The organism is Anaerolineae bacterium, assembly GCA_016931895.1.
GTDB lineage: Bacteria > Chloroflexota > Anaerolineae > 4572-78 > J111 > JAFGNV01.
The window spans coordinates 1-43,166 of record JAFGDY010000076.1; the positions used below are offsets into that span (position 1 = coordinate 1).

At 54.1% G+C, this 43,166-nt stretch carries 36 protein-coding genes; 16 read left to right on the forward strand and 20 right to left on the reverse strand.

What is annotated here, in order from left to right; all coding sequences use genetic code 11:
• Window positions 1-123: 123 nt before the first annotated feature.
• The 7 genes from JW953_06050 to JW953_06080 all read left to right on the forward strand — a co-directional run bounded on the left by JW953_06050 (window position 124) and on the right by JW953_06080 (window position 7,846).
• Window positions 124-621, forward strand: coding sequence for a L,D-transpeptidase (locus tag JW953_06050; GenBank protein MBN1992246.1), 498 nt, complete (start codon window positions 124-126; stop codon window positions 619-621).
• Window positions 622-843: 222 nt separating this feature from the next.
• Window positions 844-3,495: a PBP1A family penicillin-binding protein gene (locus tag JW953_06055; protein ID MBN1992247.1), complete on the forward strand. Its 2,652-nt coding sequence runs from the start codon at window positions 844-846 to the stop codon at window positions 3,493-3,495.
• A gap of 113 nt (window positions 3,496-3,608) precedes the next feature.
• On the forward strand, window positions 3,609-4,103 hold the full coding sequence (locus JW953_06060) for a pyridoxamine 5'-phosphate oxidase family protein (protein MBN1992248.1): 495 nt from the start codon (window positions 3,609-3,611) through the stop codon (window positions 4,101-4,103).
• A 12-nt stretch (window positions 4,104-4,115) separates the two neighbouring features.
• The gene (locus tag JW953_06065) at window positions 4,116-4,910 is read left to right on the forward strand and encodes a thymidylate synthase (protein MBN1992249.1); all 795 of its coding nucleotides are present in this window, start codon (window positions 4,116-4,118) and stop codon (window positions 4,908-4,910) included.
• Between the two features lie 26 nt (window positions 4,911-4,936).
• Entirely contained in the window at window positions 4,937-6,253 is a 1,317-nt protein-coding gene (locus tag JW953_06070) for a UbiD family decarboxylase (protein ID MBN1992250.1), read from the forward strand.
• Between the two features lie 4 nt (window positions 6,254-6,257).
• Entirely contained in the window at window positions 6,258-7,457 is a 1,200-nt protein-coding gene (locus JW953_06075; GenBank protein ID MBN1992251.1) for an aconitase X catalytic domain-containing protein, read from the forward strand.
• Entirely contained in the window at window positions 7,454-7,846 is a 393-nt protein-coding gene (locus JW953_06080; GenBank protein MBN1992252.1) for a DUF126 domain-containing protein, read from the forward strand. Before JW953_06075 ends, JW953_06080 begins: the two co-directional genes overlap by 4 nt.
• Window position 7,847: 1 nt before the next feature.
• Here the strand turns inward: JW953_06080 and holA are convergent, their stop codons facing one another.
• The 7 genes from holA to JW953_06115 form a co-directional block, all read right to left on the reverse strand.
• On the reverse strand, window positions 7,848-8,813 hold the full coding sequence (gene holA / locus JW953_06085; protein MBN1992253.1) for a DNA polymerase III subunit delta: 966 nt from the start codon (window positions 8,811-8,813) through the stop codon (window positions 7,848-7,850).
• A 177-nt stretch (window positions 8,814-8,990) separates the two neighbouring features.
• Window positions 8,991-9,497, reverse strand: coding sequence for a hypothetical protein (locus JW953_06090; GenBank protein MBN1992254.1), 507 nt, complete (start codon window positions 9,495-9,497; stop codon window positions 8,991-8,993).
• Between the two features lie 129 nt (window positions 9,498-9,626).
• Window positions 9,627-10,550: a sortase gene (locus JW953_06095; protein ID MBN1992255.1), complete on the reverse strand. Its 924-nt coding sequence runs from the start codon at window positions 10,548-10,550 to the stop codon at window positions 9,627-9,629.
• Window positions 10,547-11,296: a prolipoprotein diacylglyceryl transferase gene (locus JW953_06100; protein ID MBN1992256.1), complete on the reverse strand. Its 750-nt coding sequence runs from the start codon at window positions 11,294-11,296 to the stop codon at window positions 10,547-10,549. Before JW953_06100 ends, JW953_06095 begins: the two co-directional genes overlap by 4 nt.
• Before the next feature lie 155 nt (window positions 11,297-11,451).
• A complete protein-coding gene (locus JW953_06105; GenBank protein ID MBN1992257.1) occupies window positions 11,452-11,961 on the reverse strand; it encodes a TlpA family protein disulfide reductase in 510 nt (169 codons plus the stop codon).
• A gap of 263 nt (window positions 11,962-12,224) precedes the next feature.
• Complete coding sequence (locus JW953_06110) at window positions 12,225-12,992, reverse strand: DUF91 domain-containing protein (protein MBN1992258.1); 768 nt, start codon at window positions 12,990-12,992, stop codon at window positions 12,225-12,227.
• Between the two features lie 35 nt (window positions 12,993-13,027).
• Complete coding sequence (locus JW953_06115; GenBank protein MBN1992259.1) at window positions 13,028-14,176, reverse strand: AAA family ATPase; 1,149 nt, start codon at window positions 14,174-14,176, stop codon at window positions 13,028-13,030.
• A 267-nt stretch (window positions 14,177-14,443) separates the two neighbouring features.
• Between JW953_06115 and amrA the strand changes: the two genes are divergently transcribed.
• The 3 genes from amrA to JW953_06130 all read left to right on the forward strand — a co-directional run bounded on the left by amrA (window position 14,444) and on the right by JW953_06130 (window position 17,402).
• Window positions 14,444-14,962 (forward strand): AmmeMemoRadiSam system protein A, encoded by a 519-nt coding sequence (gene amrA / locus JW953_06120; GenBank protein ID MBN1992260.1) that lies wholly within the window; start codon window positions 14,444-14,446, stop codon window positions 14,960-14,962.
• On the forward strand, window positions 14,962-16,305 hold the full coding sequence (locus tag JW953_06125) for a C39 family peptidase (GenBank protein MBN1992261.1): 1,344 nt from the start codon (window positions 14,962-14,964) through the stop codon (window positions 16,303-16,305). Before amrA ends, JW953_06125 begins: the two co-directional genes overlap by 1 nt.
• Before the next feature lie 116 nt (window positions 16,306-16,421).
• A complete protein-coding gene (locus tag JW953_06130) occupies window positions 16,422-17,402 on the forward strand; it encodes an NAD-dependent epimerase/dehydratase family protein (protein MBN1992262.1) in 981 nt (326 codons plus the stop codon).
• A gap of 59 nt (window positions 17,403-17,461) precedes the next feature.
• Here the strand turns inward: JW953_06130 and JW953_06135 are convergent, their stop codons facing one another.
• Window positions 17,462-18,493, reverse strand: coding sequence for an undecaprenyl/decaprenyl-phosphate alpha-N-acetylglucosaminyl 1-phosphate transferase (locus JW953_06135; protein MBN1992263.1), 1,032 nt, complete (start codon window positions 18,491-18,493; stop codon window positions 17,462-17,464).
• Between the two features lie 42 nt (window positions 18,494-18,535).
• Between JW953_06135 and JW953_06140 the strand changes: the two genes are divergently transcribed.
• Together JW953_06140 and JW953_06145 are read left to right on the forward strand one after the other, a co-directional pair.
• Window positions 18,536-19,066 (forward strand): histidine phosphatase family protein, encoded by a 531-nt coding sequence (locus JW953_06140; protein MBN1992264.1) that lies wholly within the window; start codon window positions 18,536-18,538, stop codon window positions 19,064-19,066.
• A gap of 78 nt (window positions 19,067-19,144) precedes the next feature.
• Window positions 19,145-20,548 (forward strand): DUF3179 domain-containing protein, encoded by a 1,404-nt coding sequence (locus tag JW953_06145; GenBank protein MBN1992265.1) that lies wholly within the window; start codon window positions 19,145-19,147, stop codon window positions 20,546-20,548.
• Between the two features lie 42 nt (window positions 20,549-20,590).
• Here the strand turns inward: JW953_06145 and JW953_06150 are convergent, their stop codons facing one another.
• From JW953_06150 to JW953_06160, 3 genes are all read right to left on the reverse strand, one after another.
• On the reverse strand, window positions 20,591-24,889 hold the full coding sequence (locus tag JW953_06150; GenBank protein MBN1992266.1) for an oligosaccharide flippase family protein: 4,299 nt from the start codon (window positions 24,887-24,889) through the stop codon (window positions 20,591-20,593).
• Window positions 24,890-24,900: 11 nt separating this feature from the next.
• Window positions 24,901-25,659: a polyprenol monophosphomannose synthase gene (locus tag JW953_06155; protein MBN1992267.1), complete on the reverse strand. Its 759-nt coding sequence runs from the start codon at window positions 25,657-25,659 to the stop codon at window positions 24,901-24,903.
• Window positions 25,660-25,776: 117 nt separating this feature from the next.
• Window positions 25,777-26,502 (reverse strand): response regulator transcription factor, encoded by a 726-nt coding sequence (locus JW953_06160; protein ID MBN1992268.1) that lies wholly within the window; start codon window positions 26,500-26,502, stop codon window positions 25,777-25,779.
• Between the two features lie 161 nt (window positions 26,503-26,663).
• On the opposite strand from JW953_06160, the gene JW953_06165 reads away from it, so the two are divergent.
• The 3 genes from JW953_06165 to uxaC all read left to right on the forward strand — a co-directional run bounded on the left by JW953_06165 (window position 26,664) and on the right by uxaC (window position 30,341).
• Window positions 26,664-27,422, forward strand: coding sequence for an N-acetylmuramoyl-L-alanine amidase (locus tag JW953_06165; GenBank protein MBN1992269.1), 759 nt, complete (start codon window positions 26,664-26,666; stop codon window positions 27,420-27,422).
• Between the two features lie 19 nt (window positions 27,423-27,441).
• The gene (locus JW953_06170) at window positions 27,442-28,839 is read left to right on the forward strand and encodes a Gfo/Idh/MocA family oxidoreductase (protein ID MBN1992270.1); all 1,398 of its coding nucleotides are present in this window, start codon (window positions 27,442-27,444) and stop codon (window positions 28,837-28,839) included.
• An 83-nt stretch (window positions 28,840-28,922) separates the two neighbouring features.
• Window positions 28,923-30,341, forward strand: a complete 1,419-nt coding sequence (uxaC, locus tag JW953_06175) for a glucuronate isomerase (protein MBN1992271.1) — start codon at window positions 28,923-28,925, stop codon at window positions 30,339-30,341.
• A 218-nt stretch (window positions 30,342-30,559) separates the two neighbouring features.
• On the opposite strand, the gene gyrA is transcribed toward uxaC, so the two are convergent.
• Window positions 30,560-33,001, reverse strand: coding sequence for a DNA gyrase subunit A (gene gyrA / locus JW953_06180; GenBank protein MBN1992272.1), 2,442 nt, complete (start codon window positions 32,999-33,001; stop codon window positions 30,560-30,562).
• Between the two features lie 133 nt (window positions 33,002-33,134).
• Window positions 33,135-33,836, reverse strand: a complete 702-nt coding sequence (locus JW953_06185) for a hypothetical protein (GenBank protein ID MBN1992273.1) — start codon at window positions 33,834-33,836, stop codon at window positions 33,135-33,137.
• Between the two features lie 193 nt (window positions 33,837-34,029).
• Here JW953_06185 and JW953_06190 point away from each other — a divergent pair, with 193 nt between their 5' ends.
• Window positions 34,030-35,178: an alpha/beta fold hydrolase gene (locus JW953_06190; GenBank protein MBN1992274.1), complete on the forward strand. Its 1,149-nt coding sequence runs from the start codon at window positions 34,030-34,032 to the stop codon at window positions 35,176-35,178.
• A gap of 67 nt (window positions 35,179-35,245) precedes the next feature.
• On the opposite strand, the gene JW953_06195 is transcribed toward JW953_06190, so the two are convergent.
• The 7 genes from JW953_06195 to JW953_06225 all read right to left on the reverse strand — a co-directional run bounded on the left by JW953_06195 (window position 35,246) and on the right by JW953_06225 (window position 43,086).
• Window positions 35,246-35,557 carry a pentapeptide repeat-containing protein gene (locus JW953_06195; protein ID MBN1992275.1) on the reverse strand — a complete coding sequence of 104 codons (312 nt, stop codon included), beginning with the start codon at window positions 35,555-35,557 and terminating at the stop codon, window positions 35,246-35,248.
• Between the two features lie 42 nt (window positions 35,558-35,599).
• Entirely contained in the window at window positions 35,600-36,328 is a 729-nt protein-coding gene (locus JW953_06200) for an SDR family oxidoreductase (GenBank protein MBN1992276.1), read from the reverse strand.
• Complete coding sequence (locus JW953_06205) at window positions 36,319-36,894, reverse strand: 2'-5' RNA ligase family protein (protein ID MBN1992277.1); 576 nt, start codon at window positions 36,892-36,894, stop codon at window positions 36,319-36,321. The genes JW953_06200 and JW953_06205 overlap by 10 nt, the downstream gene beginning before the upstream one ends.
• An 84-nt stretch (window positions 36,895-36,978) precedes the next feature.
• On the reverse strand, window positions 36,979-40,023 hold the full coding sequence (locus tag JW953_06210; protein MBN1992278.1) for an O-antigen ligase family protein: 3,045 nt from the start codon (window positions 40,021-40,023) through the stop codon (window positions 36,979-36,981).
• 33 nt (window positions 40,024-40,056) lie between these two features.
• Window positions 40,057-41,547 carry a glycosyltransferase gene (locus JW953_06215; protein ID MBN1992279.1) on the reverse strand — a complete coding sequence of 497 codons (1,491 nt, stop codon included), beginning with the start codon at window positions 41,545-41,547 and terminating at the stop codon, window positions 40,057-40,059.
• A 144-nt stretch (window positions 41,548-41,691) separates the two neighbouring features.
• Window positions 41,692-41,988 carry a hypothetical protein gene (locus JW953_06220; GenBank protein ID MBN1992280.1) on the reverse strand — a complete coding sequence of 99 codons (297 nt, stop codon included), beginning with the start codon at window positions 41,986-41,988 and terminating at the stop codon, window positions 41,692-41,694.
• A 285-nt stretch (window positions 41,989-42,273) separates the two neighbouring features.
• Window positions 42,274-43,086, reverse strand: a complete 813-nt coding sequence (locus JW953_06225) for an ABC transporter ATP-binding protein (protein ID MBN1992281.1) — start codon at window positions 43,084-43,086, stop codon at window positions 42,274-42,276.
• Window positions 43,087-43,166: the final 80 nt, after the last annotated feature.

A 43,166-nucleotide genomic window follows, 5' to 3' on the forward strand; every position in this document is an offset into this window, starting at 1 on the left:
GTTCATTTGGAGCACATTTTTCGTCAAAACTAGACCATTTTGGCAGTTATGAGATCCTTCTCTGGTTCTCTCCGACAGACTGCTAGAGAAGCTTTTGCATCTGCCGTCACCTTGCGCCCAGACTTGGATGAACCCTACCGCCAAATTGCTGAAATTGAGTTTGCCCTGGCCCCGCAAACGCCTTTGGCTACGCCCCTGTCCAAACCCTCCCCAAATAGGCTCATTGTCATTGGCATTGCCGAGCAGCGCATGCACGTTTACGAAGACGGCCGGCAAGTTTTTGATTTTGTGGTCTCCACCGGCGAGCCGGGCCGCGATACCGCCATTGGCGAGTTTGAAATTTTAGACAAAATTGACGTGGCCTACGCCAGCACCTGGAATTTGGATATGCCCTACTGGATGGGTATTTACTGGTCCGGCCCATTGGAAAACGGCATCCACGCTTTGCCCATTGTCAAACACACCGGCTACAAATTATGGGACGGCTACTTGGGCCAGCGCGTCTCCTACGGTTGCGTTATCCTGAGCGATGAAGATGCGGCCACCCTGTATGATTGGGTTGAAATTGGCGCCAAAGTTATCATTGTGCCCGGTTTCACCTATTGGACGCCACCCGAATAATTTTGCGCAAATTTTCCCTGCTCACGCGGCTAAAAAAGACCCTCTGATTTTGCAACATCTCCCCACAATTGCGCCACAAAAACCCTACGGTTTGCCAATGGCTTTGTCGTTGGCTCACCAACTGCCGTTCACCTTCTCTCAGCCCCGCAAATCTCGGCAATTTGTGGTACAATAATGGCATGTAGTGTTGTGGGTCTTTATCCGGCATAGACAAATCTTTCCATGAAATCTATTTTACGCCAACAAAAAGTCATCATCTTCAGCGTAGTTGTGATGCTAATGATTCTGGCGCTGGCCGTCATTATCCACCAATGGCTGCTGGTTGACCTGCCCCGGCCCAACGAACTTTACCAATACACCGCCGCCCCCTCCACCAAAATCTACGACCGGCACGGCACGCTGCTCTACGAAATCACCGACCCTCACCAGGGCTTGCATACCCCCCTGGCCCTGGCCGAAATTCCGCCCGCCTGCGTTGAAGCCACCATCGCCACCGAAGACGCCAGCTTTTACCGCAACCCCGGCGTGGATGCCTGGGCCATCATCCGCGCCCTGTACATTAACCTCAAAGGCGGCGAGGTGTTGAGCGGCGGCAGCACCATTACCCAACAATTGGCCCGCAACCTGCTGCTCTCGCCCCAAGAACGGGTGGAGGTCAGTTTGACCCGCAAACTGCGCGAGGCTATCCTGGCCTGGCGTCTGGCCCGGGCCTACGGCAAAGATGAAATTCTCACCCTCTACCTTAACGAAACCTACTACGGCAACCTGGCTTACGGCATTGAGGCGGCCAGCCGCACCTATTTTGGCAAACACGCCGCCGAACTTGATCTGGCCGAATGTGCTATGCTGGCCGGTCTGCCGCAAAGTCCGGCCAATTATAATCCCCTGGAAAATCCCAGCGCGGCCAAAGCGCGGCAAAATGTGGTGCTGGATTTAATGGTCAAACACGGCAGCCTTACCGCCGCTGAAGCCGACAGCGCCCGCAGCGAAAAGTTGGGGTTTGCCGCCATTCCCTTTCCCATCAAAGCGCCTCATTTTGTGATGTTTGTGCGGGGCGAGTTGGAAAGAACCTACGGCCTGGAGGCCATCTACCGCCAGGGCTTGCAGGTTTACACCACGCTCGACCTCAATATGCAAAACACCGCGCAGCGTATCGCGCGGTACCGGTTGGCCGAACTGTCCAAGCAGGAGGATGGCCAACCCCCACGCAACGTGCGTAATGCCGCCGTGGTGGTGCTGGGCCCTACCACCGGCGAGATTTTGACCATGCTCGGCAGCCCCAACTATTTTGACCCGCGCATTGATGGGGCGGTCAACGCCACCATGGCCACGCGCCAGCCCGGCTCTTCCATCAAACCCATCACCTACGCCGCCGCCTTTGACCCCGGCTTTGCCGCTGCCTATGGCTATGAGCCGCTCACGCCGGCCTCGATGATGGTGGATGTGCGCACTGCTTTTGTGACCAAAGAAGGCCAACCCTATGTGCCTGAAAACTACGACCGCACCTGGCGCGGCCCGGTGTTGCTGCGCCAGAGTTTGGCCAGCAGCTATAACCTCATTGCCGTCAAAGTGCTGGATTACGTGGGGCTGGACACCATGGTTGACCTGGCCCGGCAAATGGGCATTACCACTTTTGATAACAAAAATTTTGGCCTGGCCCTCACCCTGGGCGGGGGCGAAGTGCGGCTGGTGGAATTGACCTCAGCCTACGCTGCCTTTGCTAACGGCGGGCGGGGGGCGGAGCCGATAGCCATCAGCCGGATCACCGATCATGAGGGCCGCTTGATCTACGTGTCGCCCAAAAACCTCAATCCCGGCCCCCAGGTAATGGATGCCCGCACCGCCTACCTCATCACCGATATTCTGAGCGACAATTACGCCCGCCGTTCCACCTTTGGCCCTGGCAGCCCGCTCCGCCTCTCCCGCCCGGCGGCGGCCAAAACCGGCACCACCCAGGATTGGCGCGACAACTGGACCGTGGGTTACACCCCCGATTTAGTGGTGGGCGTGTGGGCCGGCAACGCCGACAACGAGCCAATGCGCCACGTGTCCGGCGTCACCGGCGCGGCCCCCATCTGGCACGACATAATGGAAGAACTGCACAAAGCCCGTCCCGCCCGTGAATTTTATAGGCCTGACGGCTTGGTTGAGGCAGCGGTCTGCGCCGATAACGGCTTATTGCCCGTTGTACCCGTAGCATTCAAAGCCCAACCAAATCCAATTCACAATTCACAATTCACAATTCACAATTCACAATTCACAATTCACAGTTCACAATTCCCTATTCCTTGTCCCCATACCATTACCGAACTTTTTATCGAAGGCACTGAACCGCAGCGCCTTGACGATTGGCATCAAAACATTGCCCTGGACCGGCGCAACGGTTTGCGAGCCGGGCCGGGCTGCCTCCTTGAATTTGTGACCTTCCGGGCCTTCACTCTCTATCCGTCCGAAGCCCAAGCCTGGGTTAACAAACAGGGTGTATCCCAGCCGCCGGACCTCTATTCGCCGTTTTGCCCGGAACAGGAAGTAGACAAAGCAGCAAGCCAGCAAATCAGCCAGACCAGCGCTCTTGGTGTTCCTCTCTCCTCTCCCCACGCCGGTCTGGTTTTCACCAGCCCCGACCAGGGCAGCGTTTTTCGCCTGTCGCCGGATATTCCGATAGAGAAACAAAAAATCCAGGTTAGCGTCCGCCCGGCAGAAGGGGTGGAGGTAGCGGGGGTTTCGCTGTTGGTCAACGGCCAACTGCTGGCCCAAGAAGCGGAAACAATGTGGCAAATGAAGCCGGGCGTTTATACCTTTGAGGCGGTGGGAGTTGATAAAAATGGAAATGAGATCAAGGCCAGGGAGGTGACGGTGGAAGTGATGGAATAATGCGCCCAACGCTTCTGAACGTCGTTGCCCATTTGTCCGCTTTAGGGTAGAATGTGCCGCCACAGGGAATATTTGACCGACCGAATTTGCACTGACAAAAAAGGAAGAAAGTTATGACAGAGCGCCAACCCCTGGAAGCTATAGACTCTCCCCTTTGGCAAACCGTGCCTGAACTTCCCCTTGAAGTGTTTACGGTTTTGCGCCAGGCCGATAGTGTATTTAATCCGGTGGCCATTATTGCCACCCTAGACCCGGAGGGAACGCCGCATACGGCGCCCTTTGGCAGCCTGCGGGCCGTAACCACCCGGTCGCTTCGTTTCCTCTGCTATCGCGCCCATAACACCTATGCCAATCTCTGCCGCGACGGCCGGATTGCGATAACCGTTGTGTCCCCGCCCGGTGTGGCCGTGAGTATCCGGGGACGGGCTAGGGTTATCAGAGAACAAATGGACGTGGCCCAACAATATGCCCTGGTGGCCGTTGACATTGACCAGGTAAAAAATAACATGGTTGGGTTGGGCATCATCAAAAACGTCATCCCTGCCTCCCCGGCCAAGAACACCCAAGATTGGTTTGCCAATATCTTGGGCGAGCGGGATGGCGTATAAAAGGAGGAGGTTATGCAGCAATACCTTGATTTGATGCGCCACGTCCTGGCGCGCGGGGTCAAAAAGCAGGACCGCACCGGCGTTGGCACCATCAGCGTATTTGGGTATCAAATGCGCTTTGATCTGGCCCACCGCTTTCCCCTGGTAACCACCAAACGCGTGCATTTTAAATCCATTGGCTATGAGTTGCTCTGGTTTCTCCAGGGCAGTACCAACATCAAATATCTCAATGAGCATGGGGTAAAAATTTGGAACGAGTGGGCCGACGAAAGTGGCGAATTAGGCCCTATCTATGGCTATCAATGGCGCAGTTGGCCTGCGCCTGATGGCAGAACGATTGACCAGATGCAGCAGGTGCTTGAGCAGATAAAAAACAATCCCGACTCCCGGCGGCACATCGTATCGGCCTGGAATGTGGCTTATCTTGACCAAATGGCACTGCCGCCTTGCCACTGCTTTTTTCAATTTTACGTGGCCAACGGCCAACTATCGTGCCAGCTTTATCAGCGCAGCGCCGATATTTTCTTGGGCGTGCCGTTCAACATCGCCTCTTACGCTTTGCTCACCATGATGGTGGCCCAGGTCTGTGGCCTGTCGCCGGGTGAGTTTGTGCATACCTTGGGCGACGCCCACATTTATCTCAATCACCTGGACCAGGTCAACCTGCAACTGTCGCGCCGGCCCTATCCCCTGCCGCAACTAAAACTCAATCCGGCGGTCAAATCCCTTTTTGATTTTGAGTATGAAGATTTTTTGTTGGAAAATTATCAGCATCATCCCCCCATCAAAGCAGAGATTGCCGTGTGAGAAATAACAGTAAATCGGTGAAAATTATGGCGTTCAGAGATTATGTTGAAAAATTGGCAGCCCGGGGCGAGTTGGTCACAATCGGCAAACCCATTTCAAAAACTTACCAAATTGCCGGGGTCCTCAAACAATTGGAACCCCAACCCGTTTTGTTTGAAAACGTCAAAGAGTCGCCCTTTAGGGTTATTGGCAATCTTTTTTGTACTAAAGCCGCTTTTGCCGATTATTTTGGCCTTCAAATTGCTGACATCATTCCCACCCTGATCGCGGCCATTGACAACCATTTGCCCGGCAAAATTGTTGACAACGCGCCTTGCCAGGAAGTGGTGCAAACAGCGCCAAACCTGAACGCGTTGCCCATCCTCAAACATTGCCATAACGACGGCGGCAACTACATCAGTTCCGGTGTGGTAATTGCCAAACACCCCCGGTATGGCCAAAACGCCGACTTTCATCGCTGCATGCAATTCTCCCCCACCGAAATGGCCGTCCGCGTGGTCAAAAATCGCCATTTTGACAAATTTTTGCAAGATTTAGAAGCGGTGGATGTTGCTATTTGCATTGGCAATCCGCCCAATGTTTTGGCCGCTGCCGCCATCTCGGTGGACCTGGGCGTGGACGAGTTAGAAATTGCCAATGCCCTGGAACCGTTGCTGTTGACCAGGGCCAAAACGGTTGACCTGCTCATCCCGGCGGAAGCCGAATTTGTTTTGGAAGGCACGGTCTATTTGCGCCGCCGCCACCCTGAAGGCCCCCTTGTTGACCTGACCGAAACCCAGGACGTTATCCGGCAGGAGCCGGTGTTGGTGGTAAAGGCCATTACCCATCGCCGCGAGGCCATGTGGCAGGCCTTGCTGCCTGGCGGTTTGGAACATAAGTTGTTGATGGGCATGCCGCGCGAGCCGACCATTTTTAAAGAGGTGAACCGGGTGGTGAACTGCCTGAACGTCAATGTTGATCCCGGCGGTTGTTCGTGGCTGCACGCCATTGTGCAAATTGACAAACAGGCGGAGGACGACGGGCTAAAGGCCATTCACGCCGCTTTTGCCGGGCATCGTTCCTGCAAACACGTGTTTGTGGTAGATAAAGACATCAACATTTATGACCCGCTGGCAGTGGAGTGGGCCATGGCCACCCGTTTTCAGGGCGACCGGGACCTGGTAATCAAAAACAGGGAACCCGGCTCCAGCCTTGATCCCAGCGCCGAGCCGGGCGCCAATCTGACCACCAAACTTGGTTTTGATTTGACCAAACCCCTGGCGGCCCAGGGCAAAACATTTGATAAAGTGCCGTTCCCGGAGGTGAATGTGGGCAGTTTTGTGGAAGCGGAGATCAAGAATTAGAAATATGAACCTGACCCCCGAAGAACAAAAAATGCTGGCCGGGCAATACGGGCCGGCTACCCAAAAGGCAATGGAAATTTTGGCGGCGTTGGGCGCTATTTACGAAGCCGCGCGCATGACGCCGGTGACGTCGGTGCAAATTGCCGGGGTAAGCTACGAAAACTTGGGCGAAGCCGGGCTGGAGTTTTTGACCGAGATGGCCGATGGCGGCGGCCAAACCCGCGTGCTGACCACGCTCAACCCTGCCGGGATGGACGTGGAGAACTGGCCGGCCCTGGGCATTGGCCCGGAATTTGCCCGCAACCAAAAACGGGTGCTGGCCGCCTTTGCCCGGATGAACGTGATCACCACTTGCTCCTGCACGCCCTACTTGTTTGGCAATACCCCCCACTTTGGCGAACACATTGCCTGGGCCGAAAGCAGCGCGGTGTGTTACGCCAACTCGGTGCTGGGCGCGCGCAGCAATCGAGAAGGCGGCCCCAGCGCCCTGGCTGCCGCGTTGACCGGGCGCACGCCGGAATACGGCTATCATTTGGCCCAAAATCGCCGGCCTACGCTGACCGTTATAGTTGAAGGGCGGCCCGCCGAAAATAATGAGTTTGGCGCTTTGGGAAAGGTTATTGGGGAGAGGTTGGCCGCGGCATGCGAGAGGCCGGTGTCTTACATTCAGGGGATTGAACAAGCCTCGGTGGAGCAGCTAAAATCGTTTTGCGCCAGCCTTGCCACCTACGGCGGCGCGGCGCTGTTTCACATGCCCGGGATCACGCCCGAAGCGGCCCAAATGACCCCGCCCCAGGCGGTCATCACTGTCACCCAGGCCGATCTTGAAGCGGCCAATGAATCGCTAAACGATGCCGCTGCTGATGACGTTGACTTTGTCAGCCTGGGCTGCCCGCACCTGTCCCTTAACGAAATTGCCCGGCTGGCGGCGTTGCTCAAGGGCAAAAAAGTGACCAAAGAATTTTGGCTGACTACGGCCCGACCCACCAAACAAGTGGCCGATATGATGGGCTACACCCAGATCATCGAAGCCAGCGGCGCAAAATTTGCTGCCGACACCTGCTGCGTGGTAGCGCCGATCAAGGGCCGGTTTAAGGCCCTGGCTACGGATAGCGCCAAGGCCTGTTATTATGCTTACGCCAAGAACAAATTCAAAACAGTGCTCAAGCCCTTTGATGAAGTAGTAGCGGAGGCCCTAAAATGAAATTTCAGGGACGCAAAATTTATCAAGGCCGGGTTGAAGGCGAGGCGCTGGTCACGGCCATGGGCCTCTCTTTTTTTGGCGGCGTGGACCCGGATACCGGACTGGTGGTAGAGCGAGGTCACGAGATTGAGGGCCAATCCATCAAGGGCAAAGTATTGGCCTTTCCAACGGGCAAGGGATCAACGGTGGGGTCTTACACGTTATATCGGTTGCGGCGCAACGGCCTGGCCCCGCTGGCCATCATCAACGCCGAATGTGAGACGATTACGGCGGTGGGCTGCATCATTTCTGAGATCCCCTGCGTGGACAAAATTCCCATAGCACAACTCAAAACAGGCGCAAAAGTGGTGGTGGATGGGGAGCAGGGAACGGTAGAGGTTCTGGAATGATTTATGGGCCAGAGACGGTACACAGGTTGGCAATCAGGGTATCCAGAGCCAGCAAACCGTCTATCCGGCCTGTTTTGATGGCCAGGTCAATCTCCAGAAGCATTTCCAAAATTTGTTCCAGGCGGGTCATTGAAAAATTGGCGGCTTCTTTGAGCCGGGCCTGGGCCGCGTAATCGCTGCGCCAGCCTTTGATGCGGGCAATCTCTGCCGGCGTCAGGCCTCGCTCGGCCATATCTTTTACCTCAATTAACGCCCTGATTTGGGCGGCAATACCACCCAAAATAGCCATAGGGTTTTTGCCTTCGTCCAACTCTTTGTGCATCTGGTCATAAGCGCGCCGGGCGTTGCGCTGGCCAATGGCGTTGGCTATGCCAAATCTTTCGGCTTCTTCAGTGTAGGTTACCAGCAGGTCAACATCGGCTTTTTGAATGGGACGCTGCCGGCCAACGTAAAGCGCCAACTTTTCAAGTTCATTGTTGAGGATGCGTAGCTTTGGACCGACCAGCCGGCCCAACAAGGCGGCTGCGCCTGGCTCGATGTTGGCACCCAGTTCTTTGGCCCGTTTGACAATCCACGGCTGCAAATTGTTGGGATCAATGCCGGCAAAGTGAACTACGCCCTTTTCCCCGGCTATTTTCAGCACGGGATGATTTTTGTCCAGCGCCTCTCGTTCCACCAGCACCAGGTCGGTAGAAGAGGGTAGGTGAGGCAGGTAGGCCACCAGGGCTTGCAGCGCCTCGGGTTGCCCGGCCACGTAGCGGAGATAACCGTTGACAATGACCAGCCGTTTGTTTACCAGCAGGGGCAGAGTATCGGTGTGATGCCGGATTTCACTGAGCGTTAAGCCCTGGCCGTCGAGTTGAGTGGTGCTCAAACCGGCCGAGGCGGTATCGCCCATGGCCGCTTTTAACGCGGCTATTTTTTGGGTATGAATTAAATCATCGGGACCGTGAAAAAGGTAGAGCATAGGCGGTCTAGCGCATCATCCGAAGTTATTAGGAGTTACGCAGTTCAGGTCATTTCGAGGAGCTTGCGACGAGAGATCTCTAATATGGCCGTTTGCAAACGAACTTCTCAGAGATTTCTCGCTCATTCTTCGCTCGAAATGACATTTAAACATCCAACTGTGTAATTCCTATTTATTTTACTGGGTAGTTTCAATCCGGTGAACAATGAGTTGGCCCAGGGAGTATTGACCAATTCTTTTGATTTCCAGACGGCCGGGATTACCGCTGACGGTATAACGCTCCTGAAGCATCAGGCCAAGCGGTTGAGCTATAATGCCAGCCAGGGTGGCGGCCATTATGGCCGCGGGAATAGCCGCCCATCGAAAACGGCTGCCGGAATTGCGGCCGTCCAGGCTGATGGCCAGGAACGCGGCCAAACCCGTCAACAGGCCGGTGGCGGCCAATACTGTACCACAGCGGGGATGAACAGCCAAATGGCTCTCTCCCCGGCGCAGCCGCTGCAGGGCTTCGTGGGCCGCCTGATTGACCGCGAGCGTGTCAACCGGCCCATAAAGCGTAAACCCGTTCCAATCACTGCGGCCCACCAGGGCCATATTTTTATTTTTTTGGCTAAGAACGTGAACGGTGGCGTGTTCCAGGCCGTGGTTACGGCGTATTTTGGTGATGAGGTCAAACAAACCCATTTGATAACTCTTCAGGTTTGGAAATTTCCGGTTTATGTGCCGGGGAATTGAGGGGAACCCCAAACGAATTCCCACGAATTCCGTTGAGCGCCAGAGCGACCAACGGAAAAATCATGCAATGGCTATTTCTCAAAGCGGTTTGGCCACCACAATAACTCGGTGGGTATTGTTAGTATAGGGCCAGCAGGTGACAAAAGTCAAACGCTCGTCGTCGGTGGCCGCGATCCATTGGGCGTTGCGCTGGCGCGCTTCCAGCGATTCATCCTTTTCTTTGACAATGGTTTTTAGTTCAATCTGGTACTCAAAAGAGTGGTTACCGGCATAAACCACCACTTTATCTCCCACTTCCACGTTGACCAGGTCGCGGAAGACCTCGCCTTTAACATTGTGATGGCCCGTCATCACCGAATTGCCGGGTTGTCCCAGGTGAGCCGAGGTTTCATGCCAGCCAACGGCATTATCGGCCACCTGCCAGATACTATACTGCCGCCCGCCCTGTTCAACGGTGTACCACCCGACCGGCACTACCACCGCATCAATGCCCACCGATTCGATGATCAACCGGGTGGGTATATTTTCTTCCACCACGTCTGGTTGGGGCGCTTCCGGTGGGGATGCGGCCGGAGGAGGGGATGGATTTTGTTCGGGGTGGGGGGAGATGAGGGTTGGCAGCGGCGTGGGGGGGGCAGTGCTGGCTTGTTCTCCGCCGTCAACAACAACAGGCAGGGGATCATCCGCATTGAGCGTTTCGGGCAGAATATCGGGCGGTTGAACCACCCGGGTGGCGGTGGGGGTCGGCGGTTTGGTGGCGGTGGGGGTCATAGTGGGGCCGGGACCGCGCCAGGGGGTCATGGTCGGCGATGGGGTGGCGGTGGGTGGGGCGGCCTGGGCCAGGGCTTCGGGCGGCGCGTGCAAAACAAAATTCCAGCGGGTCTGCACGTCCTGGTAAACCCAAAACATACTGATGACGACCAGCACCACGATTGTCCAAACAAGGCTGGCAAACAACAGGGCAATTTGCTCAATCAGGATTTGTGAGTTTGATAGTTTCATTGTTTTTCGGGAATCTCTTTGGTATCCTGGGTAAAATTATAGGCCATAACGGCTAGGGCTACAACTATGGCCGCCAGGGCCATTATTTGCGCCGCCCGGTAATGGTCGCCAATCAGGTAAGGCCGCGCCCGAAAGATTTCCAGCAGCAGGCGGGCCAAACCGTACAGAACCACAAACGACCAGAATTGAAAGCCGGGCCATGGACGCCAGTTTCGGGCCAAGTAGAGAATGATCAAGATCATCAGACCGGCCAGCGCTTCGTAAAGTTGGACAGGGTGGCGGGCGATGCCGGCTATCTCCACCGCCCAGGGCCAATTTGCGGGCGCGCCCAGGGCTACGCCGCCCAAAAACGCCCCCACAGGGCCAATAACCAGGGCCAGGGCCAAACCCGGAGCTGCCGCATCCAAAAATAAGCCCAACGGCACCCGATTGCGTTGCAGGTAAATCAGCCCCACTATCCCGGCCATAATAATGCCTTCCCCGGCCGAGAGCGCGCTCCGGGAAAGGGAGAAAGCCTGGGTTAGATCGGGCGCATAATTCTCCCAATGCGCCAGCACAAACCAGAGCCGGGCGCCCAGAATACCGGCCAGAAAACCGTACAAACCGGCGTTGTAAATGTGGTCGCCGTTTAAGCCAAGTTGTTCAGCCCGGCGAGCCGATAACCACAGCCCGGCCCAAAGGGCCAAGAGCAGTAACAAAGGATAAGTTGGCACGGCCACCGGGCCGATCAAAAGAGTAGGGCACATAACATCAGGCCGCAAGCAGTGAGATCAACAAAAGGCTTCTGATTATAGTGCTCCAGAAAAGTTTTTGCCGCTGAAATAGGTAACAAGGTAGCAGAGTAGCAAACTTTTTATCTGCTACCCTGTTTTTGGGGAAGGAATTTTTCTGGACATCTATATTATAACTCATCCAGTTTCGCCTCGATGTAGGCTTTATTGATGGGACCGGTGAATACTTCATTAATGATCCCGTTCCGGTCAATAAAGATACTGGTCGGTAACGCCCGGATTTGAAAAGTTTCAGCCGTCTGGCCGGTCTTGTCCAAAACAATTGGAAACGTAGCCCCCATTTCGGCCACAAAGTCATCAACCTGTTCGGCCTGGTCAAGGGTGGTGTGATTAACGCCTATGATCACCAGCTTATCGCCGTTTTCCAGGTAAGCCTTTTGAAAATCGGGGAACTCGGCCCGGCAGGGACCGCACCAGGTAGCCCAAAAGTTCAGCAAAACCGGCGTTCCGGCAAAGTTACTCAAACGGACGGCTTCACCGTCCAAGCTTTTTAACTCAAAATCCGGGGCGGGATGCCCGGCGACAGGGGCCGGTTTTGAACCGGCTATATCCTCTCCGCTGCTACCGGCCCGAGAAAACAAAATCCAGGCGCTTCCCAGAATAATAACAATAACAATCAATAAACTCCAAAACCAGCGGGTTTTTAGGAGGTCTGGTTTCTTGGGTGTGTTAGTTGGGTCTGGGTGCATCAACGTTTACCTTTATCGTAAGCTATCTTTCGCAAACTCGCTCTTATATTATGTCTACATAAAGTCACTTTGTCAAGGTGGGCAAAACTAAGAGAGGCGACCTCGGGAGATCGCCTCTGTAGCGTATAAATGTTGTCGGAGTGGCCCTAACAGGGGACAAAAGCGCTGCCTCTAAACCACAAAAGCTCCTTTTTTCAGGAGACAGTGTTTGCCTCCCTCTTTACCTTTCGTAGAGAGATGGATAGCTCATATTCATATAGTTCGACATCGGGTATTTTTAAGGTGGCAAGGCGTAAGTCAGATGAGATTTCTCTTGCAATTATTATGCCTCTAACTCGTTGGGAAGGTTCGGCTTGATTGACCTCTATCCACCCCACATATCGTAGTAATTGACCAATCACTCGATCATACCCTCTGGATACTTTAAGTTCAATAACGACGTAATTATTATGTTTATCAACGGCCAAAATATCAATGAAACGACCACCAACGGGAAACTCTACCCCGCTTATTCCTTCTTCTTCATACAACCTGAGACCTGGTTCAATCATCGTTAGATTTTTAGAAAGAAAATTTCTCAGGTCACTTTCATAGGCAAATTCTGTAGATGGTCGCTCTTCTTCTAACTCTTCAGATGATGTAATTTCAACCTTCTCAGCTTGAGTTTTTTCATAAATTGGCGACGGATCACGGTCAGCATCATATAATCTAAAACGACTGCTATCCATTTGGTAGAAGAGATCATCCTCACCAACGGGACTCACGTTGTAATGAACCCGACTGGGGGCATTCACAGACATTTTTATAAGATGAGCAGCAATTGTGCCAGCCTTTATTTTGGGATAATTCGTTTTGAACCAAGAAATAACCTGCTCTCTTGTTATTATTTGTCCCTTTGCAATATTCAAATTATCTACAAAATTTTTCATTAACAAACGAACAGGTTTTTCATAAATAGACATAAACGTTCCCTTGACATACACCGGCCCAACAATTTTTATTCGACAATAATCTTTTCATCAATAAGCTTCTGCTCAACCAAATTGCCTTTGGGATTAAAGCAGAAGTGCTGCGCTCGCATTTGGAACTCCACGTCTATCATAGCCCGGCCGGCCCGGTTTTTCTCCAGGGTAAAGACCACCCAGTCGCGGTAGCTCTCGCTTTTGTAAGGGTTGAAGGAAACATGGTCTTTAGACAAAATGTGGAATTTATTGTTCATGAGAATAGCAATGTCACATTCGTAATCCAGGGCGGAACTGCCACGCAGGTGATACAGGTGCATCCGTTTGCTGCGCAGTCCCTCCCGGTCGGCGGCCACAATAGCCACCACCGGAATGTTTTGGGTCATGGCAATATCTTTGAGACCTTCGACAATGATGGTGACTTTGTCGTTTTCGTCGGCGGCGCGTTCCGGGTAAATAGCCACTTTTTGCAGGTAGTCAATAAATAGAACCAGTTTGCCCTGGGTGGCCTCGGAAATTTGGCGGGCTATTTCTCGAATACTGTTCAAGGTGGTGGTGGCCGGGCTGGCTTTCATCAAAATCAGGCGGTCGGCGTAGCGATTAATTGTTTCCATCGCTTTGGCAGTCTTGGGATGCTGTGATAAAATTTGATGTAGGCCCACGTTGCCTTCATTGCGCACCCACTCGCGGGCGCGTTTGCTGACGACAATATTGTGCAAGTCTTTCAAACGAATGCCGCCGCTGGTGTCGCTAATGGTGGGGTCAATGCTTTCCTGGCAGATAAGGCGATTTAAGAGGTGGACTTCGCTGTGTTCGTAAGAAACGTAAAGCGCGTAAGTGGCCTCATTAAGAGCCAAGTTGCGGGCCATTTGGAGAGCGGTAATGGTTTTGCCAATACCTTGAGGCCCACCCAATAAAACCAGTTCTGTCCGGCGCAAACCGCCGCCGATCAAGCGGTCAATTTGGTCAAAGCCGCAAGGTATGGGTAAATATTCGTCCAGTTCGCCCTGGACCACCATCCGGTCGGCTTCTCTTAAAACCTGGTTCAAACTTCTGGGTGTGGGGCCGCTCAACCGGCGTTGCGCTGCGCCGCGGGGCGTGCGTGGTTGGGGCGGTTGTTGGGGCGCTTGCTGGGATGGACTTTGCGGTTGTGGCACTCTAACTTGGGCCTCTGAAGGTGGCATATTTTTTCCTGCTATTTTCTCTGGAAATTTTTGGAATTGCCCTAATTATACCAAATTGGTTAAGTCAAAACAACTTTATTGTTAGCCGAAAAGTCCTGTTGTTAAATTAGAAGTTATCAGTTTACCGGTATTTACCTTAGATTTCTCGTTTCTAATTCCGGTTGATCCGGGTTAGGCCCCAACCAGTGACTTTTTTGGGTTTTTGTATAAGAAGTTCCGGCAACATTATTTTTTTTGATTCCGGCTCTTCCGGGTTAGGAGAATAAAGTGCATTCTTTTGTTGCTTTGGCGTATCAAGCCATAGAGACATTTTTGAAAACAGGTCAAACCATATCCCCCCCCGATCCATTGCCTGAAGAAATGGCTGTCCCTGGGGCGGTATTTGTATCGCTGCACACGGCGGACGGCATGCTGCGGGGGTGTCGCGGCACCATCACTCCCACCGAGCCAAATCTGGCCGAGGCCATCATCCATACGGCCATTGCTTCAGCTACGGATGACCCCCGTTTTCCCCCGATGACGGCGGCTGAAATAGAAGGTCTGGATGTGAAAGTGGATGTTCTCAGCGAATTGGAGCCTGTTTCAGACACGAGCGAGTTGGATGAGAAAGTTTACGGGGTGCTGGTCCAGTCAGGCTATCGCCGGGCCTTGCTCTTGCCTGATATTGCTGCGGTTGACAGCGTGCCGCGCCAACTGGAGTTGGTCCGGCGCAAAGCCGGGATTGGGCCTGATGAACCGGTTGAACTTTATCGCTTTACCGTAAGTCGTTATACCAGGGATGACTGATGTGGAGTGAATCGCGTCCCAGACGTCCCTATGAAAAAAAGACGGTCACCAAAGGCGGGGCCTTGATTTTTGGCATGGGCCTGGGAGCCTTACTGGCGACGGTGGCCATTATGGTGGGCCTTATTCTCCCCAACCTCAGTAGCCATCTGGATAACCTTTCTTATCGGGCCCGCACCTACTATCGCAAGCTGGTGCCCCATCCAGAGTACCTGCCCACGCCGGCCCCAACGGCAGCGGCAGCGGTTGTCCCGGCCCAGGACGGCCAAATAGAGATGAAGATACCGCCTATTATCCAACAGCCTGCCGCCGGCGACATTATTCCAGCGGCTATCAATGTAACCGGCGATGGCCTTGTGCTTGCAGAGTCGCCGGAGGAGACCGCGCCCTTAGAGAATGTCGCGCCATTGCCCTCGTCCGGTGACAGCGTGCAATTGCGCGGTGTTGCCCATCAATGGCAAACCTGGAACAACTGCGGCCCGGCCACCCTGACCATGTATATGAGTTATTATGGCCGGCCTGAAACCCAGGCAGAGGCGGCTCCGGCCCTCAAACCCAATCGAGACGACAAAAACGTGAGCGCCCATGAGTTGGCTGCTTATGCTCGCACCACCGGCTTGGAAGCGATTGTGCGCCAGGGGGGCACCCTTGAGCAGCTCAAAAGGTTTCTCAGTAATGACATTCCGGTGATGGCCGAAACGTGGCTCGTCCATGAGGGCGACGGTTTGGGCCATTATCGTCTGATTACGGGCTATGACGATGCGACCGGCCAGTTTAATACGTTTGACTCGCTCAATGGCCCTGATTATAAGGTTAGTTATGAACAGTTTGCGGCCGATTGGCGGGTTTTCAATAATTTGTATATTGTGGTCTATGCGCCGGCGCAGGCAGATACGGTCAAATCCATCATTGGCGCTGATTTAGACAATACCCGTATGTACGAGCGAATCCTGGCCCAGGCCCAGGCAGAGGTTGCGGCCAATCCCAACGACGCCATTGCCTATTTCAATCAGGGTGAAGCTTTAACGCGCCTGGGCCGGCCGCAAGAAGCGGTGGTTGCGTTTGACCGGGCCAGACAACTGGGCCTGCACTGGCGGCGGCTGTGGTATCAATTTGCGCCCTTTGAGGCTTATTATGCCGTCGGGCGTTATCAGGATGTGCTGGACCTGACCGCGGCCACGCTGGAGGGCACGGGAGGGTTGGAAGAAGCCTACTATTATCACGGCCTGGCTTTACACGCTACCGGCCAACCCGGCGCCGAAGCGGATTTTCAGGCGGCGCTGGAATATAATCCCCTCTTTACTCCGGCTGCCGAGGCGTTGAATTTATTGTTGACGAACAGGTGATCGTGAGAAATGAGAAAATAGAAATTAGAAGGTTGGATGATCTATCCGTTTTTTCTCACTTTTGATTTCTAAATTATTGCCACTGGCAAACAATACAATACTTAAGGAACCAACAATTGATTCTTGTTACTGGCGCTACCGGCTTTTTGGGAAAGAATCTCTGCGAATATTTAGCGGGCCAGGGCTATAGGGTAAAAGCTCTGGCTCGTTCAACGAGTGACACTTCCTTTTTAGGCAAATTGAATAAAGTGGAGATTGTGCAGGGCGATGTGGTGGAGCCTGACTCCTTGCGCATCGCTATGCGGGATTGCGAGTACGTTATCCATGCAGCGGCCCATTTCCGTTTGTGGGGGCCGCCGGAGCCTTTTATCAAAACCAACGTTGACGGCACGCACCATGTTTTGGAAGCAGCTCTGGCCGCCGGAATTAAAAAGTTTGTCCACATCAGCACCATTATTGTGGTTGGCCCGCAAAAGCCAGGAGTGGTTATCACCGAGGAAACGCCTTGCCGTCCCTATCGAACGGATAACTATGCTCAAACCAAATTTTTGGGTGAGCGATTGGCCCAGGGCTACGTGAGCAAAGGTTTGCCGGTGGTTATTTTGCGCCTGGGCGCGTTGTATGGCCCGCATGGGCATTACGCTTTCAACCGTCTTTTCTTTGAGGAATTTTTGCGCCACTGGCGGGTGCAGGTTCACCAGGGGCGGCACATTATCTTTCCTTGCTACGTTGGCGATGCGGCCAAAGCCATTGCAGCGGCGCTGAAGTTAGGTAAAGTGGGCCAGATTTATAATGTCTCCAATAAAAGCATTTCGCACAAAGAAGCAAACCAAACTGTGAGTCGCCTGGCCAACCGCAGCAGTTGGCGGATTAACTTCCCCGGCTGGATGATGATTCAATTTGCCGAAATCTTGGAAGATATTGCCTTTTTTACCCAGCGCGAGCCGTTTTACCCCAAAAACTTGGAACCTTATGTTTTTTCCGATTGGCTGGTGGATTCCAGTAAGGCTGAACGCGAATTGGGCTTTGTTTCCGGTACCTTTGCCGAGGGCGCGCAACGGACTTTGGAGTGGTATCGTTCGTTGGGGTATGTATAGCAGGGTAGCAGGTAGCAAGGTGGCAACTACTCATAAAACCCTGTTACCTTGTTACATTGCTACTTTGTTACTTGGCCATCTTGTCTCGCCAACCACCACAGCAGGATTAACGTCAGGCTGCCCATCACGCCCAGGGCAATCAGCTTGAACAGGCGGACTTCGATGAGTAGTGCCAGCAAGCCAAACGTGGCGCAAAAGAGATAGTAGAGAGACACGATTTGTCGTTGGCTTAAGCCCAGATCAAGCAGGCGGTAATGCAGATGGTCGCGCCCGGCTGCGGCAGGGTTCCCCCGTTGTTGCCAGCGTCTGATCATTACCCAGGCCACGTCAATAATGGGAATGCCCAGCACCAATAGCGCCGTGGCCACTTTGGCCGGAGCCAAAATGGATAGGGAAGCCAGGGCAAAACCCAGAAACATGCTGCCGCTGCCCATAAAAACCCGGGCCGGATAAAAGTTGAAAGGCAAAAAACCAAGACAGGCGGCGGCTAGGGCCAGGGGAAAAAGGGCGACCATGGTTTGCCCCAGGCTGTAGGCGTGAACGGCAAAAAGCAGGCTGGCAATGGCTGTTACGCCGGCGGCCAGTCCGTCCAGACCATCCAGCCAGTTGACCGTGTTAATCATGCCCATAATCCAGAAGATAGTTAGGGGATAAGTTAGCCACGGCGGAAAAATCTTAAAACCAAAAATCGGCAGCGTGGCCCGTTCAATAATAATATCAAACCCAATCGCGATCAGGGCGACCCCCAATTGGGCGGCAAATTGAGGCCAGACCGACAATTCTCGCCAATCGTCCCACCAGCCAAACATGAAAATCACACTGCTGCCAAGCAACACCCCGGCCAGTAATTTCCGGTCTTCAGGGCCAATGGGCGGCCAAACTTCAAACGCGCTCAACCCAAAAACCAGCAAGCCCGCCCCCATAAATCCGGCGAACAGGGCCATCCCCCCCAGGCGAGAAATCTCGCCCCGGTGGGTGCGCCGCCCGCCGGGGCGGTCTGTTAAACCCAAAGTTTGCCCCACTTTGCCGCCGATAGGGGTAATCATTAAGGCTAAAACAAACGCTGCAAGAAAAACGGTGATATACATCATTGGCTAGTGTATAATAATGAGGAGAGTAAAAGGAGCAAATTTATGAAGACGGTTCTGCTGTTACGACACGCCAAATCAGATTGGGGCGATCCCGGCCTGGCGGATTTTGATCGCCCCCTGGCCAAGCGCGGCCTAAAAGACGCGCCCCGAATGGGGGAAGTGCTGGCGCTCTTTGACGCGGTTCCAGACGTAATCCTATCCTCTCCCGCTTTACGAGCTAAACAAACCACCGAGTTGGTGGCCGAAACGTGCCACTACCCCAAGGAGAGGATTCAGTGGGAGGAGTCTTTTTATGGCAGCGGCAACGCGGCAATGATTGCGGCTTTACAGAATTTGCCTGATAAGGTGGTTCGGGTTCTGCTTGTTGGTCACAACCCTGCCACCGAAGAAACCGCTGCGGCCCTACTTTCGGCCAGAGTTGAGCAGGCGTGGAGCGATGATGGGGCTATCCGTATTCCTACGGCCGGTTTGCTTTGTTTTGGGGTAAATATTGCCAGCTGGAGTGAGTTGCAAGCCGGTGATGCTACCCTGTATTGGTTTTTGATTCCCAAACTGGTCAAAGCAATGCGGTAAGAGGACCTACAGAAAAAACGTCAAACGTCATATCATTTATGCGCTGATAAAAATTGATTGGGTAATAAGGAATGGTGAATGATGAAGCATTTATTATGGCTTGGGCTGGTGAGTTTGACTGTGCTGGCTGCGCAGTGTAATGCTTCACCGCCCGCGGCGGAAACAGCCAGCCGCCAAACATCGCCAACGTTGGCAGACGAAGAGAAGGTATCACCCCAAGTTGCAGCGGCCGGGGAGCAGATTACGCCTGAAAAAAGTAATACCACGGCAGCGCCGGCGGCAGAGACGAATGAAGCCGAGATGAACCCGTCGAGCGATGCGGGTCAACAACCACCAACAGCCGAATCCGGCGATCACTCCGCCGCGTGTGACGATCCCTTTGCCGGCGCGTCTGTTCGTTTTTCGCCTGAATTGTGGGCCGCCGACGACCTGGCCGATTTGGTGCCGGCAGATATTATAGACCCAGATAGTGACCTGGCTACCAATTTTTGCCTGCATAATGTTGACTATGCCGACATTGTCTCCGGCGGCCCCCCACCCGACGGCATCCCTCCGCTTGACAACCCGCAATTTGACTCGATTGCCGAGGGTGACGAATGGCTGGCCGATGTCCAACCGGTCATCGCCCTGGCGGTGGGCGACGAGGCCAAGGCTTATCCATTGGCCATTCTGACCCGCCATGAGATTGCCAATGACGAGATTGCCAGTTTGCCCGTAGCCGTAACTTTCTGCCCGTTGTGTAATGCCGGCATTGTTTTTAAACGTGAGGTTGACGGCGAGGTGTTACGTTTTGGCGTTTCCGGCAACCTGCGCCATAGCAACCTGATTATGTGGGACAACAAAACTCTCTCCTGGTGGCAGCAATTCACAGGCCAGGCTATTGTGGGCGATATGACGGGCGTGCAATTGGAAATGCTGCCGGCCCAACTGGTCTCCTGGCAAGATTTTAAAGAGGCTTATCCCACCGGTCAAGTATTATCCGCCAGCGGGCGTGCTTATGGCCGTAATCCCTATGTTGGTTACGACTCTTCAGCGCAACCGTTTCTCTTCCAGGGCACGCCTGACCCTCGCCTACCGGCGACAGCGCGCGTGTTGGGCTACTTCTCCGGCGATATGGCCGTGGCCTATCCCATGTCCGTGATTGCTGAAGAAGGGGTCATCGAGGATACGTTAAACGGTCAACGGGCGGTGATTTTTTACAAACCCGGCCAGGTGTCGGCCCTGGATCAAGGCATTATCGAAGAGTCCAGGGAGGTTGGCTCTGCCGGGATGTTTAATCCGGAAGTTGACGGGCAGAAATTGACCTTTACCGCCGATAAGGGCGTTATCACCGACAATGAAACCGGCAGTGAATGGAACGTGTTTGGTCGGGCCATCAGCGGTGAATTGGCCGGATCGCAGCTTGAACCTGTTTTGGGTCATCCTTATTTTTGGTTTGCCTGGGCCGCCTTCAGACCGGATACAACGGTTTACGGCCAGTAGCCGGGGAAGACATAATAAAGCTGCTGGCCGAGCGCATATATGTCAGAATCTTGTGGCCGGGTGGGGGTCAGTGTTTTTTTGCCATGGTCGTAAGGGAATCGCCCGCCAGACCAGGCGCATATCTTGCTGGGTCAATCCGCCAACCAGGGCCAGGGTAATCAGGTAGATCACCCCGGCAATACCGATGGTCAGGAAGAAGTTAACATCGCCGATGAACCACAGCACACTGCCCATCACTGCGGCAGCAACCGTTGGCCGCCACACAATATCAAACCAAGGCACGGTGCAGAGATTTTTGCGCACCAGCAGGTAGAAGGGGATCAACAAAGCCCACTCAGAGAAAATAGTGGTGACGGCCGCAGCCCGGTAGCCGTACAGGGGAATAAATATGAGATTGGCCACCACGTTAAACAAAACGCCAATGACAAACGCGCCGGTCAGGTGGCGCTGTTGGTTGATGGCTATGAGCACATATTGTGTGACCTGATTGATGAAGCTGAAAGGCAAAAACCAGATCAATAGTTGCAGCACAATCATTGAGTCGGGCAAAAATTGTTCCCCGGCCAAAAAAAGAATGAGTTCGCGGGCAATAAAGGGCGTGCCGGCGGCAATGGGCAGGGCCAGGATAAGCAGAAAACGTAGGCTCAAAATGTAAGCCCGCACCAACGATTCGCGCGAGTTGGCGGCAAAGCGGCTCATCAAGGGAAAGAGGGCCAGGGTGAAATATTGGGGGATTACGTTGATGCCGTCAATGTATTTGTAGGCGGCGTTGTAATAGCGCACGGCTTGGTCGCCCCAGGTGGGTTGGAGAATGAACACGTCAATGCGGAAGAAGATGGTTGAGAGCAGATGATTGATCATCAGGGGCAGGCTTTCGGCCATCATCTCTTTTTGCAGGCCGCGGTCAGGGGCCAGGAAGGGGCGGAAAATTTTTACCACCAGAATGTACCCCAGGCTGGCAAACGCCACCAGGTTGGCCGCCAACGACGCCCCGGCCAGGCCGATAATGCCCCAGCCCAACAGCAGCACCAGCGCCCCCACACTCACCCGCGCCAACGCCGTCATTGAGGCGATGCCCGCCGGATATTCGGCTTTTTCGTGGGCGTAAAAAATGGCCGTCAGGCCGTCGGAGAGGTTGCTGAGCAGCGTGCCAATAGCCAGGATGGCAATAGTGATGATCACTTCGGGCGTGATGTCGCCAAAAAGCATGTACAGGCCCAGGATGGCGGCCATGGCCGGCAGCGCGGCCAGCCACAATACCAGCCGTAAGATGGACACGTTGGCCAGATAGCGATTACGGCGGTTGTGGTCGGCGGCCACTTCGCGGGTAACCAGCGTACCCAGGCCGTAGCGGGTCACTATCTCGGTGAGGCCGATGAAGGCCACGGCAAAGGCATAGCGCCCGGCTCCTTCCGGCTGCAAAATGCGTAGCATAAGCATAGCAAAGGCAAAGTCAATCAGCCGGTTGGAGAGGGCCAGCACCATTGGCACCAGGCTGTTTTTGGCCACCCGCTTGATGGGAGAGTCGGTTTCATGCTCCCGGTACAATTTTCCCCAGGCCCAATAACCCAGCAGAAAAACCAACGTAACAAAGGCCAGGAACGAGCCATACAGACCCAATTGGAAACTGCGCGGGCTGTAGCGGAAGCGGACCTGCCACTGGCCGGGCTGGAGATAAATCGTGCGGAAATTGCCGTTGGCCCGGTGCAGGGTCAGTTCAATCTCTTCTGTTTCCACCGGGGTTTTGGCATAGGCTCGCCAGCCGGGGAAATAGGTATCGGCCAAAACCAGCCAGCCCGGTTGGTCCAGGCGGGCGGTCAATGTGACCTGGTTGGGGGTGTATTCAATAATCTCCACCCCGGGTCTGGCCCGGGAGAGCGGCCCGGCGTCGGCGGGGGTCAGATCGCGGCCCAGGCCGTTGTTTTCGCCATCAAGGATGAGTTGTTGGTGGGGATTGAGGCTGCGCAGGGCGTATTCCTCCTGGTCCATTTCAGCCAGATTAGGCGGTTTGGGGAAATCGGCGGAAGTGACGGCGTTTTGGGCCAAAAAGGCGCGGGGCAGGGCGTCAAGATTTTCATAAACTTTAATTTCGTGATCGTAAACCAGTTGATAGATGGGGTGGTTGATGTTGACGGTGGTCAGCAAGTAACGCACGCCCAGTAAGTCCAGCAGGGCGGAATCCAGAGCGGTATAGTCAACGGTATAGAGCGGCCCCACCCGATTGAAGAGGAGGTCGCCGTTTTTTTGGATGAGCTGCATAAAGCGGGCGTATTGGGCCGGGATGATGCTGTCGTAGCCGCGCACGTCAAACAGGTTGCTGTACATCCCCGCATTGGCCGGAAAGACCTTGTTGCCGCGCCCAGCGGGGGTGTCGAAACTGGTGAGCCGGAAAAGAGGGTCTTCCGCCTGCCGCGCTTCCAGCCATTTAACTACCTCCGGCTTAAAGTTGAGCAGGGCGGGGTCAACCGAGGGATTGAAGCCGGCTCCGGCCAGCAGTAAATCAAGGCTGATGAGGATGATGGCGAGAGGCTTCCAGGCATTGATCCTGCCCCGCCCTCCTTTTTTCAGAGAGGGAAGAAAGATGGGGCAGCAGACGATGCGCAGGACGGCTCCGCCGGCCATAGTCATCAGAAAGAACTTAAAGAAGTTGGGCCACTGGTAGCCAAAAAATTGGCGGCCGTTGGCAAAAGCGTTTTGGGCCAGGCCAGAGTGGTCAAAAACAAAAGTGGTAATCTGGATGAAAGGCGCAGGAATGAAAAGGGCGACGAGCATGGTCACGACCCCGATCAACCCACCCCAGAAAAGTAACCAGCCAAGACGGTGAGAGAGGGTTCCCGGGAAGGACAATGGGGCAAGGATGTAGGGTGGTGGGGGTAGTTGATCCTCCCTCCTTTGGAAGTTAGAGGGAGGCTTTGCGTCAAACCGGGAATTACGGGGAGGAGTCCGCCTGGCGCTGACCAGCCGGTTTAAATAGGTTGCGCCCAATCCCGCCAGCACGGCCAGGCTGAAGGTGTAGGGAAAAATCCAGCGAAAGGGCGAGTGGAGTTGGTTCCAGCCGGGCAGGCCGTAAAAGAGGAGGGCGTACAGCGGCGTGCCAAAGGCGAACAGGAGCGAGAGCGCGGCCAACAGAGCAAAAATGAATACATAGCGTTTAAATGTTTGTGCGTTTGTGCGTTTGAATGTTTCATGAATAGCTTGAGCAATGGCTAAGATAGCCAGAGCTAACGGCAAAATACCCACATAAGCCCCCGCCTCAACCGAGGTTTTAGTATCCCAACTGGTACAGTGGGGGCAGAGAGGATTGATTTCTCCATTGGCGTTGAGGCCAAGGGCTTGCCAGCCCCAGCTAATTGCGTCAAAATAACCGTGATGGGCGGGGCTGCCGAAGAAGTTGGGGATAATGAAACTGGCAATGCGCCGATAGGGCAAAGCCCAACCGCGCACGTCGGCCAGAGTAACGGAGTTATCGCGGAAATTTTGGGTGACAATCTCGTACATAGGCCCCAGTTGCACCGCGCCCAGCCCCAGGCCTAATCCTCCTATTACCAGTAACCAGCCGGCCAGGCGTAAGGCAAACCGTGGCGTATTCTGCTGCTGTCCCAAAATGAGCAGGCGGCAAAAAGCATAAAAGCCACTGACCAGGAGCGTGTAGTAAGTGATCTCAACGTGTCCGGCCAGCGTCTGCAGCCCCACGGCCAGCGCCCCGGCCACCACGTAAGGGATTGGAGAGTAACCCACCCGCCCCTTGTTCTCTTGCTTGCGGATAATCACCTCAATAAAGGACAAAATGAGGGGCAGCCAGACCGCGCTGGCGATAATCATGGTAAAAACCACGCTCACCACAAAAAAGCCGCTGAGGGAATAGGTGAGGCCCGCCAACAAAGCCCCCAATCGCCCGGCCTGCAGCGCGCGGACAAAGATGTACATAAACAGACCCGCCAGCCATAATTGGCTAACGGTAAACCAGCCGTAGGCTTTGCTTAAGGGCAAAGTGTAAAACAGCAGGCTAAAGGGATAAAGGGCCGAGTGCTGTCCATTGGCCAGAAACGGCTGGCCCGACAGAATGTAGGGATTCCACAGGGGAATTTGACGGGCCGCTATAGTCTCCCGGATAAACTTTTTCCAAACGTAGTTCTCCAAAATCAGGTCCGAGAGAAGCTGGTTTTGCGGCCGACCCACATTGAGGGCTTCTTTAGAGGAGGCCCAGGGTTCATAAGCAAAAAGATTATCAACCGGGAGGAGCGTATTTGGCCCAATGGTGACGGACCAAAAAAGCGTTAAGGGCAGGATGAGTAGAATCAGCGCGGCCAGGAAGTCGTGCCGGTTAATGGCTTTGGACAAGCGGAACACTCCTATATCTGGGCTGAGGGGGACAGAGGCATAGGCTCTACGTTGCGGTGTCGCCAGCGAATTTCAAACACCCGCAGGGCTGCCTCTATTTTTACCGGCCACGACATTTTGCTCTGGCCAATGCGGCGATCTTCAAAATAGATCGGGATTTCCAGAATACGGAAGTTGAGCTTTTCCGACACAAACGCCATTTCTATTTGAAACACATAACCATTTGAAGTAATTCGGTCCAGCCCAATCTGCCGTAAGGCGCTGGCTTGCCAGCATTTAAACCCCGCCGTCGCATCTTTGGTCTGTACGCCCAAAATCCCCCGGGTCCACACCGAGTTGGCAAACCAGCTCAACAGCCAGCGTCCCCACCCCCAGCGCTCGTCTAACTCGCCGCCGCTTACATAACGAGACCCTACCACCACCTCATGGCCGGCCATTTTTTCCAGCATTTGGGGAATGTAGGTGGGCGAATGGGAAAAGTCCGCGTCCATCTGAATAATATAGTCGGCGTTATGTTCCAGCGCCCACTTGAAACCGGTCACATAAGCCGTGCCCAAACCCAATTTACCCCGGCGATGAAGCACGTGCAGGCGTCCCGGATAGCAGTTCTGGGCCAACTCGTCGGTTATCTGGCCGGTGCCATCCGGCGAATCGTCGTCAACAATTAGAATCTGTAAATCTTCGTCAACTTCCAGGGTAAAAAGTTCGGCCGTGATGGCGGCTATGTTTTCAGCCTCATTATAAGTTGGAATTACAATAATTGTGGTCATATTAAATTCTCTTTAGCTCATTGAATTGATTTGAGAAGTAAGCAGTGAGAGGGCAATAATATCTTTTTATTTTTATTTTGACAATTTTGGAGATGGTAACAGGCAGCACCGTCCAGGTCAGGCCGCGTCTGTTTCTAACTGTGACATTCCGTAATTGGGAATGAATCTATAACCCACGCCGCGCTCGGTGATAATGTATTTGGGATTGCCGGGTTGCTTTTCCACCTTTTTACGCAAACGCCAAACATACCATTTTACGTTTTCAATATTTTTATCCGTATCATAGGCCCAAACATTTTCAAAAATGTGTTCCGTGCGCACAATTTGACCGGGCCGGTAAGCCATAAATAATAACAACTCAAACTCGGTGGGGGTTAGATCGGCTGGCTGGCCTCTGACCATTACTTGGCGTGTGGCCGGGTCAATAACCAATTCACCATTGCCAAAACGTAAGGGAGCGCTTGAGGAAGGGGGGGGCATACTGGCACGGCGCAATACCGCCGAAACCCGGGCCAACAACTCATCTTTAAGAAATGGTTTTACCAAATAATCATCGGCCCCGGCCTCTAAACCACGGACAATATCTTCTTGAGAGCCTAAAGCCGTGAGCATAATCACCGGCACCGTTGAGACTTTGCGAATGCGGCGACAGACTTCCCAGCCGTTCAGACCGGGGATCATCACGTCTAAGATAACCAGATGTGGTCTTGTTTCTTCCAACAGCCGCAGGCCATCTTCTCCATTGGCCGCCATAAACACTTCGTAGGCGCGGGCGTTCAGGTTTTTTTCAATTAGACCCAATAAAACCGGATCATCATCTATCACCAGAATTTTTTCACCCATTTTTTATCCCTATCAGGTTAACCCGGAAATCGGTTAATATCCAGAATCATTTTCTATTGTATTGATATACTTGCTTTGTGTCAATGTGATGTTGAGTTATGAGGGGCAAACATTACATAATCATTATAGACGAAATTAAAATACCATGCTATCATAATTTTATGCCTCAAACGCGAAAGTCAAAACAAAACCAGGCCGGGCAACAGACCGCCGCCCGGCGCAGTAGATATACTATGTTTGCCATAACCATGCTTGTTTTGGCAGTGGTAACCATACTTTTGGGCTTTAAATTGTTTGGCCCTGAAGAACAGCCGGTGATCCAGATAGCGCCGCCATCCTCGCCATTCATTCTCACCGTCACTCCTACAACCAGCCAACCAACAAGAGATACTCAAAAGCCTTTGGTTGGCATTGTGGCGGGCCACAAGGGTTATGACCCCGGCGCAGTTTGTGACGATGGTTTGACCGAAGCGGAAATTAACTATATGATTGCGCTTGAAGTGGTAGACCTGTTACAACGACGCGGTATTGAGGCCGACTTATTGGATGAGTATGACGACCGTTTGACCGAGTACCAGGCCGATGCCCTGGTCAGCATTCACGCGGATAGCTGCAATATTCCCGGCGCTACCGGCTTCAAAGTGGCCAGAGTAACCAACAGCGCTATTCCCGAAGCCGAAGATGCGCTGGTGGCCTGTCTCAATCAAGAATATGCAATTTACACCGGCCTGTCCCAGCACCCGGCCAGCATCACGGATAACATGACCAACTATCACGCCTTCAATGAAATTCACCCGCTCACTCCCGGCGCTATCATTGAAGCCGGTTTTTTGTTGGACGACCGCTATCTGCTGGAACAGCGGTCCAAAGTGGTGGCCAGGGGAATTGCGGCCGGAATAGTATGTTTTTTGGGAGAATAACCGTTTAAGGAGAAATTTTATGGAGAAAAAACGATATGTTCAGGTGGGGGTCGGACATCGTTCGCTGCTATTTTCACGGGCCATTGTGGAAGAGTATCCTGATACCAGCGAATTAGTCGCCCTCTGCGACACTAACGAGGGACGTTTGCAATTGCGATCAGCACTGCTCCGGGAAGATGGGGTTGAGGTAAAAACCTACCGGGCCGATGAATTTGACCGGATGATGGCCGAAACCAGGCCGGATGTGGTCATTGTCACCAGCCAGGATAGTACCCACGATGAATACATCTGCCGAGCGATGGAACTGGGCTGTGAGGTGATGACCGAAAAGCCCATGACCACCGATGAACAAAAGTGCCAGCGGATCATTGATACTTGCCGGAAAACCAATCGCCAATGCACCGTCACCTTCAATTATCGCTACGCGCCGCCGCGAACCCAGCTTAAAGAACTGCTGATGTCGGGCGTTATTGGCAACGTGGTATCGGTTGATTTCCACTGGTTGCTGGATACCCGGCATGGCGCCGATTATTTTCGCCGCTGGCACCGCCACAAGCGTAACTCCGGCGGCCTGATGGTGCATAAAGCCACCCACCACTTTGATCTGGTAAACTGGTGGCTTTCAACCGTGCCGGAAACCGTCTACGCCACAGGCGCGCAAAATTTTTATCGGCCTGAAACGGCTGAACGATATGGCCTGGCCAATCGCGGCGAACGTTGCCTGGATTGCCCCGCCGCCGAAAAATGTTCCTTTCACCTGGATTTGCGCAACTATGCCGAACTCAGACAGCTCTACCTGGAAAATGAACAGCATGACGGCTACTTCCGGGATAGATGCGTTTTTGGCGCCGACATTGACATTGAAGACACAATGAGCGTGATAGTGCAGTACCGCAGCGGGGCCATGATGAGTTATTCGCTCCATTCGTTTATGCCCTGGGAAGGATACGTGATTACCTTCAATGGCGTTAAAGGCCGTCTGGAACACATTTGCCAGGAAACGGTCTATTTCAGCGGTGATGGCTCGGTGCCCGGAGAATTGATGACGGAAGGTACTCAAACTAAAATTTATCCCCATGCCCAACCGCCCTATGAGGTTGAAATTTGGCAAAGCGAGGGCGGTCACGGCGGCGCCGACCCGGTGATGATAAAGGATTTGTTTGCCCCCAACCCGGCTGCGGATAAATACAAACGGGCCGCCGATTATCGCGCCGGGGCGTGGTCTATTTTAACCGGGGTAGCCGCCAACCACTCCATCGCTACGGGCAAACCCATTCGGATTGACCAACTCATCCACAATCTGGCTGATCCCGATTACCCCCCCATGCCCGCGCCAACCGACCCCTTGGAAGCAATGTCCGAAAAAAGCGCCGCGCCGGGGTGGTTCAAAAAAGAAGAAGTAGAAACCAACCGCTAACCAACTAAGCCTATGGAGCGTGATCACAAATTAACAATTAATCATTCACCATTCACTATTCACCATTTTTTAGGAGTGTTGCTATGGCCAAATTATCCCTGGACCCGGACCGATACTTTGCCCCCGACCCAACGCAGCGCCGCGTGGCGCGAGAACTATACGAGTCGGTGGCCGGCCTGCCTTTGATTTGCCCGCATGGGCATGTAGACCCCCACCTGTTTGTTGACCAGGCGGCCACTTTTGGCTCGCCGGTTGATTTGCTCATTATCCCCGATCACTACATTTTCCGCATGCTCTATTCGCAGGGCATTCCGGTGGAGGCAATGGGCGTGCCGCGCCTTGACGGCCGTCCAGTGGAACAGGATCACCGCAAAATCTGGCAAACCTTTGCCGAAAAATTTTATCTATTCCGGGGCACGCCTTCGGGAGCCTGGCTCACCCAAGAACTGTACCAGGTCTTTGGCGTAGAAGAAAAATTGGACGGCGACACGGCCCAGGCCATTTACGACCAGATTGCCGAAAAATTGGTTTCGCCGGAATTTCGCCCGCGCACGGTGTTTGAGAAATTTAACGTTGAAGTGCTTTGCACCACCGATGCGGCCACCGACCCGTTAACCTCTCATCAGGCCATCTTAAACTCCGGCTGGCCAGGGAACATCCGCCCCACCTTCCGGCCCGACGCAGTGGTCAACCTGCTGACCCCGGGCTGGCAAAAGAATATTGACGCCTTGAGTAAAATTAGCGGCATTGCGGTTAACTCTTATAGCTCCTTTATCCAGGCTCTGGAGAACCGGCGGGAGTATTTCAAAACCATGGGCGCCACCGCTACCGACCATGCCGCTATCTCGGCTTATACCACCGAATTGAGTCCCCCGGAAGCCGAGGCCATCTTTCAACGCGCCCTGGCTGGCCAGGTCTCCCGTGACGATGCGCATCGTTTCACCGCCCACATGATTATGGAAAATGCGCGGATGGCGGTTGAGGATGGTCTGGTCATGCAGTTCCACGTCGGCGCTATCCGTAATCACAACCGCATCATCTTCAACCATTTTGGCCTTGACAAAGGCGCCGATATTCCCGAACAAGCCGAGTTTACGCTTAACCTGCGCCCTCTGTTGAACAAATATGGCAACAATCCCCACTTTACCTTCATCGTCTTCACCCTGGACGAAACCGCCTACGCCCGCGAGTTGGCTCCACTGGCCGGCCATTATCCCGCCATGCGCCTCGGCCCGCCGTGGTGGTTCCACGACAGCGCTAATGGGATGAAGCGTTTTTTTGACCAGGTAATGGAGACAGCAGGCTTATACAACACTGTTGGCTTTAACGATGACACCCGCGCTTTTCTCTCCATCCCGGCCCGCCACGACGTATGGCGTCGCGCCAGCGCCAACTGGCTGGCCGGGCTGGTGGGACGGGGCATGATTGATCTGGCAGATGCCCGGGAGATGGTTATTGATGTAGCCTATCGCCTGGCCAAACAGGCGTACAAGCTTGAATAAGGAACAGTGAATCATGACCAAACAACAAAAAATTGAAAGCTTGAGCGGATTCACCTCCTGTTCCCAGTCATTGGAGCATTTCCGTGGCATCTGGTGCCGTTTGTAAGTTAGCTTCAAATCCACAAGAATAATAAAATAAAACCACAAGGGCCAGCTATCAGACTGGCCTTTGTGGTTTTCAAATGTCCTGATATTCTGCCCGGTGTGAACTTAGTTATTTACTGCGTCAACACCACCAGGCGAGCCATCTGGTCTTTGCCCCTGATGGCCATTAACTCTTGCCCTTTTTGGTTGCGGTTCAGTTTGGGCAGGGCCTTCGCGTAGATGGTTTTGTTATTGCCTTTTTGAGAAATCATCATCACCCGGTCGGATGCGTTGGCGGTAGCGGCCACCGCAATGGGACCGGCGGCTTTGGTCAGGGACATGGCAATGACGCCCTGGCCGTAGCGGCCCTGCGTGGGGTATTGGCTCAAGGCCATGCGTTTGCCCAGACCCTGTTGGGTGATCACAATCAGGTCGCCGCGGGGTTTGACCGGCCCGGCCCCGGCCAATTCATCGCCTTTGGCCAGTTTCATTCCCCATACGCCAGTGGCCGGTAAACCCATAGGCCGGACCTCTTCCTCGGCAAAGCGGATGGCCTGGCCTTTGGCGCTGGCCAGCATTACTTCGTCTTTGCCCCCGGTGCTAAAGGCCATCAGCAACGTGTCGCCCTTTTCAAGGCCCATTACTATGGCCTCGTTGCCCCGCACGGCAACCAAATCGCTCAAGGTGATGCGTTTGACCCGCCCCAGGCGGGATACCAGGAAAAGATACCCCTCCGGTTCGTCGGTATGGGGCAGAGCCAGGCCCGCCACAACGGGTTTGAGAGCGCCGGAGCTGAATTCGCCAACATTGGCTCCCTCGCCTGGGGTTTGGCCTTGGGGTATCTGGTGCATTGGGATAATCACGGCGCGGCCATCCTCGGTGAACAGGTAAAGGGTATCGCGGGTATGGGCCGGCGTGGCCACAACCAGCGGGTCTTTTTGCCGGCCCCGGGCCGGTTCCAGGCCATTTCCGGCGGGCCAACGGCAAATCTGCCCGCTCTGGCTGATGCACACCACCACCTCTTCATCGGGCAGCAAATCTCCGGCCGTAACCAGTTTGTCGCCGTTCGTCTCTTGGTCAATGATGACAGTGCGGCGGGGCGTGCCGTATTGAGTTTTTAAGTCGGCCAGTTCTTCTTTAATAACGCCCAGAATCTGTTTGGGTGTTTTGAGTAGCTTTTCCAGGTATTTGATGCACTGTAAGACTTCCTTGTACTCGGTTTCAATTTTCTTGCGCTCCAATGCGGCCAGCCGGCGCAGGGGCATGTCCAAAATGGCAGACACCTGGATTTCGCTCAATTTGAACTTTTTGCGCAAGTTTGCTTTGGCAGTGTCTACGGTCCGGGAACTGCGAATGGTCTGAATAACTTCATCCAGGTTGTCCAGGGCCACGCGCAACCCTTCCAGAATGTGGGCGCGGTTTTTGGCCTGGTTCAGCTCGTATTGGCTGCGCCGGGTGATGATCTCCTGGCGATGCTCAATGAAGAGTTGGAGGGAACGTTTAAGCGGGAGCAGGCGTGGCTCACCGTCAACCAAGGCCAGCATGTTGATGCTAAAGGTTATCTGGAGGGCGGTCATTTTGAAAAGCTGCTTCAAAACGGCCATCGGCTCTACCGTGCGGGTCAATTCAATGACCAGCCGCATGCCCTGCCGGTCTGATTCGTCGCGCAGGTCGGTCAGTCCCTCAATTTTGCCGTCGCGGGCCAAATCCGCGATTTTTTCGGCGAGGCTGGCCTTGTTGGTTTGGTAGGGCAGCTCGGTGATGACCAGGCGGTTGCGATTGCGGCTCATCTCTTCCACGTGTACTTTGGCCTGCACGGTAATCCGCCCCCGGCCGGTGGCATACGCCGACCGGATCAAGTCACTTTCTTCGTCGGCACCGTTTTTACTGGCATAGCGGTAGATTACGCCGCCGGTTGGAAAATCAGGGCCTTTGATGTATTTTAGCAGTTCATCTATCGTCACGTCTTTGTTCCGCATCATCCGGTCCAGTATAAAAATTAGGGCATCGCAAACCTCGTCCAGATTGTGCGGGGGCACGCTGGTGGCCATGCCCACGGCAATCCCGGCTGCGCCGTTGACCAGGAAGTTTGGTAGGCGGGTAGGCAGGATTTTAGGCTCTACCAGGCTGCTATCAAAGTTGTCTACAAAGTCAACGGTGTCTTTTTCTATGTCGGCCATCATTTCCAGGGTTAGGGGAAACTGCCTGGCCTCGGTATAGCGCATGGCGGCGGGAGGGTCACCGTCAATGGAACCAAAGTTACCCTGGCCGTCCACCAGCGGAGCGCGCATAGAAAAATCTTGGGCCATGCGCACCATGGCCTCATACACCGCCGCATCGCCGTGGGGATGGTATTTACCCAGCACCTCGCCCACAATGCGGGCGCTCTTTTTGTAGGGTTGGGTGGGGCGTAACCCCATATCGTGCATGGCGTACAGGATGCGCCGATGCACGGGCTTTAAACCGTCGCGCACATCGGGCAGAGCGCGCGACACAATCACGCTCATGGCATAATCCAGGTAGGCTTCCTGCATTTGCTGGTCAATATCTACCTGGCGGACAATTCCAACTTCCATTGTAGCCTCCAACGTTGTTTTGCTACATTTAGTGTAAGAACATAAATTCTACACAAGATGTGCCACTGGTATTATAGCATTTTTGGGAGCGATAGCAACACCGCTTTATCTGCTTCTTGGCGAAAGGAAGGTTTCAGATGATTTGGGTATACAGCACAGCCTTGCCGCGTTTCCCTATCGCTTCAATCGTGCCCATTTGGCGTAAACAATAGGCCATCTTTTGCGCCAGCCAGCGGGGTTGGCCGGTCGCTAAAGCGAGCTCGGCGGTAGTAAACGGTTCGGCCAACTCGCCGGGCAGGAGGGCCTGCAACTCTGCCGGGGTTTCAAAAAGTTGTTGTTTAACAACGTGCAACAGCCGCCGCTCGTGCGTTACCCAGCCTCTCCGGCGCCAGCCACGCCGGCCGTCAAAACGGCGCACTTCTTCTTCCTGGATAAGCAGGACGTGCAAAGAAAAGTGGGGATGCGGAAGCAAGTGAGGAAAACTGACCAGCTCTTTAAAAACCTCCAGCAGTGCGCCTCTTTTGGGCGATTTGCGGCGACTGGCCTGGCTGGTTTCATCGTCGCTCAACTTCACAATCCATTTTTCTTGGGCAATGGGATAGACCAGCCGGACGGGGTGTTGTTCTACCAGTTTGGCCAGCTTTTGTTTGATACCGGCAAAACTGCGGGTTTGGATTTCTATCAATAAATCACCCCGCACCAGGTCAATGACAAAACCATCAACCGCTACTTCAACTTGGTCGTTGGGTTGGGCGTACCATTCTTTAAGGGCCGCGTGTAGCGGTTTTTCATTGAGCGAACCGATGTGGGACGATGTTTTTTGTTCTGCCAACATAAGTTGTTTAGATAATGTTTTTGGGTAAGGACAGGACAATGCCTTGCCCTTACCCGGTAAAAATTCAAAATCTTTTTCCAAAAAGCTATACCACCTGGCCAAGATAATACCTCAGAAACCATCACTTGCCAATCTTGATGAATTTGGTTTCTGGTTTGATTGAGTCAATAAAACCGGGTATGATAAGAAAACTATGCCAACTGCGTTAGCCGTTTTCCTGATCACCTTAGGCTTGGGCCAGCTCATTTCAACCACTTGGGGATTGCGAGGAGTTTCGCTGGTGGGGGCAAATCGTCTGGCCGGGTACGGCCTGGGGTTTTTATTGCTCCTGGTTGGGGCGATGACAGTGCCGGCCAGGTGGAGCGTTTTGGGGTGGACGCCAATAGCCGGGCCGCTGGCGGTGATGATTTTGCTGGCGGGCGGTTCGTTTATTGCCCCGCCGCCTCACCCCAACCTACTCTTTGCGCCGGATCACCCCGCCCATGCCGGTTGCCGGGCGGTGCAAATCCCTGACGGCGACAACATGATCCCCGGTTTGCTGTTGTGGCCTTTGTCCCCCGCTAATTCTCCTCGCGGGGAGGGGATTGAGGAAAAAGATAAAAGGGCCGGTTGTCCGGCAGTTTGCATTGTTCCCGGCGCGGGCGATACCAAGACTTTTTTTAAATGGCGTTTGGTGAAAGCGTTGTTGGCCGAAGGGCTGGCGGTGCTGACCATTGACATGCCCGGTCATGGCGATTATCGTTATCGTTCCCTGGCTTACCCCCAGTGCCTGTCCACTATTCCCGCGGTTATTAAATTTTTGCGCCAGCAGCCGGGCGTCACCCGGGTTGGGCTGATTGGGATCAGTTTAGGCGGCGCGATGGCCATTAAAAGTCTGGTCGAAAATGGGACTGCTGAAGCGGGGGCCGGAACTTTGCTTGATGCTTTGGTGGTGCTGGAAACCCCGGTACATTTGCGGCACTATCGGCGGACACTATTCTATCAGGAGTTATGGCGCACACTTTACCAATCGCCGGTGTTATCGCTATTGAGAGAGGCAAGCGTTAAACAAATCTGGCAAGAGTGGCGCAGCGGCGGTTATTTTAGCCGGCACACCACGGCTGAACTGTTTGGCCTGTTGCAGCCGCTGGAAAATATTAGCCGGCTTAAGCAGATACCCCTTTTACTGATTTATAGTGGTTATGACCAGATTGCTCCCCCCGCAATGGCCCGGGCCATGCACCAGGCCGCGCCTCAAGCCGCGTTCATCCAGGCAAAAAAGGCCAGTCACGTTATGCTCACCCTACTGTCGGAGATTAACCGGCAAGTGGCCTGGTGGTTGAGAGAGCAGTTGACAGGGTAGCAGGGTAGCCGAGTAACAAGTAGTAGAGCAGAGATAAATAGTGAGCGCACCCAAAACCGGCAAATTGTTAGTAGTGGGTGCTGCCGTCGGGCATAACGGCCCCTTTGAATTTGACCCCTTCCGTATTGGCTCCTTCCAGGTTGGCGTTCTTCAAGTTGGCGTTGCGCAGGTCGGCCTGGGTTAGATTGGCGCTGCGCAAACTGGCGTTTTCTAAATCCGTTCCGCGCAAGTCGGCCCCGGCCAAATTGGCCCAGGCCAAGTCTGCATTTTGCAGATTGGCCCGGCTCAAGTTAGCCCCACTCAAATCCGCGCCTACCAGCCAGAGGGGGCGAGAGGCCATATTGATCAGTTGATATAATTCTTTTTGGCTAAATTCCATATCACAAAAAGTTAATCTCCCGGTACGGTGAATTTTTAAAGATCATTCCGGCTCACGCCACGGATTTTTCATCGTATCAATTAAAATGGGGTTGCTGATTTTAACATTGTCCGGCTGCGTGACCAACCAGCGCACCAGCTCGGCAATCTGCTCCGGGGTGAGCATATTTTCTTTGATCGTCGGCAGGCTGTTGGCCATGGGCGCGTCAACCAGGCCGGGGCACACGGCGTGAGCGTGGATGTTGTAGGCCTGATTTTCCGCTTGAAGTAGCTCGGTGAGGGCATTCAGGGCGTGTTTGGAAATGGTATAAGCCCCGGACTCAGGATATACGTGCAGACCGGCGATGGAGCTGATATTGACAATATGGCCGTAGTTTCGCTGGCGCATGGTTGGAATCACTGCGCGGGCCAGCAAAAAGGGCGTGCGTAAATTAAGGGCCATTGTTTTGTCCCAGGTGCTTGTTTTGTGCTCATGAATGGGGACGTGCCGGGCATGCATCCCGGCGTTGTTGACCAGGATGTCAATAGGGCCAAAGGCCGCCCTAACCTTTTCCACCAACGTGGTGATTTCACTCTCCCGGCTAACATCGGCCGGAATGTCCAGGGCGATGCCGCCGGCTGCTTTAATCACTGTTACGGTTTCGGCCAATCTTTCGGCCCGCCGCCCGGCAATGGCTACTTTAATCCCTTCAGCGGCCAGGGCTTGGGCAATGGCCGCGCCAATGCCGGAACCGCCGCCGGTCACCAGGCCCACTCTACCCTTTAGCCGCATGGTTCTATTTTTATCCTCTTTTTCTTTCGTGGGGGACTGAGCACCGTGGCTTCCAGGGTAAAACGTTTTTTCTTGCGCCAGGGTTGAGTTGGCTTATCCCGGTGGAACAGCTCCACATGGGTTATCCTGAAGGTGAATAAGGGTTCAAATCCCTTTAAATCTTTTCTAGCCTTTTTCAATTCAGCCTGTGTGGAAAATCGCCCCACGATGATATGGGGGCAATAGCCGGCTTGTTCGTGATTGGCCAAACAACACAAGGGGCCGGTGAGCAAATCATTGTGCAGGCCTATCAATTCCGGCTGGCCGGCAATAATGGGCAGGCGGATTCTATAGTCTTCTCGCTCGTAAACATCCCAGCCGGCCAACGATACTTTTATCGGAGGATATGTTTCTCCCACTTCGGTTACGTGTTCATAAAGGATCGGCAGAGCGTCGGTAGGAAAACGGAATGGGTCAAGGATAGCAATATGGGGGGGGATCACCCCGGCGAGGGGATTATATTTTTGACGATGCGGCTCCAAAGCAATGACCAGATCGGGGGGGAGGAGTGCGATGATGGTGTACATAACGGCCTGCCCTCCTTTCAAAAATAGCGGCGGCTTCCTCCAGGTCAGGTTTATTATAGCATGAAGTAGGCAAATAGATAAGTGTTAGGCCGGGGCTTCAACCTGTTCCCCCAGTCTTTGGATGATCCCCACCGTGAGGAAAAAAGTAAAAGCCAGGTCCACCAGGAAGTAGGCGTTATCTACCAGGCCGTGACTCAGAAAAACAACCATACTGCCCATCAAACCCAACACCAGGGGAGCCGCTGTTTTTTGATACAGCCGCCGGGCGTTGGCCCAGAAAGCAACTTGTAGCCATAGCAGTAAGATAATGCCCCCCATGCCCAAACGTGTGCCAAAATCCAGCACAATATTATGGGGATGGCTCAGGTTGGGTTCTTGCCAGGCGGCGGGCAAGATGTAGCGCGTGCGATATTGATAGAGAAAGTTATCCAGGCCGACGCCCAGGGGCCAGTTATCGCGCAGCATTGCCAGGGAGGCTTGCCATAATTTTAGCCGGAAAAAACCGGTGCTGCCCTGGTTGAAGTCAAACGTGGCGCGGAAGCGTTGGGTCTGGCTGAGGGGAAGTAGGGCCAGGCCAATCACAGCCAGACAGCCGATGGTGATGATAATCATTCGCCGCCAGTAACGTTTATGGTGGCGCAGCGCATAAAACAGAGTCATTAGCCCGATGCAGGCGGGCAGTCCCAGGAGTAAAGCGCCTTTGGAGAAGGTCAAAAAGAGGGCCACACTGACCACCATAAAGCCCGCCCCGTACAGCCAGCGCCTGATTTTTGCCGTGGCCTCGTTTGCTTGGGGCAACCCCGGCAAAAAAGCGACAGCCAACAGGACCGGCCAGGCCCGGTCTAAAAACACAGAGAGGTTGTTGGGTGAGCCGTACAGTGGCCCAATCACCCGGCGCACGCCCTCGGCGGTAATGGATTGGTTGGTAAAAAAGTAGAGGTACAGGGCCAGCAGGGCGTGCAGGGCGGCCCCGGCCACAAAGGCGTCAACCAGCCGCCAGGCCCAGCGCCAGCCCGGAGCAGTGTTAGCGCCCGATGGCCCAAAATCGCGGCCCAAGCGCACCAGAAAATAGAAAAGAACCGATTCCGCAACCAACACCCGCCACTCGCGCATGCTCACCCCAAAATTGGGCGCGGCCAGGGTGGCCAGGTAGCTGAGTATCACCAGGGCTAGGGCCGCCCAATCAAGGGATTTCAGCTTGGGGATTTGTAATTTGTAATTTGTGATTTGGCTAAAAACCCATCGCCCGATAAAGCCGAACGTGGTCAAGGCCAGGGCCAATTCAACCGGCGAAAAACGCTGGCCGGGTAACTGTTTGGTTGCCAGGAAAAAGGAAACATTGAGGGCAATCAACACCAGCCCCAAATCAGGACGCAGCAAAAGGGCCAGGGCCAGCAGCGGCAGTAGGACCAGGGCCAGCCACCCGGGCGCAAAATAAAAGGCCAGGGCCAGGGCAAAGGTAAAAATAAGCTGGCCGCTCTCGCCGAGTTTGGCATAATACGCTATCGCCACTGCCCCACCTTTTTTGCTAAGTTTAATCAGCGCCGGAAAAAAACTCAAGCTTAAGCCCAGGCCGCTGACCACAGCCAGAGTGCTGCTCAAGAGTAAAACTACCCATGAAGGGCGTGTTCCGGCTTCGTCGTAAACCGTCCAGCCGCTGATGGCCCACTGCCCCCAACCGCCTTCGGCTTCAATAATAGCTTCGTGAGCGCCGGAGGATGAGCCTTGCCCCAGGGTAACCTCCTCGTTGCCGCGTAAGGGGTCGTACAACACCACGTAACTACGGCCTTGCTCGTCCTGCGGGAGAGCCGGGGCCGGTTGACCGTCAACCGTAACCCACAGGTAGCCGCGATAGGGGCCGCGCTGCACGGTTAAATCCAGGCGCGTGCCCTCAAAAGGAATGGTGAGGGTGCGGGGTTGGTGGCGGGGAATATCGGCCTGGGTCAGAGCCATGCGCCAGCCGGAGCTGTAATGCCCGCTGGCATGGTTGGCCGGGTAACGGCCCGGCGTGGCGATAGTTTCTTTGACCGTGGCCGTTTGGATGGCTGCCAGAACTTCGGGCGTCTCTACCAGGGCAAACCCCTGCGCTGGATCATCGTTGGCCAGACCGGTGGTATCCCACCGCAGCGCCAACATCGGGCCGAGCCAGGGCCAGTTGCGCCGGGCGTATTGGATGGCGGCGGCGGTGCGTTGGGCCTGCGCTGCTGGCGTATCGCTTTTCCAGGGGGAAAGCCGCCCGGTCCAGGCGGCAGGGAGGGCGTTCCAGCCAAAGGCCGTGGCCCAGATTGGGGGAGCAGGATCGTCGTGGTGGAGCATCACTTGGCGCAGTAACTCAATCCGGCTGAAGTTGAGTAGATCGGGGTCGGCCGGATCGGCCGGCTCAGAGTCAAAACCATAGGCTTGTCCGGCCACAATGTCAAACCAACGGTTAGCTTTGTTTTGGTAAAGTTGATCCAGGTAAGTCACGTCGTTCAGGTTGAGGGGGCCTTGTTCCAGGGTGGGGGCTAAAGCCGCAGTAATAATGAAGGCGGCGGGATCAACATCCTGAATATTGAGGGCAGCTTCGCGGAGCAGGTTGGCATAAGCCGCCGGGTCAACATAGGCGTTGCCCCAGTTGGCGCTGAGGTTGGGTTCGTGCCAGATTTGGTAATAGTCAATCTGCCGGCCGTAGCGCCCGGCAAAAGCGCGGGCAAAGCGGCCAAAGTGGCTGATTTCGGTGGGGGGGGTGGTTGAGGGTGTATTGGCGGGTCGCGCCCAGGCAGGGGTGGTGTGCAGCACGGCAATAAGTTTAAAAGGTTGGTCGTTTTGGGCCAGGGCAGTAAAAGCGCGATCCAGGGATGCCCAGTTGAATTCGCCGGGCGCAGGTTCTATTTTGGCCCAGGCGATGGGCTGGCGTAGCCATAAAAGCCCACCTTCGCCTAGCGAGGTTAAGCTATCGGCCAGGGTGTCGTCATGATATTGAGTCAAATCAAGGGTAAGGCCATAGCCTTTATTAGCAGCAAGAAAGTTGGCCGGGGGGACCGGTGAGGGGTACAGCAGCCATTGTCGGGCTAAATAGCCGGTAGCGGTCAGGCTGATGATAAAAATAAAAGTGAAAGTAAGGTTATGCCAGGAAGTTTTTTGGGTCATCCAAATTTTAGCCTGTATCGGCGGTTAGATTTTTTACTGCGTACTGCCGCTTGGCTGCGGGCGACCAATAAAGTGAGTTTTACCCCCCGACTGCCACAAGGCCAGGCCCGCGGTGTAGAGGTAGCCAATAGCGTATACGCCAAGAAAGATGGTCAACCCCGGCGCGCGGGTGAGGGCCACAGCGGCTTCTACCAGGCAATAGAGCGCAATCAAAAGTTCACCCCAGGTGGTCCAATTGAGGGGGAGGTGATAGGTGGTGTGGCGAGCGGGGCTAATTTGACGCCCTTCGGCCCGGAATTTAGGCGTGCGTAAAAAAACGGTAGCGTTGCGGCCGGTGAGAGCCTCAAAAACAGCCCAGCTATTGTTCAGGGCCACGCCTGCGCCCAGCAGCACCAGGAAGGGAAAATAAGCAAAACGACGTTTCCAATCTGGGTAGAGGGCCCACTGGGAGAGGCCAAATAAAATGGGGGGGGCAAATCCGGCCAGGCCCAACGCACCCAAAGGCAGCGCGCCCAGGCCGTTGGTCAAGATGACGGGCAGGCCAATCAGGATCATGGCCAGCATCAATGGGTGGAGCAGATAGCCGCCCATGTGTAACACGGCCTGCGTTTTGCGCCACACCGAATTGCGCGAACGCAGCAGGCGTGGCCCCAGTTTCAGCAGTGATTGCACCGAGCCTTTGGCCCAGCGAAATTGCTGCCGTTTGTAGGCGGTGAGGGTGGGCGGAATCTCGGCGGGGCAAACAACGTGGGGCAGAAATAGTAATTTCCAACCGGCCAACTGAGCCCGGTAAGACAGGTCAAAATCTTCACAGATGGTATCCCACTGCCAGCCGCCGGCAGCGGCAATGGCGGCCCGGCGCCAAACGCCGCCGGAGCCGTTGAAGTTCAAAAATAGGCCGCTCCGGCTCCGCGCGTTTTGTTCAATAACAAAATGCCCATCCAGGGCCAGGGCCTGGGCGCGGGTAAACGGTCCGGCTTCGGCGTTGAGGTGGCCCCAGCGGGTTTGGACCATCCCCACCTGGGCATTGGGGGCAAAGTGAGGCATCACCTGCCGCAAAAAGTCGGGTTGAGGTTTAAAGTCGGCATCAAAGATGGCAATGAATTCTTCATCGGTTTGGGCCAGGCCGTAAGCTATGGCCCCGGCCTTAAAGCCAACGCGGTCTGGCCGACGCACGTAGGTGATGTTGACCCCTCGCGCGGCGTGATAAGCGATGCGCGCCCGGGCCAGAGTTTGAGTCTCATCGGTAGAGTCGTCTAACACTTGGATGGATAATCGGTCGGCGGGATAATCCAGGGCGGCGGCGGCGTCAATGAGCCGCTCTACCACAAAACGCTCGTTAAAGATGGGGAGTTGCACCAACACCCGGGGCCATTCCCCCGGCTGCGGCGAGGGGGGAGGGTTGACCTGTTTGCGTCGTTGCCACAGAAACAGGCCCGACATAATCAAGGCATTAAAGCCGTACATGGCGATGCTGGTGAGGATAATAAAATAAAGCGCAACAAGAACTGTTGAAATTATCATAAAGTGCCCCTTAATCTTGTGTAAAAACCTGAGCCGGATGAACCGGAATTAGAAATAAAAGATGAGAAATGCGAAATTTTGCATGAATGTTGGTGGGCGTCAACTTCTGATCTCTGATTTCTAATTGGTTTTGGTTGAAAGTGGTTATGGGTTGGCGCGGATAGCGGCGAGTTGGATAATCTTAATGAGTTCGGGTGTTTCGGCGTTAACGGGTAAAAAGAAGGCGTCGTTGTCTCGGGCCAGTTTGCCCTGCCCGGCAAACTGACGAAATTGATCGGACTCCATCACCAGATGGCGTGGCACTAACTCCAAACCACCCAGGTTTTCCATAACTGCCGGGTTGTCGGGCGCACGCGGAGTTGGGCCACGAGCGCTGATTTCCGAAATCAGCGCGCTCAAGCCGGTCAAAAAGAATAAAATTAACAACCACCTTCTGCGCATCGCCCCAATCCATAAAAGAGGCCAACTGAAGTGAACTCAGTGACCAGACCTGACCAATTAAGAGCAGGTCTGCGGAGTATCGTTTCAGGAGGCCATAGTTTGTTTCTATCGCTATTGGCTTTATCGGGCAAAGGCCAATAGGCGAGTATAGCACGAAGTAATAGTTTGGACAAAATATGAAACAGGGGCAGGATTGGTGAGGGTGAACAAAGCCCCCCACTTTTTTGGGGGAGAACCTGGTTGGTTTACTTTATGTCGCTCAAAACCAAACTCAAGAGGTATGGATTACACCGTTGAGAGGTCCCATTCTTCATAAATTTTGGGCACATCATCAATCAGGCGTTGGGTGTAAGGCTCTTTGGGACGCAAAATCACTTCGTCAGGAGGGCCACTTTCAACAAATTTTCCATGTTCCATAATATATACCTTGTCGGAGACGTAATAGGCCAGGCCAATATCATGGGTGATAAAAATAACCGTCATCCCAACTTCGTCACGCAGTTTCATTAGTTCGTCCAGAATAGTGGCGCGCGAACAGGCATCAATCATTGAGGTTGGTTCGTCGGCCAGCAGAATCTTTGGCTTCAGTAAAAAGATGCGGGCAATCATTAATCGCTGCTGCTGCCCACCGGAAAGTTCAAACGGATATTTGTTGGTCAATTCCTCAAATTTCAGGTTGACAAAGCTGCAAGCCTCGGTCATCATCGCTATTTTTTCTTCCTTTGGAAGTTTACCCCCGCCACGCATGCCAATACAATCTAAAAGCACGGTGTCGATCTTATTAAAAATGTTGTATGAGGAGAAGGGATCTTGAAAAATGGCCTGGATATTTTTCCAATATTCCTTTTTTTTCTTGTGCGTACTGATATCACGCTTTCCCCCCTGGAAGTAAATATCGCCCTCGGTCACACTGATTAATCCCAGCAGCATTTTGGCCAAGGTGGTTTTGCCGCTGCCCGATTCGCCCACAATGGAAACAACTTCCCCCTGGTAAAGATCAATATCCACATGATCAACGGCCACTGTTTTCTGACTGCCCGCCCCAAATACCTTGGTAAGCCCTGTTGCGCTCAAGTATAATGTTTTTTCATCAGTCATTTTTATAAGCCCTTCTCAGTTCTTGCTCCGAAAAGATACAACGGTAAAATCGGCCGTTGTTCGCCGGGTGAAGATCAATA

What these genes read in the sequence shown, in the direction of transcription:
- JW953_06055 (MBN1992247.1), top strand. Translation starts at nt 844, where the DNA reads ATGAAATCTATTTTACGCCAACAAAAAGTCATCATCTTCAGCGTAGTT.
- JW953_06060 (MBN1992248.1), top strand. Translation starts at nt 3,609, where the DNA reads ATGACAGAGCGCCAACCCCTGGAAGCTATAGACTCTCCCCTTTGGCAA.
- JW953_06065 (MBN1992249.1), top strand. Translation starts at nt 4,116, where the DNA reads ATGCAGCAATACCTTGATTTGATGCGCCACGTCCTGGCGCGCGGGGTC.
- JW953_06070 (MBN1992250.1), top strand. Translation starts at nt 4,937, where the DNA reads ATGGCGTTCAGAGATTATGTTGAAAAATTGGCAGCCCGGGGCGAGTTG.
- JW953_06075 (MBN1992251.1), top strand. Translation starts at nt 6,258, where the DNA reads ATGAACCTGACCCCCGAAGAACAAAAAATGCTGGCCGGGCAATACGGG.
- JW953_06080 (MBN1992252.1), top strand. Translation starts at nt 7,454, where the DNA reads ATGAAATTTCAGGGACGCAAAATTTATCAAGGCCGGGTTGAAGGCGAG.
- holA (MBN1992253.1), bottom strand. Translation starts at nt 8,813, where the DNA reads ATGCTCTACCTTTTTCACGGTCCCGATGATTTAATTCATACCCAAAAA.
- JW953_06090 (MBN1992254.1), bottom strand. Translation starts at nt 9,497, where the DNA reads ATGGGTTTGTTTGACCTCATCACCAAAATACGCCGTAACCACGGCCTG.
- JW953_06095 (MBN1992255.1), bottom strand. Translation starts at nt 10,550, where the DNA reads ATGAAACTATCAAACTCACAAATCCTGATTGAGCAAATTGCCCTGTTG.
- JW953_06100 (MBN1992256.1), bottom strand. Translation starts at nt 11,296, where the DNA reads ATGTGCCCTACTCTTTTGATCGGCCCGGTGGCCGTGCCAACTTATCCT.
- JW953_06110 (MBN1992258.1), bottom strand. Translation starts at nt 12,992, where the DNA reads ATGTCTATTTATGAAAAACCTGTTCGTTTGTTAATGAAAAATTTTGTA.
- JW953_06115 (MBN1992259.1), bottom strand. Translation starts at nt 14,176, where the DNA reads ATGCCACCTTCAGAGGCCCAAGTTAGAGTGCCACAACCGCAAAGTCCA.
- JW953_06125 (MBN1992261.1), top strand. Translation starts at nt 14,962, where the DNA reads ATGTGGAGTGAATCGCGTCCCAGACGTCCCTATGAAAAAAAGACGGTC.
- JW953_06135 (MBN1992263.1), bottom strand. Translation starts at nt 18,493, where the DNA reads ATGATGTATATCACCGTTTTTCTTGCAGCGTTTGTTTTAGCCTTAATG.
- JW953_06140 (MBN1992264.1), top strand. Translation starts at nt 18,536, where the DNA reads ATGAAGACGGTTCTGCTGTTACGACACGCCAAATCAGATTGGGGCGAT.
- JW953_06145 (MBN1992265.1), top strand. Translation starts at nt 19,145, where the DNA reads ATGATGAAGCATTTATTATGGCTTGGGCTGGTGAGTTTGACTGTGCTG.
- JW953_06155 (MBN1992267.1), bottom strand. Translation starts at nt 25,659, where the DNA reads ATGACCACAATTATTGTAATTCCAACTTATAATGAGGCTGAAAACATA.
- JW953_06160 (MBN1992268.1), bottom strand. Translation starts at nt 26,502, where the DNA reads ATGGGTGAAAAAATTCTGGTGATAGATGATGATCCGGTTTTATTGGGT.
- JW953_06165 (MBN1992269.1), top strand. Translation starts at nt 26,664, where the DNA reads ATGCCTCAAACGCGAAAGTCAAAACAAAACCAGGCCGGGCAACAGACC.
- JW953_06170 (MBN1992270.1), top strand. Translation starts at nt 27,442, where the DNA reads ATGGAGAAAAAACGATATGTTCAGGTGGGGGTCGGACATCGTTCGCTG.
- uxaC (MBN1992271.1), top strand. Translation starts at nt 28,923, where the DNA reads ATGGCCAAATTATCCCTGGACCCGGACCGATACTTTGCCCCCGACCCA.
- gyrA (MBN1992272.1), bottom strand. Translation starts at nt 33,001, where the DNA reads ATGGAAGTTGGAATTGTCCGCCAGGTAGATATTGACCAGCAAATGCAG.
- JW953_06185 (MBN1992273.1), bottom strand. Translation starts at nt 33,836, where the DNA reads ATGTTGGCAGAACAAAAAACATCGTCCCACATCGGTTCGCTCAATGAA.
- JW953_06190 (MBN1992274.1), top strand. Translation starts at nt 34,030, where the DNA reads ATGCCAACTGCGTTAGCCGTTTTCCTGATCACCTTAGGCTTGGGCCAG.
- JW953_06195 (MBN1992275.1), bottom strand. Translation starts at nt 35,557, where the DNA reads ATGGAATTTAGCCAAAAAGAATTATATCAACTGATCAATATGGCCTCT.
- JW953_06200 (MBN1992276.1), bottom strand. Translation starts at nt 36,328, where the DNA reads ATGCGGCTAAAGGGTAGAGTGGGCCTGGTGACCGGCGGCGGTTCCGGC.
- JW953_06205 (MBN1992277.1), bottom strand. Translation starts at nt 36,894, where the DNA reads ATGTACACCATCATCGCACTCCTCCCCCCCGATCTGGTCATTGCTTTG.
- JW953_06210 (MBN1992278.1), bottom strand. Translation starts at nt 40,023, where the DNA reads ATGACCCAAAAAACTTCCTGGCATAACCTTACTTTCACTTTTATTTTT.
- JW953_06215 (MBN1992279.1), bottom strand. Translation starts at nt 41,547, where the DNA reads ATGATAATTTCAACAGTTCTTGTTGCGCTTTATTTTATTATCCTCACC.
- JW953_06220 (MBN1992280.1), bottom strand. Translation starts at nt 41,988, where the DNA reads ATGCGCAGAAGGTGGTTGTTAATTTTATTCTTTTTGACCGGCTTGAGC.
- JW953_06225 (MBN1992281.1), bottom strand. Translation starts at nt 43,086, where the DNA reads ATGACTGATGAAAAAACATTATACTTGAGCGCAACAGGGCTTACCAAG.